The sequence below is a fragment of the Candidatus Chlamydia corallus genome, assembly GCF_002817655.1.
In the GTDB taxonomy this organism is placed as follows: domain Bacteria; phylum Chlamydiota; class Chlamydiia; order Chlamydiales; family Chlamydiaceae; genus Chlamydia; species Chlamydia corallus.
In genome coordinates this window covers 1-57,671 of sequence record NZ_NWQK01000002.1, presented here as the reverse complement: position 1 = coordinate 57,671, position 57,671 = coordinate 1, and the positions used below count along the sequence as shown (strand labels likewise).

Here is a 57,671-nt window from a genome sequence, read left to right as displayed (position 1 = left end):
AGAAATGCGAAAAGAAGCAGCAACCTAAGTCTTTCAATCTGTAATTCTACATATTGTGAAAATATAAGATAGAAAAACATCATCTTTGCATTTACAGGAACATTCTCTACTGGTATTTTTGTTCTTTTTTCATGAAGAGATCATAAAATGAAAGATCTTATATATAATAACTTGGTTAGGTTTAAAAATATTTCCAAAACCAAGGAAGGGATTTTTGTGAACTTCAAAGTAAAAGGTGTCAAAGGAGGAGCCTCATTTACAGCTTCTATAGCTGTGGATATAGACTCTGCGGATCTATCTTCAGAGGATTCTATGGAGGTCATTATAGAAAAATGTGCTCAAATTGGAGTGGCTGAATTTCAAAAATGCGAATTCCAGTTTGAGGGGATTACTTGTTTGTAAGAATAAATTTTCCTGGGTGTAGCGCAGCCTGGTAGCGCACTTGCATGGGGTGCAAGGGGGCGGAGGTTCAAATCCTCTCATCCAGATCCTTCTCGGGGGGTGAAGATAACATCTTCATCCCCTTTTTGATTCTGAAACATTATCTTAAAAGTACACTTAGAGATTTAAAGAGAACCTAAACTAGAGATAATCATTTCGAATTCAGAATTGTTCTTTAATCCTCCAGCACTGAGACGGTCTAATAATTCTAAGCAATTACTTTTAGATCTTTCTAGTAACTCTAAAGCAGCGTTTTCTCCAAATAGTAGAGCGTAATTTAATCCAATTTGTTGGGAATCTCTTTGCAGATCTAAAAAGTCATCTTTCATTTGAAAAAGCAAACCAAAATTACTCGAAAAACTTGTAATTAGAGGTGTAAATTTTGGATCCCCACCACCAAATAACCAACCAGAAACGCACGCAATCTCAAATAGAGATCCTGTTTTCTTGATCATAATAGATTGTACATGTTCCTGACCTTTGTTTGAGAAGAACATGTCGTCATACTGTCCTCCTAAGACTCCAGAAAATCCAATGTTTTTGTCTGTAATATCACCGATAATATCATAAGCAATATCTACCTCTCTAGGATCACAACCCTGCTCTTTTAATTTCTTTGCATTTAAGCGAAGGTGAGAATAAGCAGCAGGAATCAGCGCATAAGATGCAAGTAGAGCGGTCGCTTCGTCGAAAGCTTTATGTACTGTAGGGCGTCCTCTACGCTCATCATCATTATCCATGCAAGGAAGATCATCGGCAATAAGAGTTGATGTGTGGACAAATTCTACAGCTAAAGCAGAATCCATAACGTGATGATTTAAGCCTAAACCTTGAGCTATCATGCAGACTAATGAAGGTCGCAAACGCTTTCCACCACCTTGTAAAGCATATTCTACAGGAGAGCGAATGGGATGTCCTTGAGGACCAAATTCTTCCAGAGCCCCTTCTATAGCCTTTTCTATAGAAGGTCGATAAGTATCTAAAACGTGTATCACAATGATGAAGCCCTCTTTTTAAATGACTTGCCCAGGACGTATTCTAGTGTAGGGGAGAATATGTTGCCCTGGATTGATGACAACATTACATCCTATGACAACATTTTTTCCTAAAAAAGCACCAGCTTTGCGAAGTCCTGTATCTATTTTTTTTGATTTATCCGAAGTACAGCAAGCGTAGACATTCTTTCCATCTAGACGGAAATTAGCACAACGTACTCCAGCACCTAGATTGACTTCTGCGCTTAAAACAGAATCTCCAACGTAAGCAAAATGTGCGGCTTTCGTATGATGACCTAAATAGCTATTCTTGATTTCGGTACAGTGGCCCACAACACACCGACTTCCTGTAATGACATTTCCTCTTAGATACGCTCCGTGACGAACTTCTGTTTGTGGGCCAAGAATGCATGGTCCTACAATATAAGCCCCAGACTCTACGTAGGCACCTTCAGCAATCTCAATTTTTTCTATATTTTTTAAGGTCACACCAGATTCTATAGTACCATGAACACCAGAAAACACGTGATTTTCTAGCATAGCTTCCATTAAAGAAAGGATATCCCAGGTATAGTGAGCATTGGACATTATCTCTGGATAAAGGAAGTCCTCAGGAGAAAATATAGATGAGGCAAGATAGGTCATAGCGTACCCAAGCTATTTGCTTCAATATTTTCATATTCTGAAGATTTACTTACAAGAGATAAAGAACCTACCCTACTCTTCGTTTGAAGGTGTTGCGTTATCATCATCTGAAAATAGATAACCAACACCACGAATAGTTATAATTTTAGATCCGTACGGACCTAATTTTTTTCTTAAAGACGCAATGTGAACATCCACATTGCGAGGAATAATTTCTTTAGTATTTCCTTTAATCTCTGCTAAAAGATTTTTTCGTAAACATAGGTGTCCACGATTTAAAAGGAGTTTTTTAAGAATACCCGATTCAGAAGGGGTAAGGTAAACTTTTCCTTCTGGAGACTCTATCATGAGATTCATGACACGAAATGTACAATCTCCAAAAGTAATTGTATCTGGAACTCTATGCTCCAGAACTTCATGTTGGCGCAGAAAAGCTCTGATAACGGCATCTAATACTTTAGCCGTAATCGGGCGAAGGAGATAACCACTAGCTCCTTGATCTAATACTTTCGTGATGGTCTCTTCTTGAAAGGTATCAAATAGAACAATTAAGTCCTCTTGTGGAAATATACCAGGAGAAAAAATTGCCTCAGGTAGCAACAGGTACTCACAAAATATAGCGACAGCTTCAAAAGATGTCGGAAACATAGGAGATATGATTATTTGGTAATCAGATCTTTGTGAGGCCAAGTCTTGTAATTGTGAAGATAAACTGAGATCTTCAGTAACAAATAATATTCTTTTATCATCGAGCATATGAAAACAAACTGGATTATATGAACGAATACGTAATATAAAATCAGTTATTTTTCAAAGGTCGCTTACATTTTTTTAATTTTTTCTTTTTTGAAAAATAGTTTTGCATAAACACAACATTGTATATATAATTTAAATTTAATAATTTAGAAGAGACATACTTTTTTAACTTCTTTGAAGGCCGCTCAGGACGTAAATGTTTCGTTGCATATTGTTTGGTGTTTTTCTACTCACATGTTTTTCTTCTGGTGGCGTGTTATACTATTTGTTCTGTTGCCATGATTTTTCTACAGGACCTAAGGATAAAAAATCGGAATCAGTATGGATTGAAGGAGAAAAAGAGATCACAGATTCTGTATTACATCATTTGCCAGCTCAACAACAGCATTTGCATCTTCTCTGCTTCCAGGGATTTTTATTACAGAAGCAACAAAAATTTTCTCAGGCAGAAAAGATTTTTTCTAAAGTTTATGACGAAGCACAGGATGATGGTCCCTTTCTTTTTAAGGAGGAAATTTTAGGCGGACGACTGATTAATAGTTTTTTTTTAGAAAAAATAGATGTAATGGAAACAATTCTTTGTCTTTTAAACCAGCGTTGTCCGAACTCCCCCTACTATCATTTATTTAAAGCTTTGGTATGCTATAAGCAAAAGGATTTTAGTGAAGTTACCGAGCGACTAGCATCCTGGCAAGAAGAGAAAACAAGGGCTTCCGCTCCTTTACTGAATTTAAGTATCGAACAGCTGTTATCCGATTTTTTTTTAGACTATATTTCCGCACATTCTTTGATAGAAGAGAAAATGTTCCCTGAAGGACGGGTGATTCTCAATCGTAATATCAATAAGTTATTAAAACACGAATGCGAATGGAATGCGAAGACATATGATCGTATTGCGCTTCTTCTGAGCCGGAGTTATTTTTTAGAGCTAGTAGAATCTCAGTCAGAAGATATTTATTTTGATTACTATGAGATGATACTTTTCTATCTCAAAAAGATTTATATTTTGGAGCAATGTCCTTATACGGAACTTCTTCCAGAGGAAGAATTAGTCTCGTTGATCATGGAACACGTCTTTATCCTTCCTAAAGATAAATTGCACCCTTTGATTCAGCTTCTAGAGATTTGGCAGAAACATTACGTTCACCCAAATAGTTCTTTAGTAGTTCAGATGTTAGTAGATCACTTTTCTACGCGTATGGAAGGAGCTAGTAGGTTTTGTGAAGCTCTGGTTTCTTTTTCTGGACTCGAAGAACTGCATCAGCAAATCATTACCACTTTTGAGGCCTTGCTTTCAAACAAAGTACACCAGATAGAAACAGAAGAGGCTAAACAGTGTGTTGCTCTTCTTCATATTCTAGATCCTTCAATTTCAATTAGTGAAAAGCTTGCTCTTTCTTCGGATACCCTACAAAATATAGTTTCTGGAGACGACGAACAGCACACTAAATTACGGAACTACCTAGATCTTTGGGAAGCGATACAATCTTACGATATCGATCGCCAACAGCTCGTCCATCATTTGGTTTATGGTGCAAAAGATCTTTGGAAACAAGGGGGAAACGATGAAAAAGCATTAAACCTGCTTCATCTTGTTTTGAGGTTTACAAGTTATGATATAGAATGTGAAAGTATCGTTTTTCTCTTTGTAAAACAGGCATATAAGCAAGCATTATCTTCTCACGCAATTTCACGTCTTTTAAAATTGGAAAAATTTATATCTGAAACGAATATTCCATCTGTAGTGATTAGTGAGGCTGAGAAAGCAAACTTTTTGGCTGATGCTGAATACCTCTTTGCTCATGAAGAATATAATAAATGCTATTTGTATAGTTTTTGGTTGACTAAGATTGCCCTCTCACCTCAAGCCTATCGCTTAGCAGGCTTATGCCTGATGGAAAATAAGTGTTACAACGAAGCTTTAGAATTTTTGTCTATGCTCTCACCGAGTGACAGTGTCTACGACTATAAAACACAAAAGGCGTTAACATTTTGCCAAAAACATCAATCTAGGGATAAGACTTCCTCTTAATAAATTCCTTATCTCTTTATTCTGAGAATAGAGAGCTTTTCTTGCTTAGTAAATTTTTTATGTTTTTATTTGGGAACTATTTATCTGAGTATTTAGGAAAAGATTTTCGAATCTTGATGCAGTCATGTTATGTTAGACTCTGCAACTAAATAAGAGTAGAGAAGTGGCATTGCGCACTGAATTTGATCCTGTTTTAGAAGACTTATTGCATCAGCAGGTGATATCTCCTTTAGACATAGCTTTTGCTTGCAAGCACGTCTCACCAGACTCTGGAGAATCTTTTATTTTTCTCGCAATCTCTTCAGCGCTATGGCGCTATGGCCATCCTTTTCTTTTGCTTTATGAAAATCGCATTCGACCTTCTTTGGGCAGGATTTCAGAAACGAGTTTGTATCGGGGATTTAATAACCTTCCTAAGGAAGTTCGAGACAAGTTATTTGTCACTGTTTCAGGACGTTTGTATTTGCGTTCTCTATACACTATAAGGTGTAAATTATTAGAAAAACTTTCTTTGCTTTCTTCAGCAGTTCCTAAGTATTTTCCTCCCACGATAGATTCGCACATCCTTTCAGAAGAGCAGAACTTTATTTTTAATAAAATAACCCTAGGATGTTTTTCTATAGTTTCTGGGGGCCCAGGAACAGGAAAAACTTTTTTAGCTGCGCAACTGATCCTTTCTTTAGTAAAACAGCAACCTAAGCTACGTATTGCTATAGTGTCTCCTACAGGAAAGGCTACATCTCATATTCGTCAGATTCTTACGAAATACAATATATTCGAGGACATGGTTGTGATCCAGACTGTTCACCATTTCCTACAGGAATATGCCTACCGTCGCTATAGTTCTATAGATATCCTTTTAGTAGATGAAGGTTCTATGGTAACTTTTGACCTCTTATATAGTTTGGTACAAACCTTAGAGGGATATGAAAAAGACCAAACACTCTACACCTCAAGTTTAATTATTCTAGGTGATACTAATCAATTGCCTCCTATTGGAATTGGGGTTGGAAACCCTCTTCAAGATCTGATAGGACAGTTCCCTAAAAATACGTTTTTTCTGAAGACGTCGCATAGAGCAAAGACTGGAGAAATTCATCAGTTTACTCAAGCTGTGTTGCGTAGGGAGATGATTCCCTTTTCTCCTCTCTCATCTATATCCTCAGCTATAGAGGTATTGAAAGATCGTTTTGTAGAGTCGTTACGTCAATCAGAAAGGAGTTTGTGTGTACTGACTCCTATGCGTTATGGTCCTTGGGGAGTTCTCAACTTAAACAAAATCATACATCAAAGATTAGCGAGAAACTATCCTGATTTACTTATTCCTATTATGGTGACAAGCCGCTATGAAACTTGGGGACTATTTAATGGGGACACAGGATTACTATGTTTAAAAACTCAGAAATTACATTTTCCTCAACACGAACCTATAGATGCTAGGGCTCTTCCTCAATACGTTTATAATTACGTTATGTCCGTGCACAAGAGTCAGGGTAGTGAATATGATGAGGTTATCGTAATTATTCCCAAGGGAAGTGAAGTATTTGGAGTGTCAATTCTTTATACTGCAATTACCCGGGCCAGGCATAGAGTTTCTGTTTGGGGAGATCCTGATACTCTACATAAGATAATTAAAAAATCTAATGACTAGACTTGTTTTAACAAGAAAAAACCCCCAAAGAATATTCTAAGAGGGTTTCTTGGTATCAATGTAGTTAAAAGCTATCCTATTTTAGCATAATCTTTAATAAAGTTTATGACAGAGCTAATCAATCCAATAATAGCCATAATTAGAACAGCATGGATTCCAAGAATAGCAGGAAGAAATGAGCAAACTGTGCTAAGAATATCGCCAACTAAATCAACCATATCTCCCAACCAAGCTATGAAACAGTTTCTTAAATTCTTGGAACGTTCTAAAAACTCTCTAGAAGGCTGACTTGGATTTTCAGGATCGCTCATTGTTTCGGGTTTATTCTTGAGCACTTGGTAAAGTGCAATAGAATTCTCAACTAAAGAGCAACTTGTGGCAGCCAGGTTGAGGCAGGAACTAACTTGGCATCCGACTCGGTTAGCGTGCGAACCTAAGGAAACCACGCTCATATCGTGTAAGAACGTAGCTGTTCCAAGAGTCTTTGCTGCTAGACGAGAAACTTTTCCTGTAATAGTTAAAGCGGATCGGCGCCGTAATTTTTGAGCGAGAGGATTGTTAGTATCATTCGCGTTTTCACGTATGAACTCTCCTGTATCCGTAGTTTCAAAGATCATCGAACCATTAAGTAATTGACCCCACAACATAACTCCTTGTACTGCCGTGTTTACTCCATCAGTAGCAGAAAGAAAATTTTCAGTTTTCTGCAAAGCAGGTTGTGCATGATGATTAGTTCCTAAAAAGCATCTAGAAATTGTTACGGAATTTTTAATTGCTCCTACAACATCACCAGTGAGTGAAAGGCTATCATAAAGAGACGTTGTCTGCTTTCTGAATAGATTTCCAGAAGTCCTCACGCCAGGAACCCAAGACTTTAAGTGTAGAAGTGTTTGTCTACCAAGATGTGATGTTGCCATAACCTACCTAATTAGATTGTTTAAAATTACTATCAGCCTCTGACGTTAGCTTTTAAAGTTGCTCTGGATTTAATACGGGCAGCTTTATTATCTTTAAAGATGCCTCGCTTTACAGCTTTATCTACTACACTGTAGACAGATTGCAGGTGGCTAAGAGTAGCTTGAGTGTCATCCAGTTTTAGAGATGCTTCAAACTTTTTTACTGTTGTTTTTACTTTGGATTTGAAGCTGTGATTGATTAACTCTCTTTTTTGTGCAGTTAGAATGCGTTTTTCAGCAGAAGGTCTTTTTTGTATAACGTTTTTTTTGTTCGGCTTTTTGGGTGCCATAATATCTCCAGACGAAACAACAATTTTATTTAAATGAACTACAGGTATTAACTGTAGATGAATTGAGGGTGGAAGGAAGGCTTTTTCTTATTTTCGATGCACATATTAAGAAAAAAGAGAATTTATGAGAAATAAAAAAAGTTTTATGCCAACATAACAATAAGAGTATAGTCTTAAAAAATAATTTTCTAATCAAATAGAACTTACGGTTATGAAGAGCAATTTATTCTTATTTTTTTTGATATAAGGATTTATTTTTTATGTTATTGGTGAAGAAATGGTTGTACACCTATTTCAAATATTGGATTTACTTTCTTCCAGTAGTAGCACTCCTTCTTCCCTTAGTATGCTACCCCTTCCTTTCTATAAATCAAAAAATTTATGGCTATTTCGTCTTCACTACAATTTCTTCTTTGGGTTGGTTTCTTGCCTTGAGGCGTAGGGAAAACCAATTAAAAACCGCTGCTGTCCAACTTCTTCAAACAAAAATTCGAAAATTAACAGAAAATAATGAGGGGTTGCGACAGATTCGAGCATCTCTTGAAGAACGCCAACAAGAAAGTGCTCAACTGCAAATTCAAAGTCAAAAACTTAAAAATAACTTATTTCATCTTCAAGGTTTATTTATGAAAACCAAGGGTGAAAATCAAAAATTAGAGACTTTGTTAGCTCATAGAACTGAAGAAAATCGATGTTTAAAAATGCAGGTAGATTCTTTAATTCAGGAATGTAGTGAAAAAACAGAAGACGTACAAGCTTTAAACCGAGAGCTGGCAGAGACTTTGGCATATCAGCAAGCTTTAAACGATGAGTACCAAGCGACTTTTGCTGAACAGCGCAATATGCTAGATAAACGGCAGGTGTACATTGGAAAGTTGGAGAATAAGGTTCAAGATTTAATGTATGAGATTCGTAATCTCCTTCAACTAGAATCAGACATGGCAGAGAATATCCTTTCTCAAGAATCGAGTGCTGTTACAGGAGACATTTCTTTACAATTATCTAGTGAGTTAAAAAAAATTGCTTTTAAGGCGGAAAATATAGAGGCAGCCTCTTCTTTAACAGCTTCACGCTATCTTCATACAGATACCAGTTTGCATAATTACTCTTTAGAATGCCGTCAGTTATTTGATAGTTTAAGAGAAGAAAATCTTGGCATGCTTTTTGTCTATGCTCGTCAATCACAACGAGCAGTTTTTGCTAATGCGTTATTTAAAATGTGGACGGGGTATTGTGTAGAGGATTTTTTAAAATTTGGTAGTGATATTGTGATTTCTGGGGGGAAACAGTGGATGGAGGATCTTCATTCCTCTAGAGAAGAATGCTCTGGTAGGTTGGTGATTAAAACCAGGTCACACGGTCATCTTCCTTTTCGTTATTGCTTAATGGCTTTGAACAAAGGTCCTCTTTGCTACCATGTTTTAGGGGTTCTTTATCCCCTCCATAAGGAAGTGTTCCAGGATTGATATTGTTTCTTGTTCTAGGAGGAAAGTTTCATGATCTTGTTAATAAGATGTTGATTTTCGTCTGCATATAAGATAAAAATCCCTAGATTTCCTATCTTCCTTTGACTAAACTATCCCCTAAGGCTAGAAATCCCCTTGTTTTATTCCAAGTAAGAAAATTGTTCATGAATACACAGAATAGCCAAGCTACAGAAGTTTCCTCAGAAGAAGAGTCTCAAAAGAAGTTAGAAGAGCTGGTTGCTCTTGCTAAGGAACAGGGTTTTATCACCTACGAAGAAATCAATGAAATTCTTCCTATGTCGTTTGACACTCCAGAGCAAATTGACCAAGTGTTGATTTTCTTAACTGGAATGGATATTCAAGTTTTAAATCAAATCGATGTTGAAAGACAGAAAGAGAAGAAAAAAGAAGCTAAAGAGCTTGAAGGTTTAGCTAGGAGGACCGAAGGAACTCCTGATGATCCTGTTCGCATGTATTTGAAAGAAATGGGTACAGTACCTCTTCTTACTAGAGAAGAAGAGGTAGAAATTTCTAAGAGAATAGAAAAAGCTCAAGTACAGATTGAACGAATTATTTTACGTTTTCGTTATTCCGCTAAAGAAGCTATTTCCATAGCCCACTATTTGATCAGTGGCAAAGAACGCTTTGATAAGATTATTTCTGAAAAAGAAGTTGAAGATAAAACGCATTTTCTTAAGTTACTTCCCAAATTGATTGCTTTGCTTAAGGAAGAAGATTCTTATTTAGAAACTTTATTATTAGCTTTAAGACAGCCTGATTTATCGAAACAAGACGCCGCTAAATTAAATGACGATTTAGAGAAGTGTCGTATCCGAACGCAAGCATACTTACGTTGTTTCCACTGTCGTCATAATGTAACCGAAGATTTTGGCGAAGTTGTTTTCAAAGCTTACGATTCTTTCTTACAATTAGAACAGCAAATTAATGATTTAAAAGTTCGTGCAGAAAGAAATAAATTTGCTGCTGCAAAACTGGCAGCTGCTAAGCGTAAGCTGTATAAAAGAGAAGTTGCTGCGGGAAGAACTTTAGAGGAATTTAAGAAAGACGTCCGTATGTTACAGCGCTGGATGGATAAAAGCCAGGAAGCTAAAAAAGAGATGGTCGAGTCCAACTTACGCTTAGTGATCTCTATTGCTAAAAAGTATACCAACCGAGGGCTTTCCTTTTTGGATTTAATTCAAGAGGGGAACATGGGCCTAATGAAGGCTGTGGAAAAGTTTGAATATCGCCGTGGTTATAAATTTTCGACATATGCCACGTGGTGGATTCGTCAAGCCGTGACGCGTGCGATTGCAGATCAAGCAAGAACAATTCGTATTCCAGTACATATGATTGAAACCATCAATAAAGTGCTTCGCGGAGCGAAGAAATTAATGATGGAAACAGGCAAAGAACCAACTCCTGAAGAACTGGCAGAAGAATTAGGATTGACTCCTGATCGTGTGCGGGAAATTTATAAGATTGCTCAGCACCCGATCTCTCTACAAGCAGAGGTTGGAGAAGGTGGGGAAAGTTCTTTTGGAGATTTCTTAGAGGATACTGCTGTAGAGTCTCCTGCAGAGGCTACGGGCTATTCTATGCTCAAAGACAAGATGAAAGAGGTTTTAAAGACCCTTACGGATCGTGAGCGATTTGTTTTAATCCATCGTTTTGGTCTTCTTGACGGCAAACCCAAGACTTTAGAGGAAGTCGGTTCTGCCTTTAATGTCACTCGTGAACGTATTCGTCAAATTGAGGCGAAAGCCTTAAGAAAGATGCGACATCCTATTCGATCTAAACAATTGAGAGCATTCCTAGACTTATTAGAGGAAGAAAAAACGGGAACTAGCAAGGTTAAGGGCTTAAAAGCTAAATAGTCTTTAAGGAAAACGTCATTTTTTATAGCCTTGTATAAATAAAACATTGATTTGGTGATTGCTATAGAACGTTATCAATTAATTATATCGAACTTTCGTGTCTGGTTGTTTTTAGGATGTTCTGTTGAAGAACGTCATTTTAAGCAGCCCGTTCTTGTTTCCGTGACTCTTTCTTCTACTGAAGTGCCATCTGCTTGTATATCTGATAAGCTTTCAGATGCTTGTTGTTATTTAGAGCTGACCTCTCTTATTGAAGAGGTGGTTCATGTTAAACCTTATGCTTTAATAGAACATCTTGCTAAAGAATTATTTGATAGCTTGGTGATCTCTTTTGGAGAGAAGGTCTCCAAGATAGAGGTAGAAGTGGCAAAAGAGCGACCCCCAGTTCCTAACTTATTAGATCCTATAAAATTTAAGATTAGTAAAGAACTATGTCCGAGCTCACTTTTGTCTGCTTAAGTTTAGGATCAAATTTAGGTAATCGGTTTAAAAATCTACAGAGTGCTCGTACTTTATTAAGCGAACAAGCCATTTCAGATGTGCGTAGCTCGGTAATTCTAGAAACAGAAGCCTTGTTATTACCAGGATCTCCTCAAGAATGGAACTTGCCCTATTTTAACTCCGTACTTGTAGGGAAAACGAAACTATCTTTGCAAGAGTTGTTATCTACCATCAAACAGATAGAGAGGGTAGTAGGCAGGGAAGAGGGAATGCCTCCCTGGTCTCCTCGAGTCTTGGATATAGATATTTTACTTTATGGTGATGAGTCTTTTTGTTGTGATAACAGTCAGACTACAATTCCTTTCCCTGGTTTATTGTCGCGTCCTTTTTTGATTGCTTTAATAGCTTCTCTTTGTCCTTATCGCCGATTTTGCATTGAAGGCTCTCCCTATCATAACCTTACATTTGGAGAATTAGCACACAACCTGCCCTCTCCTCCAGGCACTATTCGCAGAAGTTTATCTCCAGATGCTCTGTTGATGGGAGTTGTGAATATTACTAACAATTCTATGTCTGACGGGGGCATGTTTTTAGAGTCAAGTAAGGCAGTTGCTCATGCTGAAAAATTATTTACAGAAGGTGCTGCAGTTATAGATTTTGGAGCTCAGGCAACAAACCCTAAAGTAAAGCAGTTTTTATCTGTAGATGAGGAATGGAAACGGCTCGAGCCTGTTTTAAGATTGCTAGCAGAAACTTGGTCAGACAAAAAGCAATACCCAGCAATTTCTTTAGATACGTTTTATCCTGAGATTATTCTTAGAGCTATGGATGTCTATCCGATCCAGTGGATCAATGATGTTACTGGAGGGTCTCAGTCTATGGCTGAGGTTGCTAAAGACTATGGGTTATGTTTGGTTATGAATCACTCGTCTTCGTTGCCCGTAAATCCTAAAAATACCTTATCGTTTTCTATACCTACTGGCGAGCAGCTACTGAGGTGGGGTGAGGAGCAACTTGAGAAATTTTCTTATGCTGGGCTTAATGCAAATCAGGTTATTTTTGATCCTGGGATAGGTTTTGGGAAGAGTGCTGTCCAATCTTTAACCACGCTGCATGAAATTGCAAAATTTAGGCGTTTAGGGTGCCCTATTCTTATTGGACATTCTCGAAAATCATTCTTATCTTTATTTGGCAATCACGATCCTATGGATCGTGATTGGGAAACTGTAGGCCTATCTATACTCTTACAAAAACAGGGAGTAGACTACTTGCGCGTGCATAACGTCGCTGCCCATCAAAAAGCTTTATCAGTGGCAGCTTCTTGTGAGGGCTATGTGTGCGTCTAATTTTAAAAAGTAGTCATTTGTACGGATACTTATGAGCATACAGGTCAGTGGAATTGTCGCTTGCGATCCTCGTGGTGTGATAGGTTTAGAGGGAAAACTGCCTTGGCATTATCCTGAAGATCTTCAGTTTTTTTCTGAGACAATACAAGAATTTCCTATTGTTATGGGAAAAAAGACCTGGAGAACGCTTCCTGGGAAGTATTTTATTAATAGGCAAGTTATAGTATTTTCTCATGAGAAGCAAAAAGCAACGGAAGGAGTTTCTTGGGTGAGTTCTTTAGAAGAATTTATGCTTCTTGATCTTCCCTCTCTCACATTTTTGATAGGTGGTGGTGAGATTTACTCTCTTTTTTTAGAGAATCAAATTGTGCAAAATTTTTTTGTTTCTCATATCAAGAAAAAATATGATGGTGATACGTTTTTCCCTTTATCTTTGCTAGAAACATGGACAAAGACTGTGCTTAAAAATACCCAAGACATAACAACATGTTACTATGAAAATCACCCCAGTCAAAACACCGAAAATATATCCTCACGATAGCCTGTATTCTATTCTAGAGTCTTCATTACCTAAGTTGAAAGAACGCTCTATTGTTGTGATCACATCTAAGATTATTTCTTTGTGTGAAGGTGCTGTTGTAGAGACTGAAAAGATGTCTAAGGATGAATTAGTAAAGCAAGAAGCAGATGCACATCTATTTGTAGAGAAATACGGGATCTATCTAACTAAGAAATCGGGAATACTCATTCCTTCAGCGGGGATCGATGAGTCCAATGTTGATGGTTATTTTGTATTGTATCCTAAGAATCTTTTGGTTTCTGTAAATACTCTCGGTGATTGGCTGAGAAATTTTTATCAGCTAGAACATTGCGGAGTCATTATATCAGATAGTCATACCACACCCTTGCGTCGAGGAACTCTGGGTTTAGGCTTATGTTGGAATGGCTTTTTTCCCTTATATAATTATATAGGACAACCAGATTGTTTTGGTCGTCCTTTGAGGATGACCTATAGCAATTTGTTAGATGGTTTATCAGCAGCAGCAGTTCTTTGTATGGGAGAAGGAGATGAGCAGACTCCTGTTGCTATTATCGAGGAAGCTCCCAAGGTTACCTTTCATTCATCTCCAACTACATTAGAAAACATGAATGACTTGGCAATAGCTGAAGATGAAGATTTATATGGTCCTTTGTTACAATCTGTAGCATGGAAAACTCATTCACACAAACCTTTTGAGGTATTATGAAATCCTGGATAGCACTACTTGATAAGCAGATTAAAGATCAACATATGTTAAAGCATCCGTTTTATCAGAGTTGGTCTGAAGGGAAGCTAGAGAAAAAACAGCTTCAAGCTTATGCTAAAGATTATTATTTACATATTAAAGCATTCCCTTGTTATCTTTCAGTGCTTCATTCTCGTTGTGATGATTTAATGATCCGGAAACAAATTCTTGAAAACCTCATGGATGAAGAGGCGGGAAATCCTAACCATATAGATCTGTGGAGGCAATTTGCTCTCTCTCTTGGAGTTTCTGAAGAAGAGATTGCCAATCATCAATTCAGTCAGGCTGCTAAAGATATGGTAGCAACATTTCGTCGCTTATGTGACGTGCCATCAATTGCTGTTGGTTTAGGAGCTCTTTATACTTATGAGAGTCAGATTCCTGAAGTCTGTGGTGAGAAAATTCGTGGTTTAAAAGAATATTTTGGGATTTCTTCGCGAGGCTACACATACTTTACTGTGCATCAGCATGCAGATATTAAACATGCAAGTGAAGAGCGGGAGATGTTAAAAACTTTAGTGGGCAATGAAAATCCTGATGCTGTTTTACAAGGGTCTCAAGAGGTTTTAGATACTTTGTGGAACTTTTTGAGTTCTTTTATCGACATAACAGAGAGTTGTTCTTGTAAGTAGTTTTTAGTTATCTTTGCAATTCTAGAATAAAATTAATGACATTAATAAAAAGAAAACCCTCTTTTAAATTATTAAGAGAGGGTGTTTTTTATCTTAAGATAGTCTACAGAATAACTTTACTTTTTAGGTAAAATTACAAAATTCTAAGCTTCTACTGCTTGAGCAGGAACTTCTTGGGCTGCTTCAGTAGTATTAATAGAGGAAGTTTTAGGTGTTAGGATCACTTCATAGATGCGCTTTTCAATTTCCTCAAAAAGCTTTTTATTGCGTTTAAGTTCTTCACGGACGAATTCTCTTCCCTGTCCTAACTTTTTCTCTTGATAGTTGAACCAGGAACCTTTTTTCTCAATAATATTATATTCGACAGCAAGATCTAAGATGCAACCTGCAGAAGAAATTCCTTCATTGAATAGGATATCAAATTCTGCAATCCTAAATGGAGGAGCGAGTTTATTTTTAGCTACTTTAACTTTGATTCGGTTTCCAATGTCAGAATTGTCGCTGCTTTTTATCGACCCTATACGGCGAATATCTAATCGTATCGAAGAATAGAATTTTAAGGCACGCCCCCCAGTAGTCGTTTCTGGGTTTCCGAAGCTCACTCCAATTTTCTCTCGAATTTGGTTAATGAAAATGGCACAGGTTTGGCCACGTGATAGTGTAGCGGTGAGCTTGCGTAGTGCTTGAGACATCATACGGGCTTGTAGGCCTACATGTACATCACCAATATCTCCTTCAAGTTCGCTTTTGGGAACTAAAGCGGCTACAGAGTCAATGACAATCACGTCAACAGCTCCTGAACGAGCGAGCAATTCTGCTATGCTTAATGCATCTTCACCACAATCGGGTTGAGAGATCATAAGATCATCGATATTGACGCCGATAAGAGAAGCATAGCTAGGATCTAAAGCGTGTTCAGCATCTATATAGGCAGCAACACCTCCCATTTTCTGAGCATTGGCTACAATATGGGTTGCTAGTGTCGTTTTCCCTGACGATTCAGGACCAAAGATTTCGATAACCCGGCCTTTGGGAACACCGTGAATTCCTAACGCCAAATCTAAAGACAAAGCGCCTGTTTTTATCGTGGAGATTTCATGTGTGGCAGAGTGTCTTCCTAAACTCATAATAGATCCAGTGCCGAATTGCTTTTCAATATAAGCAACAGCAGCTTCTAGAGCCTTTTTTCTATCAGGTAAATTCATGTAGGTGCTCCTTGTTTCCATATTCCCCAGAAAATCGTTCTGTTTCTCTGAGAATCAAGAGAAACATAGAAGCTCTTCCCATAATTAGTTGAGAGATTTGGGGCGGAAGGTTTTAGATGATGTGTATCATTCTGCATTGTTTTGCTCTCATGCATACTTGAATTTGTCATGGCAGTCAAGGCAAAAAGTAGCTTTGAGTTTTCTTACTATTTCTCTATAAATTTAAGAAGAGAATTAGAATACAAGGACCTTAATTTTAGATAGTATATTTAGATTATGAATGTGGGAAATTAGATCTATTGGATGACCAGATTACTTTAACAAGGAAAACTATTTTCAAAAGATTAATAAAGCCTTAGCGAATTCCTAGCATAAATAGATTTGAGAGAGGGGAACGTCATGACTTTCTTGTGGAAGTCTATTGATTTTTTGTTCGAAGTAGCCGATGCCGATGGTTAACATACGGGGATGTTGTGCTAACCAGCGATCGTAGAAACCCTGACCATAACCAAGACGATATCCCTGCGGATCAAAGGCGAGGCCTGGAACGAGCACGTGGGTAATCTTATCACTCGAGATCGGTTTTTGGTTGGCGAGTATATCTTTAGGACCAGAAACAGAATATAGATCTTTTATGGAAGGGATGAGAACAGGACAGAGACTATTTTCATTTATCTTGGGAAGAGCCAGTGTAAATTCTTGGATAAGCACGCTATTTGCTTCTCTCATGTCTATTTCGCAATTGAAAGAGACAAAGGAAAGGACAACGCTATCCTTAGGAAAGCTATAAACAAAAGAGGCCACTGCAGAGGAGGCCTCTTGCTTGCGCTCTTCAGAGAGACCGTTGCGAATAGAGATAAAAACTTTACGTAGTGCAGATTTCTCTATTTTAGGATCAGTCATAGAAAAGTTCTAGTTGAGCAAAGGTTTGCCATCCTGATAGGGGATTTTTTTTGTAATCGTTCCCCCGGAAGAGAAAAACACAGCGGTACCACAACCACGATCTATTTTAGAATAAGGATGACGGTCTCCAGGACGGAAGTACTCTCCTTTGATTAGAAGATCATTGTCATACTCTTCTGTTACCATGATTTGCCCCTCAGGGTAGTATACAGTAAGTAACCCAGATTTTTTGTTATTTACTAATTCTTTACAACTTTCTAATGTACCACAAGGATACCAGGTTTTCACTACCCCTTGTAAAATTCCTTCGTGCCAGTTAAGAAGAAGCTTGGGCTTTCCTGTGTCGGGATAAAAGAAGTATTCTTCTCCGTGCTTCGAGCCCTGCAGAAGGTTATACATTTGAATGATGTGTTTGCCCGAGGAATCGAATTTGGAAACCTTACCGTTAGGTTCTCCTCGGGAAAAGGATATAGTTTCTATAATAGCATATTTGCCATAGATTGCTTGAATGCCGTTACCGTCATTTATACTTGCGTAGATTTCATGGGTTTCGGGATCTAAGTATTCTGCCTGCACGAGTCGTCCCTCATGATACTCTTCCCACGCCAAGACCTCTTCATCGGATCCTTCGTTATAGCGAATAGAAGGCCCGTGTTGCTTGCCGTGCTGGTAATTCTGTTCTTTGAGTAGTTTCCCTGAAGATGTGTACGTCAGGAATTTACCGTGAGGAACTCCCTTATGATAGGAACACTCTTTCCAAATTTTCCCATTGATATGGTAGTAAAACGAAGATCCTTCTAGTAAACCCTTCTCATAAACAATAGCAGCTTCTAAGATACCATCATCGTTATAAGCAAATGTTGTTTGATCAAATAGCCAGCCAGACTCTGCTGAGGGATGGAGATCAGCAATGCCGCCGATAACCTCAGCTTGGATTTTAATATTCCCATTTACATGCCATTCCCGATATCTTCCATACGCACGGTTATTCATACATTCGAGGTATTGCTTAATTTGCCCGTTGGTATGGTATGCTGTTAAACAAGCGACGTTATCCCCGCGCTTATTTTTATACATTCTCATTACCTTTTGATAAGGCTGGGGAGAAAGAAAATCTACCTTAGCGTATTTCTTTAGCTTTTCTTTAGAACAAACGGTTTCTGATAAGCCATTTCTATCAATGATATTGATACCCGTGAGGGTAAGTTTCTCGTAATCACCCGTTCTTCCTTCAAGGGGGCAAACGGCAATTAAAGAAGAACATAGAAATAAGCAGAATAGTTTTTTTATATCCATCGACTTACAGCCTCAGCATGTGTTAACCAAACCTCATTTCCCAGAGGCGTAATTTGTTTAGTCATTTTCCAACGGGTGAAGAAAACTAAAGGGGTGTCGGGATTCTCTGGATTGAAAAGCGAAAGTAGAGATTCGATATCTTCATTATCCATTTCAGTGGCCTGTGCTAGACGTATAAAAACAAAGTCATCGTGTATTTGTTCCGAGGTCCAGAGGAGCTGGTGGTTAGATTTATCTAGGGCACGTTTTCTTTCCCAAACTTCTTTACTTTGTGCTAGCAGAGAGTTTGAGTTTAGTTTGTCTAAACGCTGACGTTCTTTGGATAGTGGGTGTAACTGCTTGCAAGAGGCGTTCAAGCTCTCTATCGAGAAGTTATTACGATCCTTAGAAAGGCGAGCATTATGTTTGATCACTAGATCTTCGTGATCTCTTGTCACTTTCAATGTAAGAATGCGGGAGTTAAGATCTGCCCAGCGCTGGGAGATCTTAACATGATTAGTAGTAATTGCTACAATGGGAAGTATACTCAAGAGAGCCAGAAAACTAAGCACCAGAACTGAGATCCATTTTTTCATAAGATATCCTAAGAGCTTAATGTAAATTGTAATTTAAAAGATCGTTGGTCTTCTAGAGACTCTAAAACATGATGTAGTTTTGGATGATTTGATACTTTTTTCAAAAACTGAGGAATGTCTTCAGGTTGACCTTGTCCTCTTACCTCAACTAGGGCGCTGTAGGGAAGCGAAGTGTTCTCCTTTGAGGGATAGCTTGTCATTGTATAAGAGAAATAAGAGAATTTTATTGAAGGGCTTCCTTTCCCTAGGGCAAGAAGAAATTTTAATGTCTGTTCACTTGTAGGAATTGTAGGTAAGAGTGGATAGTGTGAAAGAGAGTTCTTCATTCCGACTGCCTTGACTGTTTTTTCTGCAGCTTTTAAGGATCTTGGTAGAGAGCCTTCTTCAGGACAGGCAAGAGCAAAATGACTCTCTGCGGAGGAAGAAAGAGCTTTCAGTTTTAAGACAGACCCCAGGCTAACTACTATGGTAGCAAAGAGGGCGTACTTCCCTATTAACAGAGAGGAGCGTAGCAGCCAATGTTTTTGGGCTGCTGGAGAAACTGATGTTGTGTCATAGGGAAAAGTCAGAGGCCTTTTTGAGGCTCCGTGGTGAGCAGCAGCAATAGTGTCTCCATAAATTTCCCAGTCTTCGTCTTCCACTCCATAGGTCATAGATTGACAGACCACAAGAGGAAGAGAGAGTTTCTGCTCCAAAGATTTTTTTAGATTGGGTGATACCTGTGCTATGTGGATAGCGGGAAGAATGGTGTGCGGGAATATTTCTTGTATATATTGCAGTGTAGCGTGGATGTCGTCACAGCTTTTTTTCGTTGAATAGTTGGAAAAAGAGCGTGCTACGGCAATGGCATGATTTTTTACAAAAATACAAGTGACTTCTTCAGAGCCGCCATAGACAAGAAAATATGCAGGCAGGCTTTTTAAAGGACTCTGTTCTGCTAAAAAAAAGATATCGGCAGCACGACAAGAGAGTTTGTCGGGGAAAATATGAGCTTGTGACAGCAAGGAGAGTTCTTTTTTAATTGTGTTTTTCTGAGCAATCCATAGGGTCAGAGGAGTCTCTCCCTTATCTGTCTGTTTCCCTAGTTGTGGTTGTACGACTAGGGATGCCCAAGGTAGAGCAAGACTTGCTTCTAAATTGGTGAGGGCTACTTTTAAAATATTTTTTTTATTTTTAAGAAGCGACGAAAAACTTTTAACTAGGATGTCAGAACCTTGCAGAGAAAAAGTTGTTGATGCTGTAAAGTATTTTTTTGGAGGAGACCAAGTCTCTCCCTCAGCAATTTGTTCGCAATGACAGACTATCCATCCTTTACATGTTTTCTGTAAAATTGCTATTTTAATAGTATTGTTTCCAGCTTTGGTTAGTCCAATATGATAGACGGGCAGTTTGAAATTCATAGTGCGAAGATTCTTAAAATATAAAGACAGCCATTTTAATGGATAAAAGGCTCTTTTTCAAGAAAAACACATATTAATTGTAATTAAGAGAGTAAAATATAATGCTATCTTATTTTTTAAGAACAGCTATTAATGTTTATAGCTTTCTAATTTTAACCTACATCTTTGCTTCTTGGATCCCTAGTTGTCACTCTGCGCCCTGGTACCAATTGGTTTGCAGATGCGTGGATCCTTTTTTGAATTTTTTTCGTAAATTTATCCCTAGAATCGGATTTATAGACTTCAGTCCCTTTGTCGGTCTGCTTTGCCTTGGAATACTTCCTTTTGTTATACTAAAGGTCCTACGTTTTATTATTCTTAATATTCTGCATTCTCCATGGCTGCTCCAATATTTATAAAAAATATTTTACTTCGTTCATCCACGGTCTATGCTCCGCTAGCAGGTTTTTCAGATTATCCCTACCGTTCCATGTCCGCATTATATCAACCAGGACTGATGTTTTGTGAAATGGTGAAAGTAGAAGGGATGCTCTACTCTCCCAAGCGTACTCTTAAGCTTCTAGATTATAATGAAAGCATGCGCCCTATAGGAGGGCAGCTATGTGGTAGTAATCCAGAAACTAGTGGGGAGGCTGCTAAAATTTTGGAGGGCCTTGGGTTCGATCTTATAGATTTAAACTGCGGATGTCCTACAGATAAGATTACTAAAGATGGGAGCGGTTCGGGTCTTTTGAAAACCCCAGAGCTTATAGGTAAAATTTTAGAGAAAATCATAAGTAGTGTTTCCATTCCTGTAACAGTGAAAATTCGCTCGGGCTGGGATTCAGAACATATCAACGTAGAGGATGTCGTACGTATTATACGAGATGCTGGAGCTAGTGCTGTTTTTGTTCATGGTAGAACGCGTGCTCAGGGATATCATGGTCCTAGTCATCTGGATTATATTTCTAAAGCAAAGGCTGCTGCAGGAAAAGATTTTCCAGTTTTTGGTAACGGAGACATCTTTTCTCCAGAAGCTGCTCAAAAAATGCTTACTACAGAATGTGATGGTATTCTTGTAGCTCGAGGAACCATGGGAGCTCCTTGGATTGGGCAACAAATCCAAGAATATCTAACTACAGGAAGCTACAAAAACATTTCCTTTATCAAAAGGAAGGAGGCGTTTCTTCAGCACATGCACTTGGTAGAAGATTATTACCAAAATGAAACGAAGTTCCTTTCAGAAACGCGTAAATTATGTGGCCACTACCTAATTTCCGCAGCTAAGGTTCGCTTCCTTCGAGCGTCTCTAGCAAAAGCGACATCATACCGAGAAGTCTACCAGCTTGTAAATGATTATGAAGAAGCTGAAGAATCTTCTTTTGGTGCTCTTGTTAAATGCTGACTTAGATGTTTGGATAGTTGGAACATATCGATGGGATTCGAACCAATAATAGTAGCCAAATTGTTATCAGGAACTAAGAGTTTCTTATTTTCTGGTGACTGTAGTTGATGTTTCTTGATATAATCCCAGATTTTTTTTGTTGCTTCTCCTCGAGATACAGGTTGATCTCCGATCATATTCGCTAGATCTGGAGAAGGGATAAACAAAGGGCCTCCTTTCTTTTTAGAAGCTGTTCTTTTAGAGCTTTTTGTTTTTCCCTTTTTTGCAGGTGTTTTCGTTGTCTTTATTGAAGTTTTTTTCTTGTATGGGGTTTTTTCTGTTCCTGAATACTTCGTCATTACAGCGTCTATAGAATTTCCGATCACACTGCATTCGGGGTATTCTGAACAGGAGTAGAAAATCTTATTATAACGAGAACGTTTTTTGAAAATTTTCCCACTACAGCCTATAGCGGGGCAGGGAACAGGTTCTTCCTGTTCGATTTCTTCTCCTTTTTTGTGGATAGAGATTGTGCTGCGGCATTCAGGGTAATTCTCACAACCTAAAAATGTTCCATAGCGGCCGTGACGTACTTTCATAACGGCTCCACAAAGTGGGCAGGGACTGTCCCACGGGGTATCATCGGCATAGTCTGCTTTGTTGAAAGCGAGTTCTTCTTCAGAAGAGCGATAGTCGCATTCAGGATATTCTGAGCAACCATAGAAATAGCTATTTTTAGACCAGATTTTTACTAGCTTTCCTTTGTGGCATTTAGAACATTCTATATTTGTAAGAATTCTAGGAATAACGGCTTCTTTTTCTGCTGTAGTAACTACAGGAAGAAATGTGGTCCAAAATTCTTGAAGTAAGAGTTTCCAAGGTTTTTTATTGTCAGCAATTAGTTCGAGCTCATCTTCCATTAAGGCTGTGAACCCTATATCCATAATTCTCGGAAAGTTTGTTTCTAAGAACTGAGAGATAATCTTTCCTAATTCTGTAGGATGTAAGCGTTGATTTTCTTTGGTAGTATATTCACGACTTTGGATTTTGTTCATTATCGTCGCATAGGTTGAAGGACGGCCGATTCCAGATTTTTCTAATTCTTTAACCAAAGAAGCCTCTGTAAATCTAGGAAGAGGTTTTGTAAACGCTTGTTCTTGGGAGACTTTCTCTTTAATTAAGACATCTTGGGCATGTAAAGGAGGAAGAGGATGGTCTTCTTCTTGATCATTTTCGTCATCATGCTTCTCCTCATATACGGCGAGAAATCCTTTAAATTTTAATAAGGATCCTGAAGCTCGGAGATCTATACCTGTATCTGCAGTGATTTGAATAGCTAGGGTATCATAAATTGCAGGGGTAATTTGTGAGGCTACAAAGCGCTTCCAGATTAAGTTGTAAATCTTAAATTGATCTTCAGAGAGCTTATTTTTTAAGTGATCTGGAGAAAGATGAATGTCAGTGGGACGTATAGCTTCGTGAGCATCTTGAGTCATCTTTTTAGTAGTATATACGTTCGCTTTCTCAGGAAGATATTCTTTGCCAAAAGTCTGGCTTATATACTGCCTTACCATAGTTAAAGCTTCAGGATCCACACGTACGGAATCCGTACGCATATAGGTAATCAAACCTGTAGAGTCTTCACTATCTAAATCGATACCTTCATATAGTGTTTGGGCTATGGACATTGTTCTGGAAGCAGAAAAACGAAAATGTCGACTTGCTTCTTGCTGAAGTGTCGATGTAATAAAAGGAGGGGGAGCAAAACGACGTTTTTCTTTAGCTTCTACACGAGTAATTGTATAGGAGGACTTTTCTAATAGTTCGGCATAATACTGAGCTTTATCTGCGGAATTAATAAGAAGAATATCATTTTCGGTTTTCCCTTCAGGGACTTCTTTTTCCCACTTTTTCCCTTTTACAGAGTATAGGTGTGCCCAAAACGTTTTTGTTGTTTTGGGATCTTGCATCAAAACTCTTAAATTCCAGTATTCGACAGGAACAAAAGCATCTATAGCCTTTTCTCGATCTACAACAAGCTTTAAAGCTACAGATTGGACACGCCCTGCAGATATCCCTGAACGTTGTTGTAATTTTCGACTTAAAATAGGGGAAATCTTATATCCAACGATGCGGTCAAGAAGTCTACGCGCTTGTTGTGCGTTGACTAGAGCCATATCGATTTCTCTTGGATGTTTTAAGGCTTCTGTAACAGCATTTTTGGTAATCGCATTGAAAGATACTCTTTGGATGGGGGGAGATTCAGGAAGCTGATTTGCGATATGCCAGGCAATGGCTTCTCCCTCTCTATCGGGGTCAGGAGAGAGATAGACTTTTTCACACTTTGCTGCTAGCTTGCGGATGTGGTTGATGACCTCTTGTTTATCAGGAAGCACTTGGTATTGGGGTTCGAAATTGTGATCTACATCAATGCCAAATTCTTTAGCGGGGAGATCTACAATATGTCCTATAGACGAGGCAAAAACAAATTCATTTCCTAATAATTTTTGTAGTGTTTTAATTTTTGCAGGTGATTCTACTATAATTAAGGACTTTTTCATTAATTTAATTGCGTGGGGACCCTGGATACTTTAATCGAGAGAAAACGCGACTCCCTTTTATTAATTTGATTTTCTAGTTCCTAAAACTTTGTTCTCATGCAAATATACATTATTTATTTCAAGGTTTCGCTGGAATAATAACGCGTATTTCAGTAACAAAGCTTTTCAACAGTTACAATAAGTCACTCTAGTAGCTTTTCATGAGTCTGTACTCATAGTTTCTCTGTAGGAGAAAAATAATCAACCAGATCGTACAACCCCACTATTGCGTTTTATCAAACGCTAAGCAACAGGAATGCTAGTCCTCATAGGAAGGCTAGCCTAGAGAATTCTTGATATGTCCCTATGGTTATTGAGTAAGAAGCAAATTCTTTTCAAGGGAATAATATGATAGAAAATATTTAGGTTTCGTCTTGAACCTTCAATTTTCATGCTTTTCTGATTAATAAAAAGTTTTAAAGTAACACAAAATTAAAAGCGAAGAGATTTCTTATTATGAAAAGGCTAAAACCTTTTGAATTTTGCTTGTTAAGGATTGTAATTTCTTTTAACAATGGGAAAAAAGAGTTCACAAAAGAGTCGAACGCAGATAGAAAACTAGGAACTATACGTGGAAAAATTTGAGTTTATCACCAGTCTTCCTTCTCCTGATGATGATTTGATTACTTTCAATAAACAGGGGTTGATTGCAGGACCAGAAGAAGAAAAGGTAGCGTTTCTTGTTCGTAGTAATGCTATGATAGACGCGGGACCAGAAGATCCTGCCTCATTTCCCGAATCTTTGAAAGAACTATTCGATGTTTTTCCTACCCACGTTGAAGTTCTCTACTCTAATGAAGGATTAGATGTTTGGGAAGCAGGATGTACTTGGATCCTAAGTAATGAAGTGACAATCCAACTTCGTAAACATTTACAGAAAGCCTCGCGATGGCTAGGAATGTATTCTAGAGATGAAGTATTGGCTCATGAAGCTGTACACGCTGTTAGAATGAAATTTTATGAGCCTATCTTTGAAGAGATTTTGGCGTATCAAACTTCCCGTTGGGGCTGGAGAAGGTTTTTTGGTCCTTTATTTCGTTCTCCAGGAGAGAGTTACTCATTATTATTTTTCACCATTTCAGGTGTGGGAATTTCCCTATGGTATCCTATGATGGGTACGCTTATTACGCTAGTTTTACCTACCTACTTCTTGATGCGATTGTGCTTAGCACAGAGCTATTTGTATCGTGCTATGAAGAAGATCCGTAAAATGTTGGGCGTTCCCCCATTATGGGTAATGCTAAGGCTTACAGATAAAGAAATAAAAATGTTTGCTAAAGAGCCTATTCCTGTTTTAGAACATTATGCTAGAAAACAAAAATTAGAAAATGTTCGTTGGAAGCAAATTTACCAATCCTATTTTGTCTAGCTTCAATAGCTAACGTCGCAATCATCTTTGATTAAAAATTACTTGATAGCATCTTGTGTAAAATCGCTTTACATTTCTATTTTTCTTTTGCTGGCAGGAAGGATCTTCAGCTGGGAACGATATTTGGCGACAGTACGCCTTGCACAAGGAATCCCCCTAGCATTAATTCTGTTGCTGATCACACTATCGGATAGGGGTGTTTGTTCTGTAGAGATCCATTGGCGAATCCATTGTAAAACTATCTCTTTAGAATGTGGGGAATCTTGATGAATTCCTCGGGGAAAAAGTTGTTTTAAAGGGAAAATACCTATAGGAGCTGCAACAGCTTTGTTTTCTATAGCACGAAAGATTGTCGATTCGTGAAGAGCGAGATCTTGAGCAAGATCTTTGATTCCTAAAGGATGGGGAGCGGGAATTTTTCCCAATAAAAAATCTTCTTGTTGAGGGAGGAGTGTTTGCATCACTCGAAGAAGTGTTTGTTCTCGTTTTCTTAGATTTTTGATTAGCCACTTTGCTGATAAAACTTGTTGTGAGAGGTTTTTCTGCTCTTCTTTGGGAAGATGTTTATAGAAGTGAAATACTTCTCTGTTAAGTTTTATAGATGGCAGGCCCTGAGTGCTCACTTCAATGTCCCAAGATCCTGAGTGGTAAAAGAGATAAATATCAGGAAGAGGAGCGGCTAAAATTGGTTTTGTGCTGTAAGCTGCTGCAGGACACCAAGGGATGGATCCTAACGCTTTTTTTAAAATAGTTCGAAGTTCGGGTAAAGAGAGGGAGAACTTTTTCATAATAGGCACAAACTCACAGTGAGTCATCAAGGGATAGAAATCACGAACAATACTATAGGCTTGTTGGTGGGGAGAGTTTCGGAGGAGTTTCATCCAATAGCTCTGTAGTGATGGGGAGGCAATTCCTTCGGGATTTAGGTTTTGTATGGAGCTCCACACTTTATGAATTTTTTCTAATGGAAGCTCAAGCTCTTCAGCAAGCGCTTCAGGATTTTGTAGAAATAATCCTTCATCTGAAAGGTTGCCTGCAATTTGGTAAGCAATGAGTCGTTCTTCTGAAGTAGAGAAAAACTCATCGATTTGAGAGAGGAGATGGGTATACAAGGACTCTTGGGGCGCAGGAGTGTTATTCAAATAAGAAAACGTAGAGTTTATAGGTTGAGAACAAGGAGACCATTCCTCATCTTCTAGTGAAGAGAGATCAAAAAAAGGGTTTTGGATGATCTCTTGAGCTATATAGGACGATAACTCAGTAAGCGGCGATTGCAGCATCCGCAGGCCTTGTTGCATCCTTAGTGAGGGGAGATACTTTAGAGACAACTTCTGCTTTTGCTGAAACATGTCTAACGCACTTGAATCATATAATCTTTTGGAATTTCCTTTAGAAATCTACTAGGCTTCATCATCCGTACTGTTCCCCAGAGGCTGCGAACTTGTGCGGCAGTAAGATAGAGGAGGTCTTGAGCTCGAGTAATTCCTACGTAGCATAACCGCCGTTCTTCTTCAAGATTTTCGTAATTGCCTAACGAGTTGGCGTGTGGAAGAAGTTGTTCTTCTAGACCTACAAGGAACGATACCCGGAACTCCAAGCCTTTTCCATTATGGAGAGTCATTAGGTTCACGCGATCGGCAGTTACATTTTGATCATCATCGGAACCTTTTAAGGCAAGATCATCAAGGAAAAGTTCTAAGTGAATCTTGGGATTTTGTTGCTCAGATTCTAAAGCTTTATGATAGAGTTCTTCTAAATTGCTTTTCCGATCTTTGAAGGTGTCGGGGTCTTCTTTTAAGATTTCGAGATAACCTGAGATCTTAACTACAGATTCTATAAAATCTCTAAGAGAAAGAGTATGGTAAGCAGTTTCAATTTGAGGGAAAAGAGCAAGATAATCTTGAAGGCCTTCTTGTTGTTTTTTAGATAACTTGACTGCTTTAGTATCTAAGGCGTGTTGGCATGCTTGCAGGATAGGGAGATTTTCAGCAATAGCATATTGTGTGAGTGCGAATATCGTTGCTGAACCAAGCCCTCGCTTGGGCAGATTTACAGTTCTATCAAAGGCAACGATGTCGCTTTTGGAAATAAAGATACGAAGAAAGGCAAGGATATCTTGGATTTCCTTACGTTTGTAGAACGAGAGACCGCCTATAATCTCATAGGGGATACGCCGGCGTAGCAACGCGTCTTCAAATGTACGAGATTGGAAATTCGTCCTATAGAAAATACAGATGTCGCGTAGCTCTATTTTCCCCAATCTATGTAATTGAAGAATTTCTGCAGCTACAAAATCAGCTTCTTCACGATCCGTGCTTCCTAAAAAAAGACGAATCTTTTCTCCAGGTCCTTTGACACTACGCAATTCTTTTTCTAACCTTGATGCGTTATTTTTGATCAGAGCGTTAGCAGCATTTAGAATATTGCCATAGCTGCGATAATTTTCTTCGAGACACAAGACTTGAGAATTAGAATAATCATTTTCAAAATTTAAGATATTATGGATATTTGCTCCTCGCCAGGAGTAGATAGATTGATCTGGATCACCAACAGCAAAGACATTGCGATGTTGTTTTGAGATGAGTTGCATTAAAGTATATTGTGCATGATTGGTATCTTGATACTCATCGATTAACAATGCCTTCCATAGTTGATTATATGTTTCTTGTGCTTCAGGACTTTCTTTAAGTAGTCTTACGGTTAAAAAGAGAAGATCGTCGAAATCCAGAGCATTCGCTTCCACAAGTTTTTTTTGGTATTCTTGGTAGATGGAGACGACAGGATCTATGTAATCATTGGGATCCAAATCTTCGGGAAAGAGTAAACGGTTCTTTGCTTGTGAAATATGAGCTTGTATTTTACTTGCAAGATTCGGTTTGAGGTTGTGTTGTTGTAAGCAATGTTTTATCAGTTTTTCTGCATCACTTTGATCATAAATAATGAAATTGTTTTCACGATTTAGCAAATTTATAGAACGTCGAAGGATAAAAACTCCTAAACTATGGAATGTGCACACCATTGGAACATCAAAGCTATGAGTTGCAGAACACTGCCTGACAATACGTTCTTTAAGTTCTCGCGCTGCTTTATTAGTAAAGGTTACAGCAAGAATTTCTTGAGGGAGGATGCCTTTGCTAATTAGGTATAAGATTCTGTAGGTAACCACGCGAGTTTTACCTGCTCCTGCTCCTGCTAGAACGAGTATGGGATTGAGAGGAGCTGTAACAGCATTGCGTTGTGCTTCGTTGAGTTCTGGGATACATGTCATAATAAGTCCTAATTTTTAGCTTTACAGCTAGAGACTAACAATCTCTGTCGAGCTAAAATAAAAAGCGAGTATACTTTCATTGCTATTATAGAAAGGTGATTTATGCAGAATGCTACTATAGATCAGCTCCCTGTGTGTTGGCAAGAACAGCTTCCTTTATGTTGGCGCGAGCAGCTTAAGGAAGAGTGGTCTAAGCCTTACATGCAGCAACTCCTTATTTTTTTAAAACAAGAGTATAGAGAGCAAACTGTTTATCCTAAGGAAAGTTGTATATTTTCTGCTTTGAAAAGCACTCCTTTTGATAGGGTGTCTGTTGTTATCCTGGGCCAAGATCCTTACCCAGGAGAGGGGCAAGCTCATGGATTGAGCTTCAGTGTTCCCGAGGGTCAGCCTTTACCTCCCTCTTTGATTAATATTTTCCGAGAGTTAAAAACAGATTTAGGGATCGATAATCACAAGGGGTGTTTGCAGTCTTGGGCAGACCAAGGTGTTTTATTATTGAACACAGTATTGACGGTGCGTGCTCGCAAACCTTTCTCTCATGCTGGTAAAGGTTGGGAGTTGTTTACAGATGCAATTACGACTAAACTGATTCAAGAGAGAAGTCATATTATCTTCGTGTTATGGGGAGCTGCTGCTAAAAAAAAATGTGAGCTATTATTCAATTCAAAACATCAACATGCGATTTTATCATCTCCGCATCCCTCTCCGTTAGCTGCTCATCGTGGTTTTTTTGGTTGTTCACACTTTTCAAAAATTAACTATCTCCTTAATAAGCTGAATAAACCAATGATTAATTGGAAGCTCCCATGAATGAAGGTATCTACTCTATCTGTTTTCAAAAAACACCTCGACTCACTGCAAAATCCGTAGTGAGTATGGAGATGCCCTTAACTACACAGCAGCTTTCCTCAGCAGAAGGAATGCCCTCGGTTGCGAATTTGGAAGCGGATTTTTTACGAGCAGAGGCGCTCTTAGCAGAAATGCGAGAAATTCGTGGTTGCTTGGAACAATCTTTGCGAACATTAATTCCTGGAGAGTAAGTGCTTTTCAAATAAGTTTTGCACGTGAGGGGCTAATTTTTGCAATGCCTTTGCTCTGTGAGAAACTTGATTTTTTACCTCTTCAGTAAGCTCGGCAAATGTTTGTTTGTAATCATGTTTTACAAATATGGGGTCGTAGCCAAACCCTGAAGAACCTTTTTCTTGATGACTAATGTATCCCTCGCATATCCCATGAGCTTTAAAGATCTCTTGATCAGGAGAAACTAAGACAACACAACATTCGAAGTAAGCAGAACGGTCTATGATGCTTTCCAAAGAGGCCATGTGATCAAGCAGTTTTTTTCTATGGTCTTTATCATAAGCACCTGAACCAGCAAAAGTCGCAGATAAAGGACCTGGAAGACCATTTAAAGCAGGTACGCGTAACATCGTATCATCTGCAATCACCCAGGACCCTAAATGATTGGCGGCATGAATCCCTTTAGCAAGGGCGTTAGCTGTTGTAGAATCTTTTTCTTCTTGGGGAAGCTTGTAGTCAGGAAAATCGCAAAGAGAAAAGATATCGAAATTACCTAAGAGCTTTAAAAAAGTCTTTGTTTCGCGTATTTTGTAACCATGAGAACTGGCAATAACAATTTTCATGAATCTTTCTTAATGTTTTGAAGTTATAGAGTTCTAACAAGATCAAATCAGCAAGCGTACACCTAATTACTAGCTGATGAAAATCCTTCTAGTTAAAGTACAACATACATTGTATCTACGCAACCGCTAGTAAGGTAGACTTGTAGTTTATTTTTGCTCCAATGAACTTTTATGATTATCGAGCAATATTTTTTCAATTTTGAGTTTCAGAATGAAAAGAATTTTTTACTCCTTTTTATTGTTAAGTTGTATTTTCCCCTATATAGGTTGTGCCCAAGTCTTTGTGGGCTTAGACCGCATTTTTTCTGAAGAACAGTATACACGTTACATTCGAGGAAAGAAAATAGCCCTAATTTCTCATAGCGCAGCTATCAACAGTAAGGGGCAAGACGCGCTCTCTGTATTTTACTCTCATAAGTACGATTGTGTGGTTGAAATCCTCTGCACCTTGGAACACGGCTATTACGGAGCTATACCTGCGGAAACCTCTAGAAGTCAGCCTTCAATATATCCAAATTTACGTTCTTTATCTTTGCATGGCCTTAAGGAGATTCCAAAAGAGGTTGGCCAGGATTGTGATGTCTTTATTTATGACGTTCAAGATATTGGTGTGCGTTCCTATAGCTTTGTTACAGTGCTGATGCAAGTGGTAAAAGCTTCTGAAAACCACGGAAAGCAGCTGATTATTTTAGATCGACCGAATCCTATGGGAGGAATGATTGTTGATGGACCTATTCCTAATCTTCCATCTTCAGATTCTCCAGCAATTCCGTATTGCTACGGCATGACACCTGGGGAATTAGCATTGTTTTTTAAAAAGACCTATGCTCCTAAAGCTAACGTTGTCGTAATCCCTATGAAAGGTTGGAATCGCTCTATGACGTTCGATGAAACAGGATTGATCTGGATACCTACAAGTCCTCAAATGCCAGATCCGCAATCGCCCTTTTTTTATGCTGCAACAGGTATTTTAGGTGCATTGTCTGTAGCTAGTATTGGTGTAGGCTATACCTTACCTTTTAAAGTGCTTGGTGCTCCTTGGATGGATGGTAAAAAAATGGCAGAAGAGCTGAATCGTATGCAGCTTCCAGGAGTTCTTTTCCTTCCATTTTTCTATGAACCTTTTTTTGGAAAATACAAGATGGAGATGTGCTCAGGGGTTCTTCTTGTCCTTGAAGATCCTAAGATTTTTTATCCAGTAGAAACACTATGTACAATTTGGGGTGTGTTAAAAGCTTTATATCCTGAACAGATCGAACAAACTTTAAAATCAATAGATCGCATTCCCGCAAGACGATCTTCTATATGTAATCTATTTGGAGGGGAAGACTTTTTGAATATATCTCATAAAGAACGCTATGTTGTATGGCCATTGCGCAGGTTGTGTAAGGAATCTCGAGAGAGTTTTCATCAATTGCGTAGTTCATGTTTACTCCCAGAGTATCCAGAATCATAACAACGACACTTAGTTCTCTACGGTTTGACAGGAATATTTCTTGTTTCTAAGATGGCCTTTTCATGGCGAAAGCCTTTCTTACACTAATAATAGACATCTGAGGATAGAGTGGTTTGGGTATTTAAAAGTCAATTTGAGGGACTTTCAGCATTAAAACGGGGAGTGCATGCTCTTACTAAAGCCATAACTCCGACTTTTGGACCTCGAGGGTATAATGCTGTAATTAAAAAAGGAAAAGCTCCTCTTTTCTTGACCAAAAACGGAATTCGAATCGCTAAGGAAATCATTCTTCAAGACTCATTCGAATATCTTGGATTGAAACTTGCAAAGGAAGCCTTGATAAAAGTTATAGAACAGACTGGAGATGGCTCAACAACAACTCTTGTTCTTATCGACGCTCTTTTTACCCATGGTCTAAAAGGTATTGCTGCAGGCTTAGATCCTCAAGAGATCAAAGCAGGCATTCTATTGTCTGTCGAAATGGTCCATCAGAAATTACAAAAACAAGCTATTAAGCTACAGTCGCTCGAAGACGTTTTGCATGTGGCTAAGATTTCGGCAAATCATGACGTTAGTTTAGGTAAAATGGTTGCAACTGCGGTATTTCAAGCCGATCCTAAGGGAGTATTCTCTAGTGAAGAAAGAGAACTTAAAAAATTTGCTTTGGGAAAGAGAGTAAAAAGTGGGTACCTTTCTCCGTATTTTGTTACACGTCCAGAGACCATGGATGTTGTCTGGGAAGAAGCTTTTGTACTTATCCTATCACACAGTTTGGTTTCTTTAAACGAAGAACTAATTCAATACTTAGAACTTATTTCCGAACAGAACGCACATCCTTTAATTATCATAGCAGAAGATTTTGATCAGAATGTTTTAAGAACTTTGATTTTAAATAAACTTAGAAATGGTTTTCCTGTTTGTGCTGTGAAAGTCCCAGGATCTAGAGAAGTGCGGCAAGCCGTTCTGGAAGATCTTGCTATTTTAACAGGAGCAACTCTTATAGGGGGAGTATCAGAACATTGTGAGAAATCAGTTTCCTTAAGTGTTTTAGGTCGTGTTAAACAGGTCACGATCACTAAGGAAATGTTTACGTTCTTTCAGGGAGGGGGACGAGTAGAGGCTATAAACTCTAGAAAACAAGAGCTTTGTTTAGCGATGGCTAAGAGTACTTCAGAGTGTGAATCTCAGAAATTCGAAGAGCGGTTAGCTATATTTGTGGGAAGTGTCCCGCAAATTCAAATTACTGCAGATACAGATACAGAACAAAGAGAACGTCAGTTTCAGCTAGAAGCTGCCTTGCGCGCCACAAAAGCTGCAATGAAAGGAGGAGTTGTTCCTGGCGGGGGAGTTGCTTTTTTACGAGCAGCAAATTCTATTGAGATTCCTAAAAACTTATCTTCTGGTATGACTTTTGGTTTTGAAAGTCTTTTACGAGCAGTACAAACTCCCTTGAAAGTTTTAGCTCAAAATTGTGATAAGTCTTCAGAAGAGGTGCTTCATACCATTCTCTCTCAAGAGAATCCTAGGTTCGGTTATAATGGTATGACTGATACATTCGAAGATCTTATAACTGCAGGGATCAGCGATCCCCTCATTGTAACATCCTCTTCATTAAAATGCGCGGTTTCGGTATCATGTCTCTTGCTAACGAGCTCCTTTTTTATCAGTTCAAGAACAAAAACGTAATCAGGTTCTTCCCTTTTTTAAAAGGTTGCCTAAAACATGCGGTATTGATCGAGAGCCCCCTTATGGAACGTTCTTGAGTTGGAATAGGATGAAGAAGTTTCTAAGAAATAAAAATTTTCATAGCATTTTCCTATAGACGGAGAAACTGTTGATCATTTGATTGTTCTTGGATACACTATTTTTAGCGAAAGTAGGCACCAGTAGCTCAGTTGGATAGAGTACCTGGCTACGAACCAGGTGGTCAGAGGTTCGAGTCCTCTCTGGTGCGGAAAAATAAAAAAGGGAAAGAAGAGGTTTTTATGACACTATCCCTAGTGGGAAAGGAAGCCCCTAGTTTTGTTGCTCAAGCCGTGATTGATGGTGAGACACGTACTGTATCTTTAAAAGATTATTTAGGAAAGTACGTGATACTTTTCTTTTACCCCAAAGATTTTACTTATGTATGTCCTACAGAGTTACACGCATTTCAAGATGCCCTAGGAGAATTTCACTCACGAGGAGCTGAAGTCATTGGTTGTTCCGTGGATGACCTTGCAACCCATAAACAGTGGTTAGCCACTAAGAAAAAACAAGGTGGAATTGAAGGTATTACCTATCCTCTTCTCTCTGATGAAGATAAAGCCATTTCAAAGAGTTATCATGTTTTAAAACCCGAAGATGAATTGTCTTTCCGAGGCGTTTTCTTGATTGATAAAGGTGGAATCATCCGTCATCTCGTGGTTAACGATCTTCCCCTCGGTCGTTCTATAGAAGAGGAACTTAGAACTTTGGATGCTTTGATCTTCTTTGAAACTAACGGCTTAGTCTGTCCTGCAAACTGGCGTGAAGGAGCGCTGGCGATGGCTCCAAATGAAGAAGGGTTGCAAAGCTATTTCGGCACTATAGATTAGAAGGGCTGATTAAAAGTCAGCAAGTCATAGAGATCGTGATCGAAGAATAGTAGAAGACTGTTGTGTTTTTGGCATAGCGACCGAGAAGCTTCAATGATATGTTGATTTCCAACACCAGGAAGTCCAATAGCAATGATGTTTTTTAACGTTGTTTGTGTATTTAAGAAGTGTAAACCAAAAAAGTAACTATCCACACAATAGCCTTCTTCTCGAACCCTGAAATACATTACATTGTAATCACTCAATAATGTTTTGATAGCTAAAGTGATGCCTGGACTGCTGACATCTCCAAGGTAATTATGTAGATCTATGAGATTACGACAGAAATATCCAGTGTCGTAGCTTCCTTTTTCTGCTTCTCCAAATAAAGCAACTGTAAATTTCATTTGAAATATAAGATCTAATGTTTATTTTCGATCGTACAGGAGTGTTTGTTTATTATCTACAGAGAGAAACTTAGTTTTGAAAGAAGATTTGTGAATTTAAGATAATTATTATTGCTTATTTCTTTGTAAACAAAGTCTTTGCCCAGCATAAATAGCATCAGAATCTAATTTATTAATTTTTTTCAATTCAGTTACTGAAAGTTTATATTTTTTAGCAATTTTACTAAGACTGTCACCTTGACATACTATATAAATATGCTCAGGAACGGAATCGGAGAAGTCCGCATAAGCTCCAGGAGAGGAGCTGTCTACTAAAGCAAGTAAAGAACGCCGTACAAGACGCAAATCCTGAGCTAAAGCTTTATGGTCTTTTTGAATTTCTTGCAGTTTGCTTTGTAAGTTTGTCTGTAAGTCTTTAACAGACGCTGTTAGTACTGCCAATGTTTTTGCAAGCGCCTTTTGATCAGATTCTAGCTCGCGGATTTTTTGAGCTAATGTTTCTGGCTTTGTTGCTGTCAATTTTTGACATTTAGAGTCTTGCTCATCCAAGCGTTCTGAAAGCATGACAATTTCTGCTTCGTGCGACGCTAATTTTGCCGAGATGTCTTCGATTTCTGCAACGACTCCTTGTAGAGAAGGAGATTTTCCTCCAGCATACAGATGACCAAAGTTTATCCCAAGGAATAGTAGACCTATGAGAATGAAGAGTCTTGGATTAGCGCGCATGAATCTTAAACTCGGTACGGCGATTTTGTTGCCATGCTAGTTCGTTGTGCCCCAAATTTATAGGGTGTTCTTTTCCATAGGAAATGGTAGAGAGGCGGTCTCCAGAGATTCCCTGCTTTAGGAGATACTCTTTAATCGCATTTGCTCTCCGGGATCCTAAGGCAAGGTTATACGATGCAGCCCCACGCTCATCAGTATGTCCTTCAATATAAAGTGTAGCTTTTGGATTTTTTTTCATGTGGTGGACCAAGTTCGCGAGGATTGCAAGGTTTTCTTCACCTTTAATTGTATAGCTGTCTGTAGCAAAGGTGATGTTACGAAACGCCGCGACTTGGCTCGACTTGTATTGTTTTTCTTCTTTGGAATCATACTCAGCAAAGGTAAAGTTAGGGTTAAAGTCCTCTTCGGTATAGAGAGGAACAAAACCAAAAGAAGAAGGCTTTTTTCGTTTTGCATGATGACATGTAGTACAAGAATCCTCCCAACCGTGATAAGGTGAAAAACTACATGCTGGCAATGCAAGTAAAGCAAATAAAATACAAAATTTTCGTAGGGAATTTATATTCATAGTGTTCTCTTTGTCGGTTGCTGAGGGAAAGCACCCCAGGAGGGGAACCGTTTTTCTCCTACTCCTATAGCAATTTTGTTAGTTTTTTTGGTAATTAGACTGATTAAATATAACTCTGATTCTCCTGGCGTTCCTGCACTAAAGACAAGATGACGGCTATCTATAGCCCAAGAAGGACTTTCTTTATTTATGGGAGATGTTGTCAATTGGTAATCCTCTCCAGAGGAGAGATCGTAAATACAAATTTGTCGCACCCCTTTAATTACAGAGCAGAATGCTATTTTTTTACCATCTGGAGACCATGCAGGGCAACTGCTATTTCTGTATTTTTTTGTCAGCAGCCTAGGTGCTTGGGGTTCGGGATCAAGAGACATAACATAAAGACGAGGAGAGCCATCTTTGTTTGATATAAAGACAATCCTCGATCCTTCTGGACTGAAAGAGGGATTTCCTTGCGTCCCAAAATTTTCGTTAAGCAAGCGACGAGGTCGACCTGTAGGTCCCGAAGTTAATGAGAAAGGTTGAATAAATAAATCAGGATTTCCATAGGTATCTGCAACAAAAGCTAGAAGTTTTTTTCTTGGAGAAAAAGTAGGCATGAATTGGTTGCCTTGCAATGGGAGTACTTTCTTCCCCTCTGTGTTCTCTAAGGAACCAAGAAAAATTTTAGGGATACCGTACTTATATGAAACATAGAAATAGGGAAAATTTGATCCCACACCTACCCACTTTGGAGTTATAGACAGTGAGGATTCTGTTGTTAAGGGAGTGAGGTTTTTCCCGTCATAGTCTGTAGTCCACAATTCCCCTTGTTTGAGCTTTTGATCCTTCCCCGACTGACTTAAAGCAAAAACAATTTTACCTGCGCTAATTCCAGGGATTCCTGTCAGAGCATAATGAATTGCATCAGCAGCGTGGTGGATTTTTTGACGATCTATAGAGAGATTTTGAGAAATAGTTAAAGAATATAAGGTCTGAGGAGCTTTTGAAGACTGAAGAAGTACTATAGATAGTTGCGGTACGTCTAGCCGTAAAGATAATCCCAAAGTAGAAGGGGATTTTGTAGAGGTCGCTGTGGGTTGTAGGCAATCCCCTAGGGCAATGTCATTGCAGATTATCTCTGTTAGCGAGCTAAGATATTTCTGTATTTTTGGATCTTTCGCATCGGTATGACAAGAAACTTGGATAGGAAGCATGACATGTTCGGAGCGGACAACAACTTCTAACTCTTGAGCATGCAATAATGATGCGAAACAAAAGAAAAAAGCTTGGAAACATAGTTGCCGTAACATGCCGATACCTCTTCACCCTAGGGACAGAGCGTTAGGATTCATTACTGAGAAGTTTAATATGAAAAGAAATATTTTTCGAGACTTTGTATTTTTCGAGAAATTTTTGAAATGGAATTGCTTGAATGCGATTGGAAAGCAGTTGCTTGTCAGCCGCACTTACATCAGAAAGAAAAATGCATTCTTGAACATCTCCATTTGGAGAAAGGACTAATTTAATACGCACAGATCCTTTAGAAGGCAGAGCCATGTGAGTGCGAAATAATTCACAAAGTTCTTCTTCTTGAGTTGCTTGAAGTTCTGAGCGTATTGTTAACTGAGATGTGGGTGCCCAGGAGATGTCTTTGAGAGAAGCGTCACTTTTCTCAATTTTATCTACATGGAGGGAAAGGGCTTGGGCTACTTCGGATAGTGCTTGCAGCTGCGTTTGTGATATCTGTGTTTTTTTTGTAGTTGTAGGGGGAATTTGTTTCTCTGCTACAGCAGGTGTTTTTGCTGTCTTAGGAGATTCTTTTTTTACAACTTTTAGCGCAGGGCTTTGTGGTAGTTTTTGTACGATCTCTTGAGAAGGGAGAGGTGCGGCTTGTTGTTGTGGCTGGGTAGCTACAGAGAGTGGGATCGTTTTGGATGGATTTATAGTTCCTGGGAGTGCATGGAGAGGAGTTTTAGGTGGAATAGTAACAAGTTTTTCTTGAAATGCTTTGGGTCGTAAATGTTTTTTAGGAAGGGGAGAAGCAAACACAAGAAAAAGAATTATGCCATGAATAAGTGTCGCACTCATTATATAGGGAAGATATTTCATCATAACTTAATTTTGTAGAGCTACATGGAGCTCATGAAAACCTGCGGCTTCTACGGCATTTTTTACTTTTTGGTATCTCCGAAAGGTGGTCTCTCCATCTTGTAATAATAAGGGAGTTTTTTCTGGATGTGTTTTGTGGAGCAGGGTAAGCCGATCTGTTAACTCTTGTAGTGTGACGGGATGTTCGTCCAAGGTTAACGAATTGTCTGCAAATACTTTAATTACGGCTATAGAATCGTCTTGGTTGCTCAGAAGTTCTTGCTCTTGTGTGCCTGGGGCAAGAGCTATAGAATCGAGCTTTATTAGAGGTACAGCGATGATAAATGCCATTAAAATGACAAAGACAATGTCAATTAATGGCGTGAGGTTCACAAGAGGCTCTTCTTCTATTTCTTCAACAAAGCGATATTTCATAAGTTCGTGTTACGATATTTGACTTCTATAGAATTCAGTAGCAGATATGCTGTTTGTTCTATCTCAGAAATCAATTCAGAAGAATGTGCTTTAAGATAGTTAAAAGCAATCAGTGATGGTATTGCTACGAAGAGTCCTATAATTGTAGTCCCCAGAGCTGTAGCTAGTCCTTCCATAATTGCTGAGTTCCCACTGCTTCCCGAGCCAATGTGAGTAAAAGCTACTAAAATCCCCCATACTGTACCCAAAAGCCCTAGAAAAGGAGCCAAGCTGATTGTTGTAGCTGGAATAAAGCTATTTTTATGTAAAAGAGCTTTATATTTGGGCATGATGGCTCCCAACAGCGTTTCCAGAGACTGGATGTCTTCAGAAGAAAGGATAGGGCCTCGATCTGGAGCGCATTGTCGATTTTTATCTAGGAGCTCCAATGTTCCTCGTTTTATAGTAAAATATAGGTCTGCAAAGGGACTGAGTTCGGGATGGATATCGAGAGACAGGGGTGCGTGACGGTTTTTAATCAAGAAATCTTTAAGAGATTTTCCTGATTTTAAAAATTTTTTTTGAACAGCAAGCTTTTGGTGTAGTACTGTCCAAGTACACAAAGAAAGAACAAGAAGGCAGAAAAATATACTTTTACCGAAAAAATCTGCTTCCGTGTAGGCCTGAATGATGGGGTTATGAGGGAAGTGTACCATGGAACATAAAAATCCTTACGCAAGGAGTATCTCAAAATAAGGATCATCCTAGCAAATTTTCGTTATAGAGCCAAGCAGGTTTTGTAAAGAAGATTTATAAAATGGATTATAAAATTAAATTAAAAATTAATGTATAATTAGTGACTTGATTTATAAAATCGCGGTGTTATTTTGAATAAATTCAAAGCATATTTACAAACCACATTGTTAGCACTTTTCTTTTCTTTCCCAGCGTTATCTGGAAGTTTTTCATCTATCCAGGCGGAAGAAATCACACAACAAGTAGCTCATCCAGGAGCGGAACTACTTTCTGAGGGTAGCCATATTCCTGGATTACAGACATTCCGAGTGGGAATCAAGATTACTGCCTCTAAAGGTAGCCATATCTATTGGAAAAATCCTGGAGAGATCGGAAGTCCTCTTAAGATTTCTTGGCAATTACCAGAAGGCTTCGTTGTTGAAGAGGAACATTGGCCTACTCCGAAAGTATTTGAGGAAGATGGCGCAACGTTTTTCGGATATGAGGATTCTGCTCTTATTGTCGCAGATATTCGTCCTGCCAAAGGATTGACTCCTGGTCAGAAGGTTGAATTGCAGGCTCGAGTCGAATGGCTAGCTTGTGGAGATAGCTGTTTGCCTGGGGATGTCAATTTAAAATTGACACTGCCTTATGAAGAGAAGGAGCCTTTGCTTTATCCCGATACACACATCGAATTTAGTAGGACCTTGCGTGCGCAGCCTCGTGTTTTAGAAAATGATCATTCTGTTCAGGTTGCGAGAGGAAAAGGGAACGAGATCATTCTAAATATCTCTGAAAAGATAAAAGCTACGAAAGCGTGGTTTGTTTCTGAAAAAGCCGATAAGCTCTTTGCCTACGCAGAGACTTCCTATAGTGAGGGAACAGGAACGGCATGGAGATTCAAGGTAAAAAATCTCTCTGGGTTCCAGAAGAATGAGAAGCTTCATGGTGTACTCCTGCTAGCAGATCATACGGGTCGTCCTGTTGAATCACTCACGATTCGTAGTGAGGTTCTTGGTCAAACAAGCGCTGCTGTTTCAGGACTTTCACAATATATAACGATTTTGATCATGGCTTTTCTCGGCGGGGTACTTTTAAATATTATGCCCTGTGTTCTTCCTTTAGTAACTCTTAAGGTATACGGTTTAATAAAATCTGCTGGAGAGCATCGTTCTTCTGTAGTTGCTAATGGCTTATGGTTTACTTTAGGTGTTGTAGGATGTTTCTGGGGATTAGCGGGTATTGCTTTTATACTTAAGATTTTAGGCCATAATATAGGCTGGGGATTTCAACTCCAAGAACCCATGTTTGTTGCGACATTGATCATTGTATTTTTCTTATTTGCTTTAAGTTCTTTAGGGCTTTTTGAAATGGGGACCATGTTTGCAAATCTAGGAGGAAAATTACAATCTTCAGAGATAAAGAGCACAGGCAATAAAGCTATAGGGTCTTTCTTTAATGGAATTTTAGCTACGCTAGTAACCACTCCTTGTACAGGACCTTTTTTAGGTTCCGTCTTGGGATTAGTCATGTCTATATCTTTTGCACAGCAGCTCTTGATTTTTACTGCGATAGGTTTGGGTATGGCCTCGCCTTACCTGCTCTTTTCTGTATTTCCAAAGATGTTGATCATGCTTCCAAAACCTGGAGGATGGATGAGCACGTTTAAACAGCTCACAGGATTTATGTTACTGGCAACGGTCACTTGGTTAGTGTGGATTTTTGGTTCCGAGACAAGTACCACCTCTGTTGTTGTTCTCCTTGGAGGACTGTGGCTTGCTGGCTTAGGAGCTTGGATTTTGGGGCGCTGGGGAACTCCTGTATCTCCTAAGAAACAACGGGTCTGCGCTTCTTTATTCTTCTTTGCATTTATAGGGGCAGCTGTATCTGTAAGTTGTTTGGCTTCTCATTACTTTGTTGAATCTCAGAAGACAGTCGTTGTTAGTGAGGATAGTTCATGGCAGCCGTTTTCTTTAGAAAAGCTTGCTCAACTGCGAGCACAGGGTCGTTCTGTATTTGTGAACTTTACAGCAAAGTGGTGCTTGACTTGTCAGATGAATAAACCTGTTTTGTATGGTGATGCTCTTCAAAAGCTATTTCAAGATCATGGAATTGTTACCCTAGAAGCAGATTGGACCCGTAAGGATCCAGGCATTACAGAAGAACTTGCTCGCTTAGGCAGAGCAAGTGTGCCTTCTTATGTCTACTATCCTGGCGACAACTCTTCACCTGTTGTGCTTCCAGAAAAGATTACACAAAATCTTTTAGAAGACATTTTGAATCGATTTTAGGACAGGACGAGTCCTAGGATTCAAAAATATCCATGGGTTTAACGATCTGGGGATCATGTGAAAACGGTTGTTTGGGGCAGCAAATGCTGCCCCTTTTTATTTGTAATAGGAATATCAAGTAGAAAGTACTGTTGTCTTGGAGAGCAGATTCGTTAGAATATTGAGTGGAATCTCTTTCTTGAATATTTGTATCTGTAGTTTGTCCGAATACGAGGGCGGATCCAGAGTTCCCCTTTATATAAGTATCTTTAGTGAAGATATTTTTAAGAGCGTGTATTCTATAAGGGATTCTTTTTCTTAATTTTTCACGAATTTGCTTACTAGGAGAAAACTTATGGATTTGGCTGACGCTCATCTTCATCTTTCTGATGAGGCTTTTTATGAGGATATTGACAGCGTATTACAACGTGCTCAAGATTCTGGAGTGTCGCTAGTTGTTAATGTAACAACAACAGAAGAGGAGTTGAATCGGTCCTTTGCTTATGCTGAACGTTTTCCTAAAATCCGATTTTGCCATGTTGGAGGGACACCTCCTCAAGATGCGGATCAGGATATCGAAAAAGACTTCAGAAATTTTCATGCTGCAGCACATAGTAAAAAACTTGCTGCAATCGGAGAAGTGGGCTTAGATTATTGCTTTGCAGTTACAGAAGAAGGGATAGCGCGCCAGAAAGAGGTTCTCGAACGCTATTTGGCTTTATCTTTAGAATGTGAACTACCTCTTGTTGTCCATTGTCGTGGTGCTTTTAGCGATTTTTTTCATATGCTAGATCAGTACTACCATAACGACCCGCGTGCACGTTCCGGTATGTTACATTGCTTTACAGGCACCTTAGAAGAAGCGCAGGAACTGATCTCTCGCGGATGGTTTATCTCTATAAGTGGGATAGTGACTTTTAAAAATGCTCAAGATTTGCGTGATCTAGTTGCACAATGTCCTATGGAACATCTTTTAATAGAGACCGATGCGCCTTTTCTTGCTCCCGTTCCTCATCGGGGAAAGAAAAATGAGCCAGCTCATGTGATCCACACCATAAATGCCATTGCTAATTTAAAAGGGATGCTCCCACAAGAACTCGCCGCTCTTGCGTACAACAACGTCTTACGCTTTTTGCAGGGTTAAAAAGGTTTGAAGGTGGTCTCAGGACTCGATTATTTTTTTTCTATTTTGTCCTATAAGCTTCTGTTTCTTATGAAAAATTACTTTCCATAATTTTATTCTAACCTCTATGTTGAGTTGAACTTAAAATTTAGTAAAAAGTTTTAGAATGTCGCGACGTGAAATCTGCCCCGAAGTGTCACAAAAAAAAGGTAAGTATTATATTGCGTTTGCCTTGCGTTGTATTCACTCTTTAGCTGGTATAGCGTTTACTTTTTTCTTATGTGAACACTTATTTACCAATATGCTAGCTTCTTCTTACTTTTCCCAAGGGAAAGGTTTTGTTGCTATGGTCAACAGCTTCCACAAGGTGCCAGGGCTGAAAATTATTGAAATTGTTTGTTTGGCGCTTCCTTTTCTTTCTCATGCGATTATTGGTACTGTGTATCTCTTTCAGGGAAAAAGTAATTCTTCTTGTGGTGATGGAAGTCAACCCTGTTTACGTTATGTGAAAAATTACAGCTACACATGGCAAAGGTGGACAGCGTGGATTTTGCTCTTTGGAATCGCTTTCCATGTTGCTCATTTGCGTTTTGTTCGTTATCCCGTGCATGTCGATATCCGTGGAACTACCTACTATGCTGTAGACATTCAACCTTCTCGCTATCGTGCTATTGTTCGTGGAACAAAAGATTTTTTAACTTTGAATATTGCTAACACAGAAGATTCGATCCTAGAAGTGCCTCGTGGAGCTTTAGATCGTGTTGATGCGGAGTTATTGTCTGAGAGGAGTTCGTATTTATTGACTCCAAGTGCGGGTGTCGCATTTCTTTATGTAGTACGTGATGCCTTGGGGTCTCTACCAGTAGCTCTCCTATATACTATCTTGGTCATTGCTGCTGGATTTCATGGGTTTAATGGGCTGTGGACCTTTTGCTCTCGTTGGGGTGTTATCATTTCTCTACGGCTGCAAGCAGTATTGCGGATAGTATGTTACCTTGCTATGGTTGTTGTAACTATCATGGGAGTGAGTGTGATTTGGAATTTGTATAGCGTGGCATAGAATATGGATGAAAATCGAAAAGTGATTGTTGTTGGCGGGGGATTGGCTGGATTATCAGCAGCTATGCAGTTAGCCAAATTTGGGATTATTGTAGAGCTCGTATCTCTGACTAAGGTAAAGCGCTCCCACTCCGTTTGTGCTCAAGGAGGAATTAACGCTGCCTTAAATCTAAAGCCCGAAGAAGAGGATTCTCCCTACATTCACGCCTATGATACAATTAAAGGTGGAGATTTTCTTGCTGATCAGCCCCCTGTCTTGGAAATGTGTCTTGCAGCACCTAGAATCATTAGAATGCTAGATAATTTCGGTTGTCCTTTTAATCGGGGTTCTTCTGGGAACTTGGATGTTCGTAGATTTGGAGGTACGTTATACCACCGCACGGTGTTTTGCGGAGCTTCTACAGGGCAACAGCTTATGTATACCCTAGATGAGCAGGTGCGACGCCGAGAAAGTGCTGGTAGGGTGATAAAACGAGAGAATCATGAATTTGTGCGTTTAGTTAGAGATAATGCAGGACGTGCTTGCGGCATTATATTAATGAATTTATTTAATAATCGTCTCGAGATTTTGCGAGGTGACGCTGTCATTATAGCTACAGGGGGTCCTGGAGTTATTTTTAAGATGTCCACAAACTCTACGTTTTGTACAGGTGCTGCGAACGGAAGACTTTTTTTACAAGGCATGGCATATGCAAATCCAGAGTTTATACAAATTCATCCTACAGCCATTCCTGGGAGGGATAAGTTGCGATTAATTTCAGAGTCTGTGCGTGGTGAGGGTGGTCGTGTTTGGGTTCCTGGAAACTCTTCGAAGTCGATTGTATTTCCTGATGGTTCTGAACGTCCTTGTGGAGAGACAGGAGCTCCTTGGTATTTCTTAGAAGATATGTATCCTGCTTATGGAAATCTTGTAAGCCGTGATGTAGGAGCTCGTGCTATTTTACGTGTGTGCGAAGCTGGGCTAGGAATTGACGGACGCATGGAAGTATACTTAGATGTTACCCATCTGCCAGCCACAACTCGCCATAAGCTAGAAGTTGTTTTGGATATTTATAAGAAATTTACTGGCGAAGACCCCAATACCGTTCCTATGAGGATTTTCCCTGCCGTGCACTATTCTATGGGAGGTGCTTGGGTAGATTGGCCAGCTGCGAATGATCCTGATCGTGACAGTCGATTCCGTCAGATGACGAATATTCCTGGATGCTTTAATTGCGGCGAATCTGATTTCCAATACCACGGAGCCAATCGCTTAGGTGCTAATTCTTTACTTTCCTGTTTGTTTGCGGGTCTTGTTTCTGCAGATGAAGCTGCTCGTTTTATAGAGGCTTTTGGCGCATCTCAGGCAACATCTAGTGATTTTGATCGTGCTCTACAAGAGGAAAAAGAGGAGAATGCTCGTCTTTTATCTGCCTCAGGAAAAGAGAATATTTTTGTTTTGCATGAGGAAATCGCAAAGATTATGGTGCGAAATGTTACGGTAAAACGAAATAATCGAGATCTTCAAGAAACTATGGATAAATTGAAAGAATTTCGTGAGCGATTAAAAAACGTCTCCGTTTTGGATTCCTCACCATTTGCGAATAAATCGTTCCATTTTGTAAAGCAAATGGGCCCCATGTTAGAACTAGCATTAGCGATTACGAAGGGGGCTTTTCTACGCAATGAATTTCGAGGTTCTCATTACAAACCAGAGTTTCCCGAGAGAGATGATGAGCATTGGTTGAAGACTACAGTAGCTGTCCATGCTTCTGAAGAACCTAAGATTTCCTATCTTCCTGTAGATACTCGGCATGTAGCTCCCACTCTCCGGGATTATACAAAATCTTCAGCAGGAAAAATAGAACTAACGAACATTCCAGATAATATCTGTCTACCCTTATAGAAAGAGAGAGATCATGGAGAATCTAGAGACTTTTATTTTAAAAATTTACAGAGGTATTCCAGGTAAGCAATACTGGGAAAGGTTCGAGCTTCCTTTACATCCTGGAGAAAATATCATTAGCGCTCTTATGGAAATTGAAAAGCGTCCGATAAATATCTTAGGGGAAAAGGTCAATCCTGTGGTTTGGGAACAGGGCTGCTTGGAAGAAGTATGTGGGTCATGCTCTATTCTTGTCAATGGAGTCCCTCGTCAGGCATGTACAGCACTTATCCAAGAATATATCGATGCAACGCAATCACGAGAAATTGTCGTTGCTCCTCTTACAAAGTTTCCTTTAATCCGAGATTTGATTGTAGATCGATCCATTATGTTTGATAATCTGCAAAGCATTCAGGGTTGGGTAGCTGCGGATATTGAAGGGGAGACCTTTGGTCCTAGGGTCACTCAGGAACAGCAAGAGCTTCTTTATGCATTATCGCAGTGTATGACGTGCGGTTGCTGTACGGAAGCTTGTCCCCAAATTGATAATAAAAGTAGCTTCATAGGTCCTGCAGCAATTTCTCAAGCGCGTTATTTTAATACCTATCCTGGGGATAAGCAGTCTAAAAGAAGGTGGCAAGCTCTTATGGGCAAAGGAGGAATTGAGGGTTGTGGTCAGGCTCATAACTGTGTACGTGTTTGTCCTAAGAAACTTCCCCTTACGGAAAGTATTTCTGCTATGGGTCGTCAAATTGCGAAGTTTTCTTTAAAAAGTTTATTTTCAGCACTTTTTAAAAAGAAAAGATAGCCTAAAAAAAGTCTTTTGGCAAGTGGCTACGGTAGCCTGGAGGCGGTGGCATGCCGTAATCTATAGGATTTGCATAGAGAGTCCAGGGTCTTGACGTTGAGAACACCTCTTGGATGTTATCTAAAGGCTGTCCTTGTAGCCCTGCATAGTTAAATTTCCAAAGATCTATCTCTGTGGTTCCTGGGTTTAGGATGAATCCAAAATAAATATAAGGCCAGTTACTGTCTCCAAAAAGCAAAGGAGCGGGATAGGCAAGATGATGATGTCTCATTGCTGTTGCTAGGCGGAGGTACATGTCTTCTTCGGTATAGATTGTTTGATAGCTTTGCATGAGTAGCCCTTTATAGAGATGCCTTAGATTCGCTGATGAGAGCAGCGTCATTTTGGGGACTGTTTTCTCTATGAGAGTGCGGAATTTATTGTAGGTAATTCGTGATGAAATTCCAAGATATGAAGAGATGTTTTCTAAGACCTCAGGAAGTTGTTGTTCTGAAACATAAGGCACTTCGTTGACCATATGATGTAGAAGACGCCGTATATATATTGGAGCTGCAGTCTTATCTTCGGTGAACAAGGAGTTTAGAAAACGAGATCCTTTGTCATAGAGTTCAGGAAGAGTCAGTGTATAGTCCGAGCAGAAATCGTGAAACTCATGAGCAACATGTTGCAACGCATATTTTTTACAAAAGTTCTCTATGAAAGCATAGATACTTGGCTGAGGCAATAGAGTGTCGTAAAGAAAATCTTGGTGTTGTTTTACCCACACATCACGAAGCCAAGTGTAGCTATACCAATCATTATCCCAAGCTTCTCTAAATAGAGGAGATCCTGCAATTATAGAAAAAACATGTGTTGGCGATGAGCTAAGCAGAGAATGAGAGCCCTCTTCTAGATAACTTTTAATTCCTGTAGGGAGATCTTTAAGAGCATCTGCAAAAAAAGCTGCTAATTCATGAGGGTTTTCAGGGTGCTTCTCTGTACGTGTTAGAGGTTCAGAGCTTTCAAAATAATCTGAAAGAAGAGTATCCACGGTTCCTCCAGAAACATAGACCCAGGGAGTTTGTGATAGCTGATCTAAGTTATTCAAGATGGATGGAGGCACAGGAAGCTGATAGGCTTCTAAAATTCTTGTAAGCACAGCTTGTTGGAAAACATCTGTGTGCAGCATGGCAGTGATTTTATGGACGAGCCGAGATGTTTCTTTCTCTAGATTTACAACAGCATGCTTCTCAAGGAGCTCTGATTCTGTGGAGGTGAAAAATTCTGAGAGGAAATTTATAAATTCATTAATCGAGTAGATGGGAGACCATGTATGTGGATGTGTTCGCCCATGAGTGAAAAGAATACGGAAACCAGCGGGAGCATCTGCATAGAGATGAGCAAACTCTTGGATGAAGGCATCGTAAGAACTACGGAAGTATAGTGGTATTTGCTTTGTATAGAAAGCTAGGAGGAATTCAGGAAGGTGTAGAAATTTTTTTGCTTTTTCTTGAGCACTATCCCAATCATAAAGAGCTTTATTGAGTTCTTGGCGGAAGCGCATGTGGTCCATCGTCAAAATCTGACTGTCCTGATTGTTGAGGGGATTGCGCATGCGCCCCTCAATGTATTCTAATTGGCTGCGTGCTTCATGATAGGTTTGCTCACACTGTTGTACTAACACTCTGATGTTGTCTACCTCCTCTTCAACAAAGTTTGTCACTAGAGAAAGAAAACTATGAGGGTCTTTGCTTTGCCAGCCTAAGGCAATATGGATGTGGTGCAAGGTTGTAGGTTGACTAGCATCAGCGAGAGTCGCTAACGTATATTCCCAAGCTTTCAGTAAAGGATTTTGAGTGTCATGGATAAAAGCAGATTTTGCTTCTTCATAGGCATGTAAGTAGTGATATACCCTTTGGATTTCTGAAAGTTCTCTAGGGTGTTGTGTTGAGAATAAAACTTGTTCTTTGGTGTATAAGCCTTCTTTCAGGTAAACAGCTTTTACAGTACTTTCGTGTAGCTGATAGTAATGTAGTAGTGTCGATTTAATAATATCATTGGTAGTTACGGTTTGATGGATATTTTGTAGTTTTTGAATCAGGTATTCATGAGATAGTAGTTGTTGGATTTGTATTTGAGGATTACCAAGAGTTGTAATGAGATTTGCAGCTGAAAAGGCTTTTTGGAGCCCTGGGGATGAAGCAAGCTTAGCAAGGGGATCAGGGTAAAGATCAAGGATCCTCAATGGTTTAAAGAGCTCTCCAATGCATCCCGATAGATTTATAGGAACCGTGATTTCTCGTTGACCTACGATTCTAGAAAGTTTTCCACTGCTAAGCAAATCACTGAGATCTTTAAGAAAACGTTCAGGATATTGTTGGTGGATGAGAATAGCGGGGGCAGTAGCAAAACAGGAACCCACATCTTGACGAAGGTAGGTAAAAAGTGCTGTTAGTACAGCTTGACGCACATGAATGCTAGAGAGAACAGTCTGTGGGTTCAAAGCTAACGTATGACGGATGAGTTTTTGGATTGTAGAGTATGAAGGAACAAAGAGAGTCTTAATGCTTTCTTTTATTTTGGGGTTTTCTTTTAGAGTTTTCAACATCTTAAGGAGATGTTCACGAGCTTTTGCTTCATTATGGCGATGAGGTCCTAGGGGATAAGTACATTGTGAAAGATGGTGAATGGCTTCGACGAGCTTTACTGTGTCGATTTCACCATTGTCTGCTAAGATATAGTTTGCCACTTTGCGGGCGTGATTTAAGTTCTTAGCTGCTAGAGGTGACTGTAGGGCTGTAGTACGATATGCTTTAAATAACATAGCATCTTCGGAACAGAAAATCTCCTCAAGAGGATTTTGATTCTGGTTGGAGATCAGAGAATCGAAAACAAAAATATCCAAGCGTGACATAGGATGTAGAAGATAGTTATCGAGATATTCGTTTGCTGTAACACGAATACATGTTTCTGTCACTGATATCCTCCTCTACTATTTTTGTAGATCTCAGAGCAATTCAAAAGGCGTGTAGGTTCATGAAAAGGAAAGGACAGTCAAAGTTCCGTCTGCGGAATGTTCCGTTTCGTTGTTTAAGATCATTGTTAACGAATCAATCAGGTTATCTGTATTTAGAGGATCTAAGGGATCTTTTAAGAGCTCTTCAATAGGAAGCTGAGAAAAGTAATTTACAATGTCTTGGTCTCCAGTGACGCAAATAAGGCGATCTCCAGGTTGTAACGTTTCGTGCGTCTGTAAAGGAAGACGCAGGAAAGATTCTCCTCGTTGTAAAAATATTGTAGGAGCTCCCTCACTTAAAGAAAGAAGCTCTATGGATCGATCTTCTCCTGAATATTTAATAAAAGTCATCGCGACTGTAGCCTCATTTCCTTCTGTCGTTTTTGAGAAGCTTTCGGCAGTATCGGTGCTGATTTTTTGTAATGAAGAGTCCAAGGAAGCGTAGGCAAGAAAAAGGCTCCGTGCTGATAAAGCATAGAGGTATGAAGGAAGACCAATAGCACCAGCGAGGCCTATGATGCCTAGAAGGGTATGGCCATCATCTCGGACTGTCCAGCCGTTAAAATGGCCTGAAAGCTGCTTTCCTCGAAGATGCTGGGAACTAAAGGTAACTTTAGAGAACGTAGGAAAATCAGGACTTAGTAGAGCGCTTTGCAGGGAAGATAAAATCCCCAATTCCTTTTGTAATTTTTCTCCTGACTGGTAGTCGATATCTGCTTTCTCTATGGAATTCAACAAGAGTAGGAGAGTACAATTGAAAATATTTCCTAGTTCATTGAATTCATAACCATAAGGCTGAGGTTCAAACCGTACATTATGGTTCCCTCGCCAGGCAGCTTCCATACAAAAGGTAAGTTCCTGCAGAGGTTTGTTAAGTCTTGTGCTGATCTTAGAGAAAATCCACCACATGAGCAGGAAGGCAAGTACGTAGAATAAGCAAATATTCAGAGGGAGTTTCAAGGTTGAATAGATGAGATCAGAAACTGGAATTAAAGATAGGGTGAATATCCCTTGAATAGGAATTTTATTTAGTACCAATCCTATATAACGTTTGTTGTTGATTATCATGCTGACCAGGTTCTCTCCACCGAGGATGGAAGGAGCTTTCTGAATCTCTACGGCAGAGGAGCTTCTTGGTTGGAGTTGAGGTAAATTAGGGAGATCTAGAGAAAATGCAGAGGGAGTCCCGCAGTTCTGAGCGCAGAAAAGGACTTCACCATACTTATTTACAAGGCAGATATTTCCTTTTGTGATGTGCAGCGATTGGAATAAATCTTTCTGTAAAAAGGACATGGGGTAGAAACTTACGAGAAGCCCTGCAGTAGTTGGAGAATCCCAAGATTCGATATCTTCAACTAGGATAAGATAATGTAGAAGAGGCTCGGCTGGGATTGTTAACAGAAAGGCTTTTCCCGCAGCTATGGATAGCTTTTTCTTCATTTCGGGATGTTGTTTTAGATAGCGGATGAAAGGGTCCCCTGGATTTTTAGTCTTTATAGATCCGTCAAAGGGATCTATCAGGCATAAGGAGAACTCGGTATCGGATAGTGCCATCATTTCATTGTATGCTTGTGTATAGGGCTCTGTAGAAGGAGCTCCATATGACTTCAAGGCTAAAGTGTTGGCAAGCCTATTGAGGAAGAGCTTATGGATAGTCAGTTTTTTGTCGAATTCTATACTTAAGTTAGTAGCGTGGGTATGGAGGACCTGTACTAAATTTGCTTTAGCAGCAGAAAATGAGAAAAATCCTACTACCATAAGATTCAGCAGTAGGGGAATAGGAATGACTAAAAAGAAAAAGAGTAGAACACGTTTGGTAAAGGTATGCTTCATGGTTCTAATACCTTTAATATTAATAAAGTGATGTCATCATGTTGATGTGAATTTCCTACGAAAGTTTTTACGCTCAACATTAAGCTATGGACAGCATCGCCAGCACTTTTCCCTACCAATCCTTGAACCGTCTGTTGTAAGCGCTCTTCTCCAAACATATCGTTATTGCTATTATAAGCTTCTGTAATGCCATCAGAATATAAAATAAAAAGAGACCCTGGCTTTGGATGAAATGACTTTGAGGTAATGTTAGGAACTTCAGGAAGGAAGCCCAAAGCCATTCCAGGATGGAATAGAAAAGAGGTCTCGCCATCAATATCTAAGTAACAGCCAGGAGGATGTCCGCAAGAATAATATTCCATAGTGTTGGAAGCTTGATGGTAACAGTACACACAGAGAGTCACAAACATTCCAGAGGTTTTTGTATTGTTATAAAATAAACGTGACGTTTCTTGGATCGCAGCTTGGAGAGATAAAGAACGAGAAAGAAACGTTCTGAGCATATTTTTTAGAAATAGCGAATACCCACAAGCGTTTACACCTTTCCCTGAGGCGTCAGCAACAATAAGGAATAAGCGTGACTCCGAACCTTCTCCTACCACAAAGACATCGAAAAAATCTCCTCCAACAGTAATTGCAGGGATATAGGCCTTTGCTAGTTCTGTATGAGGATAGGTAGGAAGAGTATTAGGAAGAAGTCTTTGCTGTGCTTGCTCTCCTAAATATAAAGCGTTCTGCGCGCTTTCTTTCATCTCAAAATTAGTCTTGGCAAGGGATTGCTGTTGGTGGAGGTTATTCACCATGGCATTAAAAATATGGCCAAGCCTGTTGATCTCAAACCCTAAAGAGTCATCAGTATAAAGATAGTTTGTATGTTTTCTAGATTCTATCATAGCTGTAGCAAGTTTTCTGATTGGTAAGGACAATCGTTTTGCTACAATAAAGGCAATGAGACTTCCTAAGAGAATACAAAAGAAGTAGGCAGTGTACATCTTAGCTCTGCGCCGTAAAGGAGCGAAGCTCTCTTCTTTCCTGGCATAAGAAAGGACTGCAATATCCAGACTGGGGACATTTTCAATGAAACCCCAAATCTCTGTATCTTTGATTTTAAAAGAATAGAAATTATTTCCAATGCTAAGGGGGGATAGAATTAGAGGACTTAATTTTGAGTCTATAGGGCAGATGTCGTCATTGAGAAAAACTTGGCAGAATTTTTCTTTCGTCACATCAGGGTAGACGGTATGTAGATGAAGAGCAGGATCAGAAGCTTTTAAGATGACTCCATATTTTGAAAGGATGGCAGTTTGTACAGTCAGGTAGGCTTGTTTGTTTATTAGGAGATCTTTGAGTAAGCTTTCTGCGCTGAAAGTAGTATATAAAACTCCTTGCAGTTCTTGAGTTTTGGCATCAAAAATGTTGGCTTGCATTACAGAAAAGACTTCCTGATTTCTAGGCGATTGTTTTAAGGCTGCTAAAAATGGAGTATTCTCAGGAATGTCTATTTTGTGATTATAGTTTTCCCCTAAGTGTTCAGGCACGCTAGAAGCAACAACAATTTTATCTCCATTAGAGAGTGTCTTAATTAAGGAGATTTCACTATAAGTGCCCTGGAATACTTTCTGCATCTCATTGCTAAGAAGAATATTAGGAGTATCTGGAATCCCAGCATCTAAATCTAAAACATCAGAAAATAGAGATAGAACATCAACATTCAAAGGGACAATCTGAGTTAGAGTATTAGCTTTGAAAGCAGCGTTTTCTTTTAGTGTAGTAGAGATAGCAGAAACTGTTGTGCGGTATTGGTCTAAGTTTAACCAGACAATATTGATCCCTAGAGGAGCAATAATAGCAACGGCGCAAGCCAACCACAAACGGAACCCTATTGTTTTAGTAAAAGGGATCATGGGTATTACGGCGCTCTATTCTTAAGGCTATTATCCTTGAGAAGGAACGTCTTTCCTCTAGTGTTTTGTTTCTTATGCAGTATAAAAAAATTTGCTTAAGGAGACATCTACTATTTCTTTTATGCTAGCTATATCTCAGTAAATTAATTACTTGCAATGGAGATCTTATTTTTTATCTTGATTCCCTAGCTTCTTTTAAACCAGGTGGATATTTGAGAATTTAGAAAATAAGCATTGTTAAAGCTTTTGTTTTTTCATTGTAATACGTATGTATTGTGGTTTTAAAAAGGTATTTTCTATCGTCACCAAGAGCAAGGAGTCTATAGTGCGCATACATCGAGAATTGTCGAAACGTCATTCACAAAAGCACCTTTGTCAATGGTCTGCTTGTACCTTACTCTTTATTATTCCTAATTATGAATGCTCTGCAAACGATCTTATAGATCTCAACATAGATACAGAACCTTTGATAACATCTGTTTCTGGAGATGGTTCTCTTGCTGTTGGCACACTTCGTAAACTTGGATCTAATCCAGGACAGTATCAGCCATTTAAATATGACTTACCTACTCGAACACTAACAACACTTAATGTAGAAGTCACAGGCGAAAGTGGCTATGCTTATGGCATATCATACGACGGCACTGTCATTCTCGGGGCCTGTAGGGTGGCTGCAGCAACGTACAATGCTGCTAAATGGGCTGCTGACGGGACTCGGACAAAACTAGATGGACTTACAGGAGCTAAGCACAATGAAGCTCACAAAATTTCTAAAGATAAGAAGGTTATAATAGGCTTGTCACAAGATACATCTGGGAATTTTAGAGCTGTTACCTGGAAGAATGGAGCAACGACGGCTACACAATTGCCAGATATTACAGGAGGCTCTGAAAATTCTTATGCTCATGGAGTCTCTGATGACGGCTCTATCATTGTCGGCACTGTACAAAGTAGTACCACGAAAAAAAACCTCGCTGTGAAATGGGAAAACAATACTGTTACTTCCCTGGGAACTTTAGGCGGCATTGGTTCCGTAGCACTCTCTGTTTCTGGCGACGGAAAAGTGATAGTTGGCTCTGCTAATACGACTACTGTAACAACGGGTGGAGTTCAAGAAACACATGCGTACATGTATAAAGATAACAAAATGATAGATTTAGGGACTTTAGGTGGTACAAATTCTCTAGCAACAGCAGTCTCTGGAGACGGTGCTGTCATTGTAGGTAGTGCGCACACATTAGACAACGAGACACACGCTTTTCAGTATTATGATGGAGTCATGAAAGATTTAGGGACTTTAGGTGGTTTAAGTTCTACAGCAGCAGCAGTCTCTGCGGATGGTAAACTTATCCTAGGAAGATCACAAATCGCTGGCGGTGATTGGCATGTGTTCATGTGTTACACTGATTTCGCATCTAAAAAAATGCTTGATCTCGATAATACCTATGAAACTTTGGAAGAGAATCATGGTCAGCTTAACTCCCTATTCAACCTACAAAATATGATGTTACGGAGAGCCTCTGAACATGAGTTCACAGAGTTTGGAAAGAATAACATAGCTCTTGGTGTGGGATTCTATGTAAATGCCTTGCAGAGCGTGTCTAGCAATTTGGCGACACAATATATTGGAATGGCGTACAAGGTACATCCTGAATATCGTTTCGGCATATTTTTAGATCACAATTTTAGTGCTCATATCCCTAATAATTTTAACGTAAGCCATAACAAACTATGGGTGGGAGCCTTTATTGGATGGCGTGATTCTAATGCTTTAGGATCTAGTGTAAAGGCATCTTTTGGCTATGGAAAACAAAAGGTCACTATTACTAGAGAGAAGTTAGAGAATACAGAACTAGGTAGTGGAGAGAGCCATTTTGAAGGGGCAACTGCTCAGATAGAAGGACGTTATGGTACAAGGCTCGGAGCAGGTGTTAGAGTACAGCCTTTCTTAGGATTACAATTTACACGCATTACAAGGGACGAATATGACGAATATACTGAAGATAGAGTCCATTTTCCTGTACACTATGATCCTGTAGATTATTCTACAGGAGTCATTTATTTAGGATTAGGATCACATGTTGCACTTGTTGATTCTTTACATGTATCTACACGTATGGGCATGGAACAAAATTTTGCTGCTCATATTGACAAATTCTCAGGATCGATACCTTCTGTTGGGAACTTTGCTTTTGAAAAACTAAACATTACTAAGACAAGAGCATTTGCTGAAATGCATGTCAACTTAGAGCTCTCTTATTTACAGTCTCTAAATCTTATTTTAATCGTTAATCAACAGCCTCTACGGGGCGTTATGGGATTTTCTAGTGATCTTAGGTATTCGGTAGGATTTTAATGACCACAATTTGACTTTGTTTCAAATATCTATATTTATAGTAGATAGGAATGAATAGATGTAAATCTGTCTCAGAATACGTTCTGAGCATATTTTTCTTGCTTGTGACCATCTCTGAATATGAGTATAGTCAGAAATTCTGCGTTGCTAATTCAGTGCTTAAGCAGATCCGAAACCTTTAAAAAAGTTAGGTTGCATATGAAATTTATGAAAGTCCTCAATCAATGGATTTATCGAAGAGATCTTTGGGTAACAACATTCTTGCTAACAGCAGTTCCAGGATCTTTTGCAAACGCTCTTGTAGATATAGCAGGAGAACCTCGGATGTCTGCTGAAGCAACAGGAGTTTCTGGAGATGGTAAAATTATCGTAGGAATGAAGACCCCAGATGATCCTTTTAGTAGAGTTGTCGGATTTCAGTATGTAAATGGGCACTTAGAAACCTTAGAGGCACTGAGTCTTAGATCATCTGTATTCCCTCATGCTGTAACTCCTGATGGGACAATTATTGTAGGTACGAATTATGACTTTATGATGGGTAGCGTTCCTGTGAAGTGGGTAAATGGCAAGATTTCAGAACTCCCGTTACTCCCTGGTGGCATAGAGGCCTCAGCAGAGGCTATTTCTGCAGATGGAAGAGTGATTGTAGGTAATGGCAATATAAATCTTGGAGCTTCTAGTGCTGTGAAATGGGAAGATGGAGTGGCTACACAACTTAAAGCTCTTCCAAGTTCTATGAATGCATATGCCCATGGAGTCTCTGGAGATGGTTCTATCATTGTAGGAACCATGGTAGATGTTGAATGGCGAAACACTGCAGTGAAATGGACGACCGATCAGGTCATCGCCATTGGTAATTTAGGAGGAGCTACCTCTAGTGCTAAAGCAATTTCAACAGACGGCACTGTGATTGTAGGAGGTGCTGAAAATAAAGATTTCCATACACATGCCTATGCTTATAAAAACGGCACTATGAGTGATCTAGGGACTCTTGGAGGTTTTTATTCTCTAGCAAATGCAGTATCTTCGGATGGTTCTGTCATTGTAGGTGTAGCTACTAACTCTGATCACAAAAAACACGCTTTCCAATATGCTGATGGAAAAATAGTGGATTTAGGAACTTTAGGTGGTGATGAGTCTTACGCTCAAGGTGTCTCTGGAGATGGTAAGGTTATTATCGGTAAAGCTCAAATACCATCTGGAGATTGGCATGCATTCCTCTGTCCTTTCCAAGCTCCAAGTCCTGGTCCTGTCCAAGGGGGAAGCACCATCGTAACCAGCCAACGTTCTCGTGGAATGGTAGATATTAACACTACGTACTCCTCATTAAAAAATAGTCAGGTGACACTTCAAAGATTGCTCACGCAATATGGTGCAAAAATCTATGGTGGTTCCTCAGGGGTTCCTTCTTTTGCAAGTGTTAGAAATAGGAGCTGGGAACAAGTTTCTTCGCTGCAAAATGATGTCCAGAAAGGGACTGTTTTAAGTTACAGTTCTCAGATTTATGGTAATCTGCAACAGAACCAGTTGCTTACAGGAGCTTTTATGGATTGGAAACTCGCCTCAGATCCTAAGGCAAGCTTTAAAGTAGCTTTCAGCTACGGTTCTCAAGATGTTATTGTAGGACGCGCGGCTCTTGCTTACACAGAACAAGGCTTAGGAAAAAGTGTCTTTTCAGGTTTTGGAGGACAAGTTCAAGGACGTTATGATCTCCCTTTGGGAGGGACTATTGTTATGCAACCCTTTATGGGACTTCAAGTCCTTCACGTTAGTAGAGAGGGATATTCTGAGCATAACGTACTGTTTCCTGTAAGCTATAATTCTGTAGCATACTCAGCAGCTACAGGTTTTGTTGGTGCTCATGTATTTGCTTCGTTAACACCAGAAATAAAAGCAGTAGCAACGCTAGGTTTAGAGCAAGATCTTAGTTCGCATGTAGATGATTTTACGGGATTGGTCTCTACATTGGGACACTTTGTTATAGAAAATTCTGCACCGATCTCTTTAAGATCTTTTACTTCGCTTACTATGTACTACGACTTGCCGCAACAACAGTCGGTGACATTGTCAGTAGCTATGAACCAACAGC

General features: G+C 39.2%; 50 protein-coding genes and 2 tRNA genes (1 of these 52 running past the window's edge). 28 read left to right on the top strand and 24 right to left on the bottom strand.

The window, feature by feature from the left end:
• The 3 genes from CMV32_RS02650 to CMV32_RS02640 form a co-directional block, all read left to right on the top strand.
• Positions 1-28, top strand: the end of a protein-coding gene (locus tag CMV32_RS02650) for an FAD-dependent thymidylate synthase (RefSeq protein ID WP_100934402.1). 1,571 nt of this gene lie to the left of the window's left edge; only the last 28 of its 1,599 coding nucleotides appear in the window; its start codon lies beyond the left edge, outside the window; it ends in the stop codon at positions 26-28.
• Positions 29-147: 119 nt separating this feature from the next.
• Positions 148-402 (top strand): hypothetical protein, encoded by a 255-nt coding sequence (locus tag CMV32_RS02645; RefSeq protein ID WP_011126217.1) that lies wholly within the window; start codon positions 148-150, stop codon positions 400-402.
• A gap of 12 nt (positions 403-414) precedes the next feature.
• Positions 415-488, top strand: a tRNA-Pro gene (locus CMV32_RS02640).
• A gap of 78 nt (positions 489-566) precedes the next feature.
• On the opposite strand, the gene CMV32_RS02635 is transcribed toward CMV32_RS02640, so the two are convergent.
• From CMV32_RS02635 to CMV32_RS02625, 3 genes are all read right to left on the bottom strand, one after another.
• A complete protein-coding gene (locus CMV32_RS02635; RefSeq protein WP_420807400.1) occupies positions 567-1,433 on the bottom strand; it encodes a polyprenyl synthetase family protein in 867 nt (288 codons plus the stop codon).
• Between the two features lie 21 nt (positions 1,434-1,454).
• The gene (locus tag CMV32_RS02630) at positions 1,455-2,081 is read right to left on the bottom strand and encodes an LbetaH domain-containing protein (RefSeq protein ID WP_100934400.1); all 627 of its coding nucleotides are present in this window, start codon (positions 2,079-2,081) and stop codon (positions 1,455-1,457) included.
• A 72-nt stretch (positions 2,082-2,153) separates the two neighbouring features.
• Complete coding sequence (locus CMV32_RS02625; protein ID WP_100934399.1) at positions 2,154-2,837, bottom strand: response regulator transcription factor; 684 nt, start codon at positions 2,835-2,837, stop codon at positions 2,154-2,156.
• 196 nt (positions 2,838-3,033) lie between these two features.
• Here CMV32_RS02625 and CMV32_RS02620 point away from each other — a divergent pair, with 196 nt between their 5' ends.
• Both CMV32_RS02620 and recD read left to right on the top strand, forming a co-directional pair.
• The gene (locus tag CMV32_RS02620) at positions 3,034-4,869 is read left to right on the top strand and encodes a DUF1347 family protein (protein WP_100934398.1); all 1,836 of its coding nucleotides are present in this window, start codon (positions 3,034-3,036) and stop codon (positions 4,867-4,869) included.
• Positions 4,870-5,038: 169 nt separating this feature from the next.
• On the top strand, positions 5,039-6,520 hold the full coding sequence (recD, locus tag CMV32_RS02615; protein WP_100934659.1) for an exodeoxyribonuclease V subunit alpha: 1,482 nt from the start codon (positions 5,039-5,041) through the stop codon (positions 6,518-6,520).
• A gap of 71 nt (positions 6,521-6,591) precedes the next feature.
• Here recD and CMV32_RS02610 read toward each other — a convergent pair whose 3' ends face one another.
• Both CMV32_RS02610 and rpsT read right to left on the bottom strand, forming a co-directional pair.
• The gene (locus CMV32_RS02610; protein ID WP_100934397.1) at positions 6,592-7,437 is read right to left on the bottom strand and encodes a hypothetical protein; all 846 of its coding nucleotides are present in this window, start codon (positions 7,435-7,437) and stop codon (positions 6,592-6,594) included.
• Between the two features lie 32 nt (positions 7,438-7,469).
• Positions 7,470-7,766: a 30S ribosomal protein S20 gene (gene rpsT, locus CMV32_RS02605; RefSeq protein ID WP_100934396.1), complete on the bottom strand. Its 297-nt coding sequence runs from the start codon at positions 7,764-7,766 to the stop codon at positions 7,470-7,472.
• Between the two features lie 260 nt (positions 7,767-8,026).
• On the opposite strand from rpsT, the gene CMV32_RS02600 reads away from it, so the two are divergent.
• The 7 genes from CMV32_RS02600 to CMV32_RS02570 all read left to right on the top strand — a co-directional run bounded on the left by CMV32_RS02600 (position 8,027) and on the right by CMV32_RS02570 (position 14,814).
• Positions 8,027-9,232 carry a hypothetical protein gene (locus tag CMV32_RS02600; protein WP_100934395.1) on the top strand — a complete coding sequence of 402 codons (1,206 nt, stop codon included), beginning with the start codon at positions 8,027-8,029 and terminating at the stop codon, positions 9,230-9,232.
• A gap of 164 nt (positions 9,233-9,396) precedes the next feature.
• The gene (locus tag CMV32_RS02595) at positions 9,397-11,109 is read left to right on the top strand and encodes an RNA polymerase sigma factor (protein ID WP_420807398.1); all 1,713 of its coding nucleotides are present in this window, start codon (positions 9,397-9,399) and stop codon (positions 11,107-11,109) included.
• 54 nt (positions 11,110-11,163) lie between these two features.
• Positions 11,164-11,568 (top strand): dihydroneopterin aldolase, encoded by a 405-nt coding sequence (gene folB, locus CMV32_RS02590; RefSeq protein ID WP_100934394.1) that lies wholly within the window; start codon positions 11,164-11,166, stop codon positions 11,566-11,568.
• Positions 11,541-12,896 (top strand): dihydropteroate synthase, encoded by a 1,356-nt coding sequence (gene folP, locus CMV32_RS02585; protein ID WP_100934393.1) that lies wholly within the window; start codon positions 11,541-11,543, stop codon positions 12,894-12,896. Before folB ends, folP begins: the two co-directional genes overlap by 28 nt.
• Before the next feature lie 31 nt (positions 12,897-12,927).
• Positions 12,928-13,437: a dihydrofolate reductase gene (locus CMV32_RS02580; RefSeq protein WP_100934392.1), complete on the top strand. Its 510-nt coding sequence runs from the start codon at positions 12,928-12,930 to the stop codon at positions 13,435-13,437.
• A complete protein-coding gene (locus CMV32_RS02575) occupies positions 13,391-14,143 on the top strand; it encodes a putative folate metabolism gamma-glutamate ligase (protein WP_100934391.1) in 753 nt (250 codons plus the stop codon). Before CMV32_RS02580 ends, CMV32_RS02575 begins: the two co-directional genes overlap by 47 nt.
• Entirely contained in the window at positions 14,140-14,814 is a 675-nt protein-coding gene (locus CMV32_RS02570; protein ID WP_100934390.1) for a CADD family putative folate metabolism protein, read from the top strand. The genes CMV32_RS02575 and CMV32_RS02570 overlap by 4 nt, the downstream gene beginning before the upstream one ends.
• 143 nt (positions 14,815-14,957) lie before the next feature.
• On the opposite strand, the gene recA is transcribed toward CMV32_RS02570, so the two are convergent.
• From recA to CMV32_RS02545, 5 genes are all read right to left on the bottom strand, one after another.
• Complete coding sequence (gene recA, locus CMV32_RS02565; protein ID WP_100934389.1) at positions 14,958-16,019, bottom strand: recombinase RecA; 1,062 nt, start codon at positions 16,017-16,019, stop codon at positions 14,958-14,960.
• Between the two features lie 366 nt (positions 16,020-16,385).
• Positions 16,386-16,922 (bottom strand): 5-formyltetrahydrofolate cyclo-ligase, encoded by a 537-nt coding sequence (locus CMV32_RS02560; RefSeq protein ID WP_100934388.1) that lies wholly within the window; start codon positions 16,920-16,922, stop codon positions 16,386-16,388.
• 9 nt (positions 16,923-16,931) lie between these two features.
• Entirely contained in the window at positions 16,932-18,218 is a 1,287-nt protein-coding gene (locus tag CMV32_RS02555; RefSeq protein ID WP_100934387.1) for a toxin-antitoxin system YwqK family antitoxin, read from the bottom strand.
• Complete coding sequence (locus tag CMV32_RS02550) at positions 18,209-18,793, bottom strand: hypothetical protein (RefSeq protein WP_100934386.1); 585 nt, start codon at positions 18,791-18,793, stop codon at positions 18,209-18,211. The genes CMV32_RS02555 and CMV32_RS02550 overlap by 10 nt, the downstream gene beginning before the upstream one ends.
• A gap of 8 nt (positions 18,794-18,801) precedes the next feature.
• The gene (locus tag CMV32_RS02545) at positions 18,802-20,193 is read right to left on the bottom strand and encodes a hypothetical protein (protein WP_100934385.1); all 1,392 of its coding nucleotides are present in this window, start codon (positions 20,191-20,193) and stop codon (positions 18,802-18,804) included.
• A gap of 101 nt (positions 20,194-20,294) precedes the next feature.
• Between CMV32_RS02545 and CMV32_RS02540 the strand changes: the two genes are divergently transcribed.
• Together CMV32_RS02540 and dusB are read left to right on the top strand one after the other, a co-directional pair.
• Positions 20,295-20,591, top strand: a complete 297-nt coding sequence (locus CMV32_RS02540; RefSeq protein ID WP_100934384.1) for a YggT family protein — start codon at positions 20,295-20,297, stop codon at positions 20,589-20,591.
• On the top strand, positions 20,570-21,577 hold the full coding sequence (gene dusB, locus CMV32_RS02535) for a tRNA dihydrouridine synthase DusB (RefSeq protein WP_100934383.1): 1,008 nt from the start codon (positions 20,570-20,572) through the stop codon (positions 21,575-21,577). Before CMV32_RS02540 ends, dusB begins: the two co-directional genes overlap by 22 nt.
• On the opposite strand, the gene topA is transcribed toward dusB, so the two are convergent.
• Positions 21,529-24,117, bottom strand: a complete 2,589-nt coding sequence (topA, locus tag CMV32_RS02530; protein ID WP_100934382.1) for a type I DNA topoisomerase — start codon at positions 24,115-24,117, stop codon at positions 21,529-21,531. The two genes, dusB and topA, sit on opposite strands and share 49 nt — an antisense overlap.
• 610 nt (positions 24,118-24,727) lie before the next feature.
• Between topA and CMV32_RS02525 the strand changes: the two genes are divergently transcribed.
• Positions 24,728-25,525 (top strand): hypothetical protein, encoded by a 798-nt coding sequence (locus tag CMV32_RS02525; protein WP_100934381.1) that lies wholly within the window; start codon positions 24,728-24,730, stop codon positions 25,523-25,525.
• A 68-nt stretch (positions 25,526-25,593) separates the two neighbouring features.
• Here the strand turns inward: CMV32_RS02525 and rpoN are convergent, their stop codons facing one another.
• Together rpoN and CMV32_RS02515 are read right to left on the bottom strand one after the other, a co-directional pair.
• On the bottom strand, positions 25,594-26,874 hold the full coding sequence (gene rpoN / locus CMV32_RS02520; protein ID WP_100934380.1) for an RNA polymerase factor sigma-54: 1,281 nt from the start codon (positions 26,872-26,874) through the stop codon (positions 25,594-25,596).
• 2 nt (positions 26,875-26,876) lie between these two features.
• Complete coding sequence (locus tag CMV32_RS02515; protein ID WP_100934379.1) at positions 26,877-28,793, bottom strand: ATP-dependent helicase; 1,917 nt, start codon at positions 28,791-28,793, stop codon at positions 26,877-26,879.
• Positions 28,794-28,895: 102 nt separating this feature from the next.
• Between CMV32_RS02515 and ung the strand changes: the two genes are divergently transcribed.
• Positions 28,896-29,606, top strand: a complete 711-nt coding sequence (gene ung, locus CMV32_RS02510; RefSeq protein WP_100934378.1) for a uracil-DNA glycosylase — start codon at positions 28,896-28,898, stop codon at positions 29,604-29,606.
• Positions 29,603-29,836, top strand: a complete 234-nt coding sequence (locus CMV32_RS02505; protein WP_100934377.1) for a hypothetical protein — start codon at positions 29,603-29,605, stop codon at positions 29,834-29,836. The genes ung and CMV32_RS02505 overlap by 4 nt, the downstream gene beginning before the upstream one ends.
• Here the strand turns inward: CMV32_RS02505 and rdgB are convergent.
• Positions 29,819-30,433, bottom strand: a complete 615-nt coding sequence (rdgB, locus tag CMV32_RS02500) for an RdgB/HAM1 family non-canonical purine NTP pyrophosphatase (RefSeq protein WP_420807399.1) — start codon at positions 30,431-30,433, stop codon at positions 29,819-29,821. The two genes, CMV32_RS02505 and rdgB, sit on opposite strands and share 18 nt — an antisense overlap.
• A gap of 217 nt (positions 30,434-30,650) precedes the next feature.
• On the opposite strand from rdgB, the gene CMV32_RS02495 reads away from it, so the two are divergent.
• From CMV32_RS02495 to CMV32_RS02480, 4 genes are all read left to right on the top strand, one after another.
• On the top strand, positions 30,651-31,895 hold the full coding sequence (locus CMV32_RS02495; protein WP_100934375.1) for a DUF1343 domain-containing protein: 1,245 nt from the start codon (positions 30,651-30,653) through the stop codon (positions 31,893-31,895).
• A 108-nt stretch (positions 31,896-32,003) separates the two neighbouring features.
• Positions 32,004-33,581 (top strand): chaperonin GroEL, encoded by a 1,578-nt coding sequence (groEL, locus tag CMV32_RS02490; RefSeq protein WP_100934374.1) that lies wholly within the window; start codon positions 32,004-32,006, stop codon positions 33,579-33,581.
• 194 nt (positions 33,582-33,775) lie between these two features.
• Positions 33,776-33,849: transfer RNA gene (locus CMV32_RS02485), tRNA-Arg, on the top strand.
• Between the two features lie 31 nt (positions 33,850-33,880).
• Entirely contained in the window at positions 33,881-34,471 is a 591-nt protein-coding gene (locus CMV32_RS02480; RefSeq protein ID WP_151899118.1) for a peroxiredoxin, read from the top strand.
• On the opposite strand, the gene CMV32_RS02475 is transcribed toward CMV32_RS02480, so the two are convergent.
• From CMV32_RS02475 to CMV32_RS02445, 7 genes are all read right to left on the bottom strand, one after another.
• Positions 34,468-34,857 (bottom strand): hypothetical protein, encoded by a 390-nt coding sequence (locus tag CMV32_RS02475; protein WP_100934372.1) that lies wholly within the window; start codon positions 34,855-34,857, stop codon positions 34,468-34,470. The two genes, CMV32_RS02480 and CMV32_RS02475, sit on opposite strands and share 4 nt — an antisense overlap.
• 108 nt (positions 34,858-34,965) lie before the next feature.
• A complete protein-coding gene (locus CMV32_RS02470) occupies positions 34,966-35,583 on the bottom strand; it encodes a LysM peptidoglycan-binding domain-containing protein (RefSeq protein ID WP_100934371.1) in 618 nt (205 codons plus the stop codon).
• Complete coding sequence (locus CMV32_RS02465) at positions 35,573-36,151, bottom strand: OmpA family protein (RefSeq protein WP_100934370.1); 579 nt, start codon at positions 36,149-36,151, stop codon at positions 35,573-35,575. The genes CMV32_RS02470 and CMV32_RS02465 overlap by 11 nt, the downstream gene beginning before the upstream one ends.
• On the bottom strand, positions 36,148-37,443 hold the full coding sequence (gene tolB / locus CMV32_RS02460) for a Tol-Pal system protein TolB (protein WP_100934369.1): 1,296 nt from the start codon (positions 37,441-37,443) through the stop codon (positions 36,148-36,150). Before tolB ends, CMV32_RS02465 begins: the two co-directional genes overlap by 4 nt.
• A gap of 31 nt (positions 37,444-37,474) precedes the next feature.
• Positions 37,475-38,245: an inclusion-associated protein gene (locus CMV32_RS02455; RefSeq protein ID WP_100934368.1), complete on the bottom strand. Its 771-nt coding sequence runs from the start codon at positions 38,243-38,245 to the stop codon at positions 37,475-37,477.
• A gap of 3 nt (positions 38,246-38,248) precedes the next feature.
• Positions 38,249-38,656, bottom strand: a complete 408-nt coding sequence (locus tag CMV32_RS02450; RefSeq protein ID WP_100934367.1) for an ExbD/TolR family protein — start codon at positions 38,654-38,656, stop codon at positions 38,249-38,251.
• The gene (locus CMV32_RS02445; RefSeq protein WP_100934366.1) at positions 38,653-39,351 is read right to left on the bottom strand and encodes a MotA/TolQ/ExbB proton channel family protein; all 699 of its coding nucleotides are present in this window, start codon (positions 39,349-39,351) and stop codon (positions 38,653-38,655) included. Before CMV32_RS02445 ends, CMV32_RS02450 begins: the two co-directional genes overlap by 4 nt.
• A 171-nt stretch (positions 39,352-39,522) precedes the next feature.
• Here CMV32_RS02445 and CMV32_RS02440 point away from each other — a divergent pair, with 171 nt between their 5' ends.
• The 5 genes from CMV32_RS02440 to sdhB all read left to right on the top strand — a co-directional run bounded on the left by CMV32_RS02440 (position 39,523) and on the right by sdhB (position 46,494).
• Entirely contained in the window at positions 39,523-41,661 is a 2,139-nt protein-coding gene (locus CMV32_RS02440) for a protein-disulfide reductase DsbD family protein (protein ID WP_192940641.1), read from the top strand.
• A 334-nt stretch (positions 41,662-41,995) separates the two neighbouring features.
• Positions 41,996-42,784, top strand: coding sequence for a TatD family hydrolase (locus CMV32_RS02430; RefSeq protein ID WP_100934363.1), 789 nt, complete (start codon positions 41,996-41,998; stop codon positions 42,782-42,784).
• A 145-nt stretch (positions 42,785-42,929) separates the two neighbouring features.
• The gene (locus tag CMV32_RS02425; protein ID WP_100934362.1) at positions 42,930-43,823 is read left to right on the top strand and encodes a succinate dehydrogenase cytochrome b558 subunit; all 894 of its coding nucleotides are present in this window, start codon (positions 42,930-42,932) and stop codon (positions 43,821-43,823) included.
• A gap of 3 nt (positions 43,824-43,826) precedes the next feature.
• The gene (gene sdhA / locus CMV32_RS02420; RefSeq protein ID WP_100934361.1) at positions 43,827-45,707 is read left to right on the top strand and encodes a succinate dehydrogenase flavoprotein subunit; all 1,881 of its coding nucleotides are present in this window, start codon (positions 43,827-43,829) and stop codon (positions 45,705-45,707) included.
• A 13-nt stretch (positions 45,708-45,720) separates the two neighbouring features.
• A complete protein-coding gene (gene sdhB, locus CMV32_RS02415) occupies positions 45,721-46,494 on the top strand; it encodes a succinate dehydrogenase iron-sulfur subunit (protein ID WP_192940640.1) in 774 nt (257 codons plus the stop codon).
• Between the two features lies 1 nt (position 46,495).
• On the opposite strand, the gene CMV32_RS02410 is transcribed toward sdhB, so the two are convergent.
• The 3 genes from CMV32_RS02410 to CMV32_RS02400 form a co-directional block, all read right to left on the bottom strand.
• A complete protein-coding gene (locus CMV32_RS02410; protein WP_100934657.1) occupies positions 46,496-49,387 on the bottom strand; it encodes a hypothetical protein in 2,892 nt (963 codons plus the stop codon).
• A gap of 120 nt (positions 49,388-49,507) precedes the next feature.
• Positions 49,508-51,322 carry a PP2C family serine/threonine-protein phosphatase gene (locus CMV32_RS02405; protein ID WP_100934359.1) on the bottom strand — a complete coding sequence of 605 codons (1,815 nt, stop codon included), beginning with the start codon at positions 51,320-51,322 and terminating at the stop codon, positions 49,508-49,510.
• Positions 51,319-53,226: a PP2C family protein-serine/threonine phosphatase gene (locus CMV32_RS02400; RefSeq protein ID WP_100934358.1), complete on the bottom strand. Its 1,908-nt coding sequence runs from the start codon at positions 53,224-53,226 to the stop codon at positions 51,319-51,321. The genes CMV32_RS02405 and CMV32_RS02400 overlap by 4 nt, the downstream gene beginning before the upstream one ends.
• A 325-nt stretch (positions 53,227-53,551) precedes the next feature.
• Here CMV32_RS02400 and CMV32_RS05415 point away from each other — a divergent pair, with 325 nt between their 5' ends.
• Together CMV32_RS05415 and CMV32_RS02390 are read left to right on the top strand one after the other, a co-directional pair.
• Positions 53,552-55,582 (top strand): autotransporter domain-containing protein, encoded by a 2,031-nt coding sequence (locus CMV32_RS05415; protein ID WP_192940639.1) that lies wholly within the window; start codon positions 53,552-53,554, stop codon positions 55,580-55,582.
• Between the two features lie 198 nt (positions 55,583-55,780).
• Positions 55,781-57,671, top strand: a 1,891-nt coding sequence (locus tag CMV32_RS02390; RefSeq protein WP_239923141.1) for an autotransporter domain-containing protein, incomplete at its 3' end; no start/stop codon positions are given.

What these genes read in the sequence shown, in the direction of transcription:
- CMV32_RS02575 (WP_100934391.1), top strand. Translation starts at nt 13,391, where the DNA reads ATGAAAATCACCCCAGTCAAAACACCGAAAATATATCCTCACGATAGC.
- CMV32_RS02465 (WP_100934370.1), bottom strand. Translation starts at nt 36,151, where the DNA reads ATGAATATAAATTCCCTACGAAAATTTTGTATTTTATTTGCTTTACTT.
- CMV32_RS02470 (WP_100934371.1), bottom strand. Translation starts at nt 35,583, where the DNA reads ATGCGCGCTAATCCAAGACTCTTCATTCTCATAGGTCTACTATTCCTT.
- CMV32_RS02455 (WP_100934368.1), bottom strand. Translation starts at nt 38,245, where the DNA reads ATGATGAAATATCTTCCCTATATAATGAGTGCGACACTTATTCATGGC.
- sdhA (WP_100934361.1), top strand. Translation starts at nt 43,827, where the DNA reads ATGGATGAAAATCGAAAAGTGATTGTTGTTGGCGGGGGATTGGCTGGA.
- CMV32_RS02405 (WP_100934359.1), bottom strand. Translation starts at nt 51,322, where the DNA reads ATGAAGCATACCTTTACCAAACGTGTTCTACTCTTTTTCTTTTTAGTC.
- CMV32_RS02480 (WP_151899118.1), top strand. Translation starts at nt 33,881, where the DNA reads ATGACACTATCCCTAGTGGGAAAGGAAGCCCCTAGTTTTGTTGCTCAA.
- rpsT (WP_100934396.1), bottom strand. Translation starts at nt 7,766, where the DNA reads ATGGCACCCAAAAAGCCGAACAAAAAAAACGTTATACAAAAAAGACCT.
- CMV32_RS02495 (WP_100934375.1), top strand. Translation starts at nt 30,651, where the DNA reads ATGAAAAGAATTTTTTACTCCTTTTTATTGTTAAGTTGTATTTTCCCC.
- CMV32_RS02540 (WP_100934384.1), top strand. Translation starts at nt 20,295, where the DNA reads ATGCTATCTTATTTTTTAAGAACAGCTATTAATGTTTATAGCTTTCTA.
- folP (WP_100934393.1), top strand. Translation starts at nt 11,541, where the DNA reads ATGTCCGAGCTCACTTTTGTCTGCTTAAGTTTAGGATCAAATTTAGGT.
- CMV32_RS02410 (WP_100934657.1), bottom strand. Translation starts at nt 49,387, where the DNA reads ATGTCACGCTTGGATATTTTTGTTTTCGATTCTCTGATCTCCAACCAG.
- CMV32_RS02550 (WP_100934386.1), bottom strand. Translation starts at nt 18,793, where the DNA reads ATGAAAAAATGGATCTCAGTTCTGGTGCTTAGTTTTCTGGCTCTCTTG.
- CMV32_RS02450 (WP_100934367.1), bottom strand. Translation starts at nt 38,656, where the DNA reads ATGAAATATCGCTTTGTTGAAGAAATAGAAGAAGAGCCTCTTGTGAAC.
- topA (WP_100934382.1), bottom strand. Translation starts at nt 24,117, where the DNA reads ATGAAAAAGTCCTTAATTATAGTAGAATCACCTGCAAAAATTAAAACA.
- sdhB (WP_192940640.1), top strand. Translation starts at nt 45,721, where the DNA reads ATGGAGAATCTAGAGACTTTTATTTTAAAAATTTACAGAGGTATTCCA.
- CMV32_RS02430 (WP_100934363.1), top strand. Translation starts at nt 41,996, where the DNA reads ATGGATTTGGCTGACGCTCATCTTCATCTTTCTGATGAGGCTTTTTAT.
- CMV32_RS02560 (WP_100934388.1), bottom strand. Translation starts at nt 16,922, where the DNA reads ATGACTGATCCTAAAATAGAGAAATCTGCACTACGTAAAGTTTTTATC.
- CMV32_RS02425 (WP_100934362.1), top strand. Translation starts at nt 42,930, where the DNA reads ATGTCGCGACGTGAAATCTGCCCCGAAGTGTCACAAAAAAAAGGTAAG.
- dusB (WP_100934383.1), top strand. Translation starts at nt 20,570, where the DNA reads ATGGCTGCTCCAATATTTATAAAAAATATTTTACTTCGTTCATCCACG.
- CMV32_RS02600 (WP_100934395.1), top strand. Translation starts at nt 8,027, where the DNA reads ATGTTATTGGTGAAGAAATGGTTGTACACCTATTTCAAATATTGGATT.
- CMV32_RS02630 (WP_100934400.1), bottom strand. Translation starts at nt 2,081, where the DNA reads ATGACCTATCTTGCCTCATCTATATTTTCTCCTGAGGACTTCCTTTAT.
- recA (WP_100934389.1), bottom strand. Translation starts at nt 16,019, where the DNA reads ATGAATTTACCTGATAGAAAAAAGGCTCTAGAAGCTGCTGTTGCTTAT.
- CMV32_RS02570 (WP_100934390.1), top strand. Translation starts at nt 14,140, where the DNA reads ATGAAATCCTGGATAGCACTACTTGATAAGCAGATTAAAGATCAACAT.
- CMV32_RS02625 (WP_100934399.1), bottom strand. Translation starts at nt 2,837, where the DNA reads ATGCTCGATGATAAAAGAATATTATTTGTTACTGAAGATCTCAGTTTA.
- CMV32_RS02595 (WP_420807398.1), top strand. Translation starts at nt 9,397, where the DNA reads ATGAATACACAGAATAGCCAAGCTACAGAAGTTTCCTCAGAAGAAGAG.
- CMV32_RS02620 (WP_100934398.1), top strand. Translation starts at nt 3,034, where the DNA reads ATGTTTCGTTGCATATTGTTTGGTGTTTTTCTACTCACATGTTTTTCT.
- CMV32_RS02475 (WP_100934372.1), bottom strand. Translation starts at nt 34,857, where the DNA reads ATGAAATTTACAGTTGCTTTATTTGGAGAAGCAGAAAAAGGAAGCTAC.
- tolB (WP_100934369.1), bottom strand. Translation starts at nt 37,443, where the DNA reads ATGTTACGGCAACTATGTTTCCAAGCTTTTTTCTTTTGTTTCGCATCA.
- CMV32_RS02445 (WP_100934366.1), bottom strand. Translation starts at nt 39,351, where the DNA reads ATGGTACACTTCCCTCATAACCCCATCATTCAGGCCTACACGGAAGCA.
- CMV32_RS02555 (WP_100934387.1), bottom strand. Translation starts at nt 18,218, where the DNA reads ATGGATATAAAAAAACTATTCTGCTTATTTCTATGTTCTTCTTTAATT.
- rpoN (WP_100934380.1), bottom strand. Translation starts at nt 26,874, where the DNA reads ATGTTTCAGCAAAAGCAGAAGTTGTCTCTAAAGTATCTCCCCTCACTA.
- CMV32_RS02515 (WP_100934379.1), bottom strand. Translation starts at nt 28,793, where the DNA reads ATGACATGTATCCCAGAACTCAACGAAGCACAACGCAATGCTGTTACA.
- CMV32_RS02645 (WP_011126217.1), top strand. Translation starts at nt 148, where the DNA reads ATGAAAGATCTTATATATAATAACTTGGTTAGGTTTAAAAATATTTCC.
- CMV32_RS02580 (WP_100934392.1), top strand. Translation starts at nt 12,928, where the DNA reads ATGAGCATACAGGTCAGTGGAATTGTCGCTTGCGATCCTCGTGGTGTG.
- CMV32_RS02545 (WP_100934385.1), bottom strand. Translation starts at nt 20,193, where the DNA reads ATGAATTTCAAACTGCCCGTCTATCATATTGGACTAACCAAAGCTGGA.
- ung (WP_100934378.1), top strand. Translation starts at nt 28,896, where the DNA reads ATGCAGAATGCTACTATAGATCAGCTCCCTGTGTGTTGGCAAGAACAG.
- CMV32_RS02610 (WP_100934397.1), bottom strand. Translation starts at nt 7,437, where the DNA reads ATGGCAACATCACATCTTGGTAGACAAACACTTCTACACTTAAAGTCT.
- CMV32_RS02505 (WP_100934377.1), top strand. Translation starts at nt 29,603, where the DNA reads ATGAATGAAGGTATCTACTCTATCTGTTTTCAAAAAACACCTCGACTC.
- CMV32_RS02400 (WP_100934358.1), bottom strand. Translation starts at nt 53,226, where the DNA reads ATGATCCCTTTTACTAAAACAATAGGGTTCCGTTTGTGGTTGGCTTGC.